A 57,671-nucleotide genomic window follows, 5' to 3' on the forward strand; every position below is an offset into this window, starting at 1 on the left:
GCCCTCCCAAGAGCATTTCCCGGCGGTGGAGGGGCGGGAGTCAAGGGTGAAGCGAAGCGAAATCGCCAACGGCGACGCGAGGGAGGAACGACCGAACGCCCTTGACGCCCGACCCGCAGCCGCCACCATCAAGACCAGGAGGGCGGCCCCACGTTCACCACGCCAACCCCGCCAAACCCGGGACCGGCCCACACCACACCCACCAACCCGGCCAAACCCCAGACCGGCCCCACACCACACCCCCGGACCCGGCCAAACCCGGGACCGGGCCTGGGGGCCCCACACCACACCCCCGGACCCGGCCAAACCCGGGATCGGGCCTGGGGGCGGCCCCGCGCTGTTCCCGTGGGCGTGGTCACCCCCGAGATCGGGCCGGAGATGGCCCTACGCCGAACCCGCGGACTCGGCCACCCCCGGCCCCGGACCCGGCCCGGGGATCGTCGCCGCGCCCGACTCGTACAGCGCGTGCGCCGCCCGCAGCACCAGCGCGTCCGCGTGCCGTGGGCCGATCAGCTGGATGCCGATCGGCAGGCCCTCCTCGTCCACCCCGCACGGGAGAGTCGCCGCCGGCTGCTGGGTCAGGTTGAAGGGATAGGTGAACGGCGTCCAGCCCGTCCAGCGTCGGTGTCCCGAGCCCGCCGGTACCTCCGCGCCCGCCTCGAAGGCGGTGATCGGCAGCGTCGGGGTGACCAGCAGGTCGTACGACGTGTGGAACCGGCCGAGCCGCCGGCCCAGGTCCATCCGGGCGTCCACCGCCGCCAGATACTCCAGCGCGCTGTGCCGCTCCCCGGCCCGGCAGATCTCGCGCAGCCCGGGATCCAGCAGCTCCCGCTGCTGCGGGCCCAGATGCTGCACCAGCCGTGCCGCGCCGCTGAACCACAGGGTGTGGAAGGCCTCCACGGGATCGGTCAGGTCGGGGTCGGACTCCTCGACGTACGCGCCCAGCCCCGCCAGCGCGCCCACTGCCCGCCGTACCGCCTCGGCGACCGCCGGGCGCACCGCCACCTGGCCGCCGAAGGACGGCGAGTAGCCGATCCGCAGCCCCTTCACGCCCTCCTCCAGCCCGTCGCGCACGCTGCGGGCCGGTCCCAGATGCGACCAGTCCCGCCAGTCCTCGCCGCTCATCACATCCATCACCAGCGCCGCGTCCGCCGCGTCCCGCGTCAGAGGGCCGACATGGGCGAGCGTCCCGAAGGGGCTGGACGGGTACATCGGGACCCGTCCGTACGTCGGCTTCAGTCCGAAGACCCCGCAGAAGGAGGCGGGGATACGCACCGAGCCGCCGCCGTCCGTACCGATCGACAGCGCCCCCGCTCCCAGCGCCACGGCCGCCGCGCTGCCACCGCTGGACCCGCCCGCCGTGCGCGACGGGTCGTAGGGGTTGCGGGTCACCCCGTGCAGCGGTGAGTCGGTGACGCCCTTCCACCCGAACTCGGGCGTCGTCGTGCGGCCGACGAACACCGCCCCGTGCGCACGCAGCCGGGCCACGGACGGCGCGTCCTCGTTCCAGGCCCCGTCCGCGCTGACCGTCCTCGAGCCGCGCAGCGTCGGCGTTCCGCGCTGCAGCAGCAGGTCCTTCACCGTCACCGGCACCCCGTCCAGCAGCCCGAGAGTCTCGCGGCGGTGCCACCGGCGCGCCGACGCCTCCGCCTCGGCCAGCGCCGCCTCGGCGTCGACCCGGACGAAGGCGTTGACCAGGGGCTGCACCACCTCGACCCGGTCCAGCGCCGCGCGCGTGGCGTCGACGGGGGAGAAGTCCCCCTGTGCGTAGCCGTCCAGCAGTTGACGTGCGGTGAGATCAGTCAGCGGACTCGTCATGCATGGGGACGTACCCACGTTTCTTGTCGACCACGTTCGGGAGCTGCTTTCCGGCCACCCACAGTTCGTACAGCTCGACGAACTGCTCGCCGAGCCGGTCGCGCCATCCGACCGTGTCGCCGCTCATGTGCGGCGAGACGATCAGGCCCGGTACGTCCCACAGCGGGCTGTCGGGGGGGAGCGGCTCCCGGTCGAACACATCGAGCGCCGCACCGGCCAGCCACCGGTTCTTCAGCGCCGAGACCAGGTCGTCCTCGACGACCAGCGGGCCGCGCCCCACGTTGATGAAGCGGGCCGACGGTTGGAGCAGACCGAAACGCCGCGCGTCGAACATGCCGCGGGTGTCCTCGGTGAGCGGCGCCGCGCACACCACCCAGTCGGCGCGGGCGAGCAGCCGGTCGAGGTCGGCCGCCGCATGGATGCCGGGACGCGCGGTACGGCCCACCACTGCGGTCCGCACGCCCAGCGCCCCCAGCGTGCTGGCCACGGCGCGGCCGATCGGGCCCGCGCCGACCACGGTTGCCCGGGTCCCGGCCATGGGCAGCCCCTCGCGGTGCCGCCAGCGCCGTTGTCGCTGCAGCTCCAGGGTGCCCGGCAGGTCCTTCGCCATGGCGAGCACGAGGGTGGCGACGTACTCGGCGATCGGTTCGTCGAAGATGCCGCGGGCGTTGGTCACCACGGTGTCGGAGTCGACCAGCTCGGGGCAGAGCAGCCGGTCCACACCCGCGCTCGGGGTATGCACCCAGCGCGGCCGAGGCCCTTCGCCGGGCCAGGCGAGCCGGACCGCGTCGGAGGTGAAATTCCACATCAACAGGGCGTCCGCGTAAGGGAGTCGGTCGGCGAGTGTGTCCTCGTCGGCGTACTCGATGCGGGCCTGTCCGGTCAGCCGGCCCAGCCGCGGCATGGGGTCCGCGGCCAGCACGAGAAGGGTGGGTTCGGACATCAGGCACAAGCCGTTTCGTAGGGGGCACCTCCCGTGCCCGGAAGGGCCACGAGGAGTCTGACATGTACGGATTGACCCACGCTCGCACCCGCACCTACCGTCGTCAACAAGACGCCAAGGGGGCCTGCGATGGATGTCTCCTTTCTCGGCGGACCACAGCCGCAGCATGGTGTCGGTGTGGTCGCCCCGTTCGACTTCGCGCTGGACCGGGAGCTGTGGCGCTGGGTGCCCGACGAGGTGTCGTTGCGCCTGACCCGTACGCCCTACGTCCCGGTCGGGGTCTCCCTCGATCTCGCCCGGATGGTCAGTGAGCACGAGACGCTCCGCGAGGCGGTACGCGCGCTGAGCGTGTCCGAACCCGAGGTTGTCGCCTACGCCTGCACATCGGGGAGTTTTGTGGGCGGCCTCGCCGGGGAACGCGCGATGTGCGAGGTGATGAGCACGGAAGGGGAGGTGCCCTCGCTGACCACCTCCGGCGCTCTGCTCGACGCACTCGACGAGCTGGGAGCCGGCCGTATCGCCCTGGTCACCCCCTACACCGAGTCGGTCACCCGGGCGCTGGAGGACTATCTGGGAGAAGCTGGGGTGACGGTCACGGGCCGGGCCTTCCTCGGGCTGACCCGGCACATCTGGAAGGTGCCGTACCGGTCGGTGGTGGACATGGCGCGGCAGGCGGTGGTGGGGGCGGCGGACGCGCTGTTCATCAGCTGCACCAATCTGCCGACGTACGACGTGATCCCGCAGCTGGAGGCCGAACTGAGGATGCCGGTGCTGTCCGCGAACCAGGTGACGATGTGGGCCGCGCTGCGGGCCGTCGGAGTGCACGCGGTCGGCCCGTACCAGGCACTCCTGCTGCGGCCCGATCCCACTCCCGCGTCCGAGGTGCCGCCGGTCCCCGGCGATCTCCCGTCGCAGCCCGAAGAACAGGAAGGATGGACATGACGTCGGTCGGACTCCTCTACCCGGGACATTCCGCAGAGGACGACTACCCCCGGATCGAGGTGCTGCTCGACAGCGACATCCGGCTGCCGGTCTTCCACACCGATATGGGCGAGGACGCCCACCGCGTGGACGCGCTGCTGGAGATGGGATCGGCGGCGCGGCTGGAGGCCGGGGTCGCGGAGCTGCGGCTGGCCGGTGCGGAGTCGGTGATGTGGGCCTGCACCAGCGGCAGTTTCGTGCGCGGCTGGGACGGTGCGCACGAGCAGACCCGTCAGCTGGCGCGGGCGGCGGGGCTGCCGGCATCGAGCACCTCCTTCGCCTTCGCGCATGCGGTACAGGCGCTGGGGGCCGGGCGGGTCGCGATTGCCGCCACGTACCCCGAGGACATCACCGCGTCGTTCGCCGATTTCCTGCGCGCGGCCGGGATCGAGGTGAGCGCGACGCGGGCGAGTGGGATCGTCACCGCGGCCGAGGTGAGCACCTGGGAGCGTGAGCAGGTGCTGGAGCTGGCACGCGCGGGCGATCATCCGGACGCGGAGGCGGTGCTGCTGCCGGACACCGCGCTGCACACCGTGGCCCATCTGGAGGAGCTGGAGGAGGCACTGGGCAAGCCGGTGCTGACCGCGAACCAGGTGACGGTGTGGGAGGGGCTGCGGCTGGCGGACCGCCATGCGTGGGCGCAGGGTCTGGGCACGCTGTTCGCCCGCCCGGAGGACCGGGTGCAATCCGGCCCCGAGGACTGGCAGTAGCACGCTCCCGGAGGGCCGGGAATAAGCGGAGAGGGCCTCCTGTTGTCCGTCGAGGAACTACGACGACCCACACAGGAGGGCCCCAGCAGTGGACGCAGTCGACTCGACGGACGAGATCCGAGGCACGGCGGCCGGTACCGCCCCCGTACCCCTGTCCGTACTCGACCTGGTCACCGTCGGCAGCGGACGCACCGCGACCCAGGCCCTGCGCACCAGCGTGGACATCGCCCGGCTCGCCGAGGCCCGCGGCTTCCACCGCCACTGGGTCGCCGAGCACCACTCCATGCCGGGCGTCGCCTCGTCGTCCCCGGCCGTGATCCTGGCCCATCTCGCCGCCCACACCGAGCGCATCCGCCTCGGCTCGGGCGGGGTGATGCTGCCCAACCACGCCCCGCTCGTCATCGCCGAGCAGTTCGGCACCCTGGAGGCGCTCGCCCCGGGCCGTGTCGACCTCGGCCTCGGCCGCGCACCGGGCACGGACGGCGCCACGGCCGCCGCGCTGCGCCGCACGGACAGGCTGAACGAAGGGGCCGACGACTTCCCGCAGCAGCTCGCCGAGCTGACCCGGTTCCTGGACGACGACTTCCCCGACGGCCATCCGTACGCCCGGATCCACGCAGTCCCGGGGCCGGTCCAGGGCCCCTCGCACCGCCCGCCGCTCTGGCTGCTCGGCTCGTCCGGCTTCAGTGCCCGGCTGGCCGGAGTGCTGGGCCTGCCCTTCGCCTTCGCCCATCACTTCTCGGCGCAGAACACCCTTCCGGCGCTCGACCTCTACCGGGAGAGCTTCCGGCCCTCGGCGCTGCTGGATGCCCCGTACGCGCTGATCGGGGTCTCCGCCCTCGCCACGGAGGAGGAGAAGGAGGCCCGTCGCCAGGCGCTGACCGGGGCGTTGTCGATGCTGCGGCTGCGCACCGGCCGGCCGGGGCTGATCCCGACGCCCGAGGAGGCGCAGGCGTACCGATTCAGCGCGATGGAGCAGGAGTTCGTCGACAGCTGGCTGTCGAACATCGTGCACGGCACCCCGGAGGCGGTCCGCACGGGTCTGGACGACCTCCAAAAGCGCACCGGTGCCGACGAGTTGATGATCACGTCCCATGCGCACGGCGGTGACGTCCGGCTGCGCAGCTACGAACTGATCGCCGACGCCTACGAATTGCCGGGTGGAGTGGTTCATTCATGAACCGCCTGCCCGTGACTCCTTAAAGAGGACTTAAACCGCTCGTCACCGATGGTGGCGGGCGGTTGCTCGTTGGGGATGCACGCCTCTGACAGGCGGTTTCTTGTTCAAATTGGTCTAGTCCTTATTTGGTGCAGACCATTGACGCGGTGCTCGGGCGAGGGCTATCACTTCTCCCAACTCCCGTACCGCGCACCCCCTCGGAGGCAGCTCGTGCACGTCCGTAGACCCCTGCTCGCCGCGCTCACCAGCGTGGCGCTCGCCGCCGGAGCGCTGGCGGCCGTCGCCGGGCTCGGCTCCGCCGAGGCCGTCGACGCCGCCCCGGCCGCCGCTTCCACCGGCGGCGTGAAGATCGCGTACTACGACCAGTGGAGCGTGTACGGCAACGCCTTCTACCCCAAGCACCTGGACACCCGGGGCATCGCGGGCAAGCTCGACATCCTCAACTATTCCTTCGGCAACATCCACCCCACCGACCTCACCTGCTTCGAGGCGAACAAGGCCGCGGGCGACGACGCCAACCCCAACGCCGGTGATGGCGCGGGCGATTCGTACGCCGACTACCAGAAGTCCTTCTCGGCGGCGGACAGCGTGGACGGCGTCGCCGACACCTGGAACCAGCCGATCGTCGGCATCATGAACCAGTTCAAGGAGCTGAAGGCGAAGCACCCCAAGCTGAAGATCAATATCTCGCTGGGCGGCTGGACCTACTCCAAGTACTTCCACGACGCGGCGAAGACGGATGCGAGCCGGAAGAAGTTCGTGGCCTCCTGCGTCAAGCAGTACATCCAGGGCGATCTTCCGGTCGACGGGGGCTACGGCGGCCCCGGCACCGCCGCCGGCATCTTCGACGGCATCGACATCGACTGGGAGTACCCGGGCTCGTCCGGCGGCCACCTCGGCAACCACTACGGCCCCGAGGACAAGGCCAACTTCACCCTGCTGCTGGCCGAGTTCCGCAAGCAGCTTGACGAGTACGGCGCGGCGCACGGCGGCAAGAAGTACCTGCTGACCGCGGCGCTCCCGGCCGGCCAGGACAAGATCAAGTACATCGAGACCGACAAGATCGGCGCGTACCTCGACTACGCGAACATCATGACCTACGACATGCACGGTGCCTGGGACGGCGACGGACCCGCGTACCACCAGTCGCCGCTGTACTCCCCGGCCTCCGACCCGACGGACCCGATCGCGCCCGGCACCGAGAAGTACAGCATCGACAACGCGATCGACTCCTGGATCGACGGCAAGCCCGCCTACGGCATCGCCGGCGGCTTCCCGGCGAACAAGCTCACCCTCGGATACGAGTTCTACTACCGCGGATGGAAGGGCGTCCCGGCCGGTACCAGGAACGGCCTCGGCGGCAGCGCCACCGGCGCGTCCGGCGCCCGGCCGGTGAGCCAGCAGGCGGGCATCGCCCACTACAAGGAGCTCGGGGGCATCGTCGACAACGCGGCCACCACCTTCTGGGACGACGAGGCGAAGGCGTCGTACTTCTACAAGGACGGCGAGTTCTTCACCGGCCTCGACAAGCGGGCGATCCAGGCCCGTGCCGACTACGCCCACCAGCGGGGCCTCGCCGGAGCGATGATGTACTCGCTGCTCGGCCTGGACGCGGGCACCACGCTGTTCAACGACATCGTGACCGCGGTCGGGTCCTCCCCGACGGGACCGACCCCGTCGCCCTCCAGCCCGAGCCCGACGCCGTCCGCGTCCCCCTCCAGCCCGGCGCCGTCCGCGTCGCCCTCCACGCCGTCCGGCTGCTCGGCTCCGGCCTGGTCCGCGACGCCCGCCTACGTCGGCGGCAACCAGGTCTCGCACAAGGGACACCTGTGGAAGGCCAAGTGGTGGACCCAGGGCGAGGAGCCGGGCACCACGGGCGAGTGGGGTGTCTGGCAGGACCTCGGTGCCTGCTGACCCTCTGATTCCCCCCACGGTCCGCCGCCCCCGTCCGGAGTCCCTGCCGGCGGGGGCGGTCGGCATACCGGGCCGTGGTTACTGCGAGGTCGTGGCGTGCACCGGCCGCGGGCCCGCGCCGAGCATCTCGGCGATGCGCTCGGGGGACACCGCCCGTGAGTACAGCCAGCCCTGACCGGTGTCGCAGCCGATCCGGCGCAGCCGCGACGCCTGGCCCGAGGTCTCCACGCACTCCGCGGTGACGGTGAGGCCGAGGCGGTGCGCGAGATCCACCATCGCCTCGACGATCGTCTCGTCGGCCGGGTTGGCATGGGCCTCGTCCTGGAAGCCACGGACAAACGTTCCGTCGAGCTTCAGTACGGATACCGGGAGCCGGCTCAGATACGCCAGGTTCGAGTACCCGGTCCCGAAATCGTCGATCGCGATGTGCACGCCCATGTCGCTGAGCGCCTGCAGGGCCTGCAGCGGCCGGCCCGCCGAGCCCATCACCGCCGACTCGGTGAGCTCCAGCTGCAGCAGATGCGGCGGCAGACCGGTCTCGGCCAGGATCCCCGCGACATCCGCGACCAGGTCGGAGTCCCACACCTGCCGTACTGCGACATTGACGCTGACGAACAGCGGCGGCACGCCCGGATGGTCCAGCTGCCACTGCCGGGCCTGGCGGCACGCCGTACGCAGCACCCACCGCCCCAGCTGCACGATCGAGCCGTCGTCCTCGGCGATCCCGACGAACCGATTCGGCGCCAGCGTGCCGAACTGCGGATGGTTCCAGCGCACCAGTGCCTCGACACCCCGCGTCACGCCGTCCGCCAGCCCCACCAGCGGCTGGTACTGCAGCTCGAACTCCCCGCGCTCCACGGCGGGTCGGAGCGTGGAGGAGAGCGCCTGCCGTGTCATGCGGTGCGCGTTGCGTTCCGGGTCGAAGAGGGTCCAGCGCGCCTTGCCGTCCTCCTTCGCCCAGTACAGCGTGGTGTCCGCGGCCTGCATCAGCCCCGTCGCGCTGGTCCCTGCCACCGCGCGTTCCACCACCCCGATCGACGCCGAGACCGAAAGCCGCTGCCCCGCCAGGTCGAACGGCTCCTGGAGCGCGGCCAGTACGGACCGGGCGAGATCGGCGAGCTGCTCGGTGCCGGTGGAGTCCTCGACCAGGATCGCGAACTCGTCGCCGCCGAGCCGGGCGACCAGATGGCCTCCGCCGCGCGTCCGGTTGCCGCCGGCTGCGCAGTCGGCGAGCCGCGCCGCCACCGCGGCCAGCAGCCGGTCGCCGACCCGGTGTCCGAGGGTGTCGTTGACCGCCTTGAACCCGTCGAGATCCAGGTAGCACAGCCCGATCCGCCCCGTGGAGCCGTGCGCGCACGCCGACGACTCCAGTGCGGACGACAGCCGTTCGAAGAACAGCGTGCGGTTGGGCAGCCGGGTGACCGGGTCGTGCATCTGCAGATGCCGTAGCCGCGCCTGCAGTTGACGCCGGTCGTTGATGTCCGTGACGGCCAGCAGCACACTGCCGCCCTCGGGTACGGGGGTGACGCTGACCTCGGCCCACAGGGACCGCCCGTCGGGGTGCTTGAGGCGGCGGGTGCAGCGGAAGCGGGAGCGGCGCCCGTGCAGCACCTCGCGGTACGCATGCCAGGTCCGGGCATCGGAAGCGAGGTCGATCAGATCGGCCGCGTACTGCTCCTGCAGTTCGGCCCGGTCCGTGCCGAGCAGCAGGGCGAGGGCGTCGTTGGCGCTCACGACGACGCCTTCGCGGTCCACGACGGCCATCGCCAGCTGGGCCGCGTTGAACGCGGCCCGGTAGTCGCAGAGTTCGGTGGAGTTCCGGCCCACGTCGTAACGCTCCGTAATCAACGGTCGGACCCTTCGGGGGACTGCGACGCCCGAGGGCCGTGGTCCTTCGGAGGTTCCGCTCACCGCTCACTCCCGCAGTGCAGTTGTGTCGTACAGAGTCGTACGCATGTGGTCGGGGTAGGGCCGGCCCGGTCGGCCGGCGATGAAATCCGGGAAGAACTTGGGGAAAGTGTGCCGATCATAGAGGCTGCCGCGGCGGCCCTTCCAGCTTCACCGCCGTGGGACAGGCCACTCAGGGGTCACTCATGGGCGACGACCGATCGTTTCTGCCCATGTGTGTGCCGGGGTCGATTCCACCCTGTCCGAATGTGACGTTCCGTGAGCCATTGGAGTGTCGGTGGATATCGGCTCGGTGTCGGGGTGGTGTCGGGCCGGTCACCCGGGTGGGGCATCGCAGCAGGGCGTACCACCAGAAAACGGCACAGGGTGGATGTGGTGTCCCCCATTCCCCAGCCGGAGGTCCACGTGGAGGGTCAGCAGTCGCCCGAGGGAACACCCGGGAGAGTGGAACGCGTGCGCAGTGCCGCGGCCGCGCTCACCTCTCTCATGGCGTTCGCCGCCACCTCCCTCGTCGCGGGCCCCGCGGTGGCCGACACCACGGCCGGACCCTGCGCACTGCCCCGTACATCCGCCCACCACTCCCTCGGCCTGGACAGCTGGAACACCTCCTACCCCCGCCCGCACCGCACCCTCGACGCGGTCATGATCTTCCTGTCGTTCCCGGACTCCGTACCGCTGAACGCACCCGACGTGCTCGCCGCCGACCATTTCCCCGCCACCAGCGACTTCTTCGCGCAGGCCTCGTACGGCAGGTTCAAGCTGCGCGCGCATCCGCTGAAGGAGTGGCTCCTGATGCCCGAGTCATCGACCTCGTACGGGATACAGCGCGACTGGACGCCCGAACGGCGCAGCACCTATCTGCGGGACGCCATCGCCGCGGCCGACGGGCAGGTCGACTTCTCCGCCTACGACGTCGTCTATCTGGTCGCCGATCCGGACGCGCCCGGTGTCGACTCCGACGCCACCAAGGTCGTCAACTTCGACCGGCCGATCGAGGCCGACGGCACCGAGATCAAGCGGGTCGTCACCGTCTTCGAACGCCATCCGCCGGACCGGCACGTGCTCGCCCACGAGACCGGTCACGTCTTCGACCTGCCGGACCTCTACCACCGGCCGACGGACGGCAACGGCGACTGGGACACCCATGTGGGTGACTGGGATGTGATGGGCAGCCAGTTCGGTCTCGCCCCCGACCTGTTCGGCTGGCACAAGTGGAAGCTCGGCTGGCTCGGCGGCCAGGAGGTGCGGTGCATCAGCGGCGGGGACCCCAGCGGGGAACTGGTCACCCTGGAGCCGCTCGCCGCGGCGCCCGTGCGCGGCGGAAGTGTCGGCACGCGGCTGGCCGTCGTCAGGACCGGCGAGAACACCGCACTCGCCATCGAGGCGCGCGGCTCCGCCGGCAACGACGGCCAGACCTGCACGGAGGGTGTCCTGCTCTACCGGGTCCAGGCCGAGACCGCGTCGGGCAGCGGCCCCGTCGAGGTGGTGGACACCCATCCGGAGACCGAGGCGTGCTGGGACGAGTCGGTCTACCCGCCGCTCGCGGACGCGCCGCTGCGGGAGGGCGAGGCCTTCACGATGCCGGGACCGCCGGGCGGGCGGACCCGGGTGGAGGTGGCGGGCCGTACGCCTGCGGGTGCGTGGACGGTCAAGGTCACGACGGCGTAGCTGCCGCGGGTACGAAAAGGCCCCTCGCTCGCGCGAGGGGCCTTTTCCGTCTGTGCGCCGCCAGGGACTCGAACCCCGGACCCGCTGATTAAGAGTCAGCTGCTCTAACCAACTGAGCTAGCGGCGCCTGCTGACGTCGTAGACCTTAGCATCCGGATCGGCGGGAGGAAAAATCGATATACGGACACCGCCGGAGGAGCTTGTACGGGCGGCCCGCACGCACGCCCACAGCAGGACATCGGGCCCGGGCAGCCACGGGTGCCGGGTGTCGGGGGCCACCAGCCAGCGCGGCCCCAAGGCGGCGCCTGCCCCGTCACCGGGGGTCAGGGGCGGGATCGTGACCGCGTCCCCGGTGCCGTGGCACAGCAGCGGTGGCACGGCGTCCCCCCATTCCTCCCAGTCGAGAAGGGATGGCAGACGCTGTGCGGTCCCGGGCGCGGCGAACAGCATCATCCGGCCCCGGTGTGTCGCGACGGGCCCCGATCCCGGACCCTCTGTCCACAGCTGGTCGAGCATCCGGCGGCCGAAGATGGCGGGCGCGTTCACGACATCGAAGGCGGTGCCGCAGGGGAGCACCACGGGGGAGGTGGGGGCCGCCTCCCACAGGGCGAGCGCCGAGCGCGGATACACCTCCGAGGAGGCGAGCCACCCGGCGCCGGGGGCGGTGACCTGGGCCGCGTGATTGCGGCTCTCCTCACGCAGCTGGGCGAAGATGTCCGTCCGACGCTCGGTCCCGGCGGTCAGCAGGGTTCCGTCTCGCAGCCATGCGCTCATGTCGTCCAGATTTACCGGGAGTGACGATCTGGTTTCCCAGAGTTGGCCGAAACGGGGACAGGTCCGGGCGGGAGGAGTATCTTGCGCCCCTGCATATGCCAAGAGGGTGTTCGGCCGGCGCGGCGGGCCGCTGAGCTACGAGGGTGTGGCGCCCCGCAGCAGGTCGCGACCGAACTCGATCATTTTCTTGGCGTAGTCCTCGGTCCAGCCCGCCTGCTCGCCGATGGCCCCCGGGGTCAGCCGGTCGAAGCGGCGGGGGTCGGCCAGCTGGGCCGCCGCGACCGCCTGGAACTCGATCGCCCGGTCCGTCGCCGCGCGGAACGCCAGCGTCAGCTCCGTGGCCCTGGAGAGCAGCTCCCGGGGGTCCTCCATGGACTCCAGGTCGAAGAAGTGCTCGGGGTCGGCGGCAGCCTCCGACGGCTCGAAGAGCAGCGGGGCCGGCCGCAGCTTGCGCTCGGTCCGCTCGGGTTCCGCCATGTCCGTTCTCCTCCTCGCACCAGGGCCCGCGCTCCGGGGCCGCCATCCATTGTCCCGCGCACCGCAAGAGGGCCTGACAGGTGCCGGGTGCGCCGGGGAACGACACAGCCGCCGGGCACGGGGAAGTGCCCGGCGGCTGTCATGGCGGACCGGCCTGGGACCGTTACGCGGAACGGGTCACCAGGTGCCGGGTTCCGCGTGCCAGGACCGCTGCGGGTTCTCGAACCCGCCGTCCGCACGGCCCGGGAAGGTGAAGGCCCGGGTGGCGCCGGTCGCGTAGTTGTACATGACCAGGACATCCGCCCGGCCGTCGCCGTCCGCGTCGCCGGAGACGGGAGTGCCCGAGTTGCTCGCGTACCAGTTGCCGGGCTGGGACTTCCAGCTCGTAACCGGGGCCCCGAAACCGCCGTCCGTCTTCCCGAGGAAGGTGTTCATCGAGGTCACGCCGTCGTCGTAGCGGTACATCACGGCCGCGTCGGCGCGCTTGTCGCCGTTGTAGTCGCCGCTGGCGAGCTCGATCCGGTCCCGTTCCCAGGCGCCGGGCGCCGCGTTCCACGACTTGACCGGCTTGTCGAGCGTGCCGTCGGCCTTGGCGGGGAACGTCCACAGGGCCGCCCCGCCGTCGCTGTAGCCGTAGAACGCGATCAGATCGTCGCGGCCGTCGCCGTTGGAGTCGCCCATCGTGTACCGGGCATTGGCCGCCCACCAGTTGCCGTCGCCGGAGTTCCAGCCGCGGACGGGGTTGTCGAAGCCGCCGTCGGCCCTGGCGAGGAACTTGTGGGTGCCGCTCTGGCCGTCGGAATAGTCGTAGACGGCAGTCAGGTCGTCCTTCTTGTCGCCGTCGAGATCACCGGCCAGGATCGTCACGACCCGGTCCATGTACCAGCTGCCCTTCGGCATCTGGGCGCTCTTGACGGTCTTCGGACCGCCGTCCTTCTGGGTGAGGAAGGACCATACGGCGACCGTTCCGTCCTCGTAGCCGTAGAAGGCGGCGATGTCCGCGAGTCCGTCCCCGTTGAAGTCGCCCGAGGTCCACTTGGCCCGGCCGGCGTCGAAACCGCCCCGCGAGCTGGTCCACACCTCCTTCGGCGGGCCGAACCCGCCGTCGGTGTCCGCGGTGAGGAAGTGGATGCCGGTCGAGGCGTTCCCGTAGTTGTAGACGGTGATCATGTCGCTGCGGCCGTCGCCGTTGACGTCACCGGCGAGGTCGGTGCGCAGGTGGGCCGTCCGGTCGTCGGGCTTGTGCTCGACCGTGGCGCCGCTGGTGCGGTTCCAGCGGATGTAGCCGTTCTGGAAGTCGGACCGGATACCGCCGGTGACCTCGTACTCGTCGGAGACCGGGAAGCCCAGAGCACTGTTCTCGTACTTGAGCGACGCCCACTTGTCGAAGATGCCGCCACGCACGTGCCAGGCACCGGTGGCGCTGCTCCACCAGATCGCGGAGCTGTTCTCGGTCTCGTTGCGGAACCGGAACCCCTGCCAGCGGCCCGGCTTCGGGTTGGTGGCCCGCTCGTCCATGGTCGGGTAGCCGAGGACGGCCGGACCGCCGAGCGCACGGTACTTCGCGTAGATACCGCCGATCATGGCGAACGATCCGGTTTCGCGGGAGTAGTAGATGGCTCCCGCCCGACCACCCTTGCTGAAGGTCTGGAACCAGCCCACACCGTCACTGGTGTGCCTCTCGTCCGAGGTCGGGTAGCCGACAGTGCCGCCTTCGCGACCGATCGCCGTCCACTTGAGCCAGAGCGAGCCGGTGACCGACCAGGCACCGGTGTCCGGGCTCCAGTAGATCGACCGGTTGTCGGCCGACGAGCCCGGCGCGCGGAAGTGCGTGTAGCGGCCGGTCCTGTCGGCGGCGGTCACGACGTCGGTGCTGGGGTAGCCCCACTTGGCGGGTCCGCCGAGTGCCTTGTACTTGGCCAGGATCGGCCCGCAGAGGCTGCGCTTGCCGGTGTCCTTGGACTCGAAGGTCTCGCAGGTGCCCCACGGGGTGCCACCGGTGACGAGAGGGCGGGCCGCGCCGAAGGCGGAACCGTCCGTGAGCGCCCGGCCCGGGATCTCCACGGAGCTGCCCGTGGCGTCACGGGCCCAGAGGTCCGCGAAGCCGTCGTTCTCGAAGTCGCCGTTGGTGGACAGGTGGGGGTAGGCCGTTGCGGTGAAGCCGGAACCGATGGAGGTCGTGCGGACCGCGGCATCGGCGTACACGGCCAGGTCGGCGGCGGTGATGTCACCTTCGACCGGGTTCTTCCGGCTGGTGTACTGATGGATCTTCCCGGACCTGGTGTCCCGGGCCCAGAGCTCGGGCAGGCCGTCCTTGTTGAGGTCGCCCGGGGCGAGCAGCGTCATGTCCTGCCAGTCGGCGTTGCCCAGGGAGACGGGTGCGACCTCGTCGAGCAGCGTGCTGACCTGGGGGCCCAGGTACAGCCACAGCTCCCCGCCCGACTTGACCAGCAGGTCGGGCGTGTCGTTGTCGTCGACCTTGCCGTCGCTGTTGTCGTCGCTGAGGCTGCCGATGGAGAGCACCTGGTCGGCGTCGCGCCAGTGGTTGTCCTCGTCGGAGGTGACGTTCAGCTCCCAGCGCTCGGTGTCGGCGCCGCCGAGCTCGCCGTCACCGCGGTTGGCGTAGACCCAGAGCTCCTTGAGCATGGGGTCTTCCTGGCCGGGGCGCAGGGCCACGAGGTCCTCGTAGTAGTCCTCGTTCCAGCTGCCGCGGTGGGTGAGGACGCTGTTCGGGAAGGACGCCTCGTCGGCCTGCCGTCCCACGCCGAACTTTCCGTTGGCCTGGCCCGGGTGGATCCACAGGGCGTTGCTGCCCGGGTCGACGGTCCACAGGTCGACGGTGGTGTCGCCGTTGAGGTCACCGGGCCTGTCACGCTCCGGCGCCCGGGTCGGGTAGAAGAGGTAGGTCCTGAGGTCCGAGCGGTTTCCCGCGGCGTCGAGACTGCGGACGTACATGAACTGGGGGCCTGCGTGCAGCGGCTTGAAGGTCACCGGTTCCTTCGCGGGACCACCGGGCTTGGTGGCGTCCACGAACTGTTCCTTGGTGTTCGAGTCGGTCCACCACACATAGCGGGTGACGTCGGTGACTCCGCCCGCGGTGAAGGTGAACTTGCCGTCCGTACGAGCCGGGTTGCCGTCCTTCTCGGGCGGGAACTCCTCCGAGGCGACGCCCGGCAGCTTCGACGGCCGCGTCTTGTCGATGGTGAAGGAGCATTTGCCGCCCCAGGGGCTGCTGCCCGACCCGTCGTGGACTCTGACGTCCCACCAGTAGGTGCCGGTGCTGAGAGTCTTGGCGTCGATGCGCAGACTGGCGACCGTGCCGCGGCTGAAGTCACGCCTGGCCTTCACCGGCGTCGTGTCACCGGCCGGGGCGTAATTGAACTCCACCGAGAGGTTCTTGTCCTCGGCATCGTTGATCTTTGCACGCAGAGTGACGTAGTCCGTGGTGCCGAAGGTGCCGCCCGTGCAGGGGACGGACGGGTCGGTGGACCGGTCCCTGGGCTTGTCCGGAAGCGTGTTCAGGTAGGTGGAGACCCGCAGGGAGCTGGGGTCGAACTTCCGCCAGGAGGTGTCGACCGCGCTGCTCTTGGACGTCAGCACAAAGGCCCAGGAACCCCATTTGTCCTTGGCTGCCTTGCTGATCGCGGACGTCACGTCGAACTCGACGAGACCGGCGCTGTCGGCGGGGCAGTTGCGGCCGCCGAAGGACTCACCCGAGGAGTCGACGACACCTCCCCAACTGGGCTGCTTGTTCCACGTGATGTTGTTGGGAAGGGATTTGCCGATGTCGCGGACGAGCAGCTCACCCGACTTGCACGACCATGAACCGGCGTGGGTCTGCTTGATGCGCAGAGTCGATTTGATGATCTGCTTGCCCCACACATTGCCCGTGGCAACACGGAAATAGGTGTGGGCGCGGACCGTTCCACCGCGCTGGGTGTCGGTGGCCACGCCGACCCGGGCGAAATCGGAGATCGTTCCGCCGTTCCAGTAGACCGTGTCGTCGGAACTGGGGTACGCGCTGTGCTTGTACGCGATCGACCAGGCGTTCTTCCAGGCGTCCTTGGCCCACATCGGGTCGATGACGACGGGGTAGACGGTGTCCGCGCCGGTCAGCAGCTTCCTGTCCGGACGCAGTGTGAGCGTCCGGTTCGTCAGCCCGACGCCGATGGCGGCCTGGCGGGACCCCTCGGTCGCGCCGCCGAGCGTCTCGGGGAGCGGACGGGGGTCGGCCTCCTTGGCGGCGGTGGAGAGCACCGACCGCGCCGACCGGGCCTTCGGGGACGTGGCGGCCTTCGGCGTCTTCGCGGTTTTCGCGGCGCCGGCGACGGGACGCACGTCCTCGGACCCGGCCGAGTCCCACATCCGCGGCTGCGGAGCCGAGAAGACGGCTGCGCCGGTGGGGTCGAGGGCCTGCAGTTCGCCGCTCGCACCTGTCTTGACGTCAAGTCCCTTGCGCTCGAGGCCGAAGGTGATGTTCTCGAGCGCGGGGTTCTTCGCGGCCTCGGCGGTCTTCACCACGAGTGCGTGGGAGAAGGAGTCCACGTCGGCCTTGGCGGTCAGATCGACGCCGGGCAGCACGTTCGTGTACGTGGCCGTGTCGCCGGAGACCGTCGGCTCGGGGAGCTTGTCCGGCCAGGACAGGGACAGCTCCCGGCCGTCCTTGACCATCGTGGCGAAGGCCCCGTCGCCGCCGCCCGAGAACGAGACGGACATTCCGGTTGCCTTGGGCGCCACCCGGCCGTCGTCCCGCACGGAAAGATGCGGATCGACGGGTACCAGGTTTCCGTTCTGCCGTACCCGGACCGGAATGAGGGCCCGGTCCACGGTGAATGTTCCGTCCGGATTGGCGAACACCTCGTCGGTTTCGGTCCGCCGGGACACTATTTCGACGCGCTTTCCGGTTTCCGCGGCCTTCTTCGCCGCGCGGTCGCTTTCCGCGCGCTGCTTTTCCGCGAGGCTCGCGGAGGAATCGGAGCGGTCCGCGGATCCGGTCCGATCCGCAGCCGTGGCATCAACGGTTGAAAGGGTCACCATTCCCGCGGAGAGGGCCATCAGCAGGGCAGCTGATATCGCCTTCCTCGCGGTCCCCCCGGGGCCGTTGACGGCCCCTCTCGGTGTGCTGCTCATGTGGTTTTGTTCCCGCCCGTTTCTCTTCGTGCAGTGGTCAATAGGCGCAGGGCGGCGCACGAACATTTCGGAGCGAAGTATTCCGCTTTTCCCCCGACTCGCGCCCGGTTGCTCAGTGTGACGAATGGCGAGCGCGCACCCCCGCCGTGCTTTCTAGCAGGCTCGACCGGGCGAACGCGACCCGGTCCGGAAACGGGAGACTGCCTCGGGGGGAGGTCGTACCCGGTGGTAGCTTTCGCCACGACTGTTTTAGAATTACGGGGGATGGAGTGGGGAAATCTCTATGCCAAAACGGGGTGGGCACTCCTATGTCCACAGAAGAATACGTACGGCAATGCGCTGGTCACTGCCCGCGCTCGCCACATCTCTGCTGCTGACCGGACTTCCGGCGACGACGCCGGACGCGCAGGCGGCAGGCGGCTCCCTGCCCGATCTGCAGAAACTCGTGAATGTGCCGGGCAAACCGGCGAAGGGCGGCAAGGCCGGGGCCGGCTCGAAGAACGGGATTCCGAAGCGGACCTGGAACGGAAACCCGTCGGTGGCGTGGCCGAAGGCCGGCGCCGCGGAGGTCACGGTCCCGGCAAAGGCCGACGGCTCGCGGGTGAAGGCCGGTTCGCTGCCGGTCCGGCTGTCCGCGCCGGGTCACGGGCCGAAGGGCCGTACGGCGCAGAGCCGGAACGCGGCGGGCCCCGAGCCCCGGCAGGTCACCGCCGAGGTCGAGCTGACGGACCGCCGTACCGCCGAGAAGGCCGGCATCGACGGCGTACTGCTGAAGGTGCAGCGCACCGACAAGGCGTCCGGATCCGCCCCGGTCTCGGTGGAGCTGGACTACAAGAGCTTCCGCAATGCCTATGGCGGCAACTGGGGTTCGCGCCTGACGTTCGTGGCCATGCCCGCATGCGCGCTGACGACACCGCAGAAGGCCGAGTGCCTCACGCGCACGCCGGTCGTCACGGCCAACGACCCGGCCAAGGGCACACTGACGGCAACGGTGCAGGCCGCTGCTGCCGGCGCCGGCGCGGTGACCAAGGCGGGCGCACCGGCGGCACGTGCGGCGGCCGCCGCGCCGCGCGCGATGGCCCTGGCCGCGACCGCGGCTCCGTCCGGCCCGACCGGTGACTACCGCGCCACCTCGCTGAGCCCGTCCGGCTCCTGGCAGGGCGGTGGCTCCTCGGGCGACTTCTCCTGGCAGTACCCGATGGAGATCCCCTCGTCGCTGGGCGGACCCGGCCCGAACCTGGGCCTGAGCTACTCCTCGTCCAGCGTCGACGGCCGGTCCTCGGCCAGTTCGCAGCAGTCCTCCTGGGCCGGCGACGGGTGGGACCTCGGCGCCAACTTCGTCGAGCGGACCTACGTCCCCTGCTCGAACGACCGCAAGGAGAACTCGGGCTACAACAACCCCAAGCACCCCACCGGTGACCTGTGCCAGGGCCCGCCGGTGGTGACGCTGTCGCTGAACGGCTCGTCCACACAGCTGGTCCTCGACGACGACAAGAAGGTATGGCGCCCCGCCAACGAGGACGGCTCGCGCGTCGAGCTGCTCAAGGGCGCGGTCAACGGCGACACGGAGAAGGAGTACTGGCGCGTCACCAACACGGCAGGCGTCCAGTACTACTTCGGCAGGGACCGGCTGCCCGGCTGGACGGCCGGCAAGGCGGAGACCAACTCCACCCTCTCCGTGCCGGTGTACGGCAACCACGCGAACGAGCCGTGTCACAAGGCCGCCTACGCCGACTCCGTCTGCGACCAGGTCTACCGCTGGAACCTCGACCACGTCGTGGACACGCGCGGCAACGCGATGACGTACTGGTACGAGAAGGAGCGCAACCACTACGGCTCCAACGTCACCCGCGAGGGCAAGTCCACCAACCGCGGCTACGACCGCGGCGGCTGGCTGAAGCGCATCTCCTACGGCCTGCGCGACGACGACCTGTTCGCCGCCGCCCCGGCCCAGATCGTCTTCGACGTCGCCGAGCGCTGCCTGAAGACCTCCGCGTTCGACTGCGCCGAGGGCAAGCTCACCGCCGAGGCCAAGTGGGAGGTCACCCGCAACTGGCCCGACGTCCCGGCCGATCAGCTGTGCGCGGCGGGCAAGGACTGCAAGGACCGTTACGCGCCGACGTTCTTCACGCGTAAGCGCCTCACCGCCGTCACCACGCAGATCCTCAAGGCGGGCAAGCACGAGCCGGTCGACACATGGACGCTGAACCAGGACTTCAAGTCCACGGGTGACGGCGGCGTGGCGGGCGAGTACCCGCTCTGGCTCAACTCGATCCAGCACACCGGAAAGAACGGCACCCCGATCTCGCTGCCGCCGGTCGTCTTCGAGGGCAAGCAGCTGCCCAACCGGGTCGACAACAACGAGGACGGCAACCCGCCGTTCCTCCGTTGGCGCGTGGAGACGATCCAGACGGAGACCGGCGCGAAGATCGCGGTCAAGTACGCGCCGACCGAGTGCTCCACCGAGGCGCCGAAGAAGCTGCCCGCCTCGCCGGAGACGAACACCCTGCGGTGCTACCCCGTCATCAGCGAGGTCCCCGACCCCACCGACGAGACGGGCATCAGGAAGAAGTACTCGACCGACTGGTTCCACAAGCACCGCGTCGACCAGGTCCGCGAGGAGGACAAGAACGGCACCTCGCCGACCAAGGAGACCAACTTCCAGTACATCGGCGCGCCGGCCTGGGCCTACGACGACGACAGCGAACTGGTCAGCGAGAAGGCGCGCACCTGGTCGCAGTGGCGCGGCTACGAGAAGGTCCGCACCCTGGTCGGCGTCGCACCCGACAAGCGCTCGCAGGTGGAGAACCTCTACTTCCGGGGCATGGACGGCGACAAGAAGTCCGCCAAGCCCGGCGAAAAGCGCTCGGTGCAGATCGAGGACAGCGAGGGCGGCAAGGTCGCCGACCACCGCCTGTTCGCAGGGCAGGTCCGCGAATCGCTGTACTACGACGGTGAGGGCGGCCCGCTCCAGTCCGCCACCGTGTACACGCCCTGGTCGGACGGCCCGACCGCCACGCGCAAGCGGACGGACGGCGCCGAGCCGCTCCAGGCCTGGCGCGGAGGCACCTCGAAGGTCGCCTCCCGTACGGTCCTGTCGGACGGCCGCGGCCAGCGCCGCACCGCCGTGGAGCACGCATACGACAGCCGTGGACGGTTGTCGCACACCACGGACCGCGGGGACCTGGCCAAGCCGGACGACGACACATGCGTGCGCTACGAGTACGCCGACAACGAGGACAAGTGGATCTTCTCCGCCCAGAAGCGGGTGGAGACGCTGACGAAGGCCTGTGACGCCAAGGACATCGCGCGACCGGCGGATGTCGGCAGCGACAAGGTGATGCACTACGACGCCGTCGGCAATGTGGCGAAGGTCGAGTCGCTGTCCGGATACAAGGACGGCAAGCCCGTCTACACCCTGGACGCGTCCCAGAAGTTCGACGCCTACGGCCGCCCGACATCGTCGACCGACGTCTACGGCAATGTCACCGGCACCGAGTACTTCCCGGCGTCCGGCTCGCTCGTCACCAAGACGGTCACCACCAACGCTCTGGGCCACACGGACACCATCGAACTGGACCCCGCCCGCGGCCTCGCCCTTGCCAAGGAGGACGCGAACAAGCGGCGCAACGTCATGGAGTACGACGCGCTCGGCCGCCTCGTGAAGACCTGGTCGCCGGACCGCAACCCGGCGACGCAGATTCCCGACGCGGAGTTCAGCTACACGGTGAGCCCTGACGGCCCGGTCGTCATCACCACGAAGAAGCTGCTGGAGAACGGCGGTTACCGCACCGGCTACGACATCTACGACGGCGCGCTGCGCCTGCGGCAGACCCAGCATCGGGCTCTCGACGGCGGCCGCGTCATCACCGACACCTTCTACGACAGCCGCGGGCTGATCTGGAAGGAGAACGGCGCCCACTTCAACGACAAGGACCCGTCCTCCGCCCTGTGGATCTCGGACGACAACAAGGTCCCCGCCTCCACGAGGATGCAGTACGACGGTCAGGGCCGTCCTGTCGCCTCGATCGCCCGCAAGTTCGGCGAGGAGACCTGGCGTACGACGACCACGTACGGCGGTGACTGGGTGGCGGTCGACCCGCCGAAGGGTGACACCCCGACCAAGTCGCTGGTCGACGCGCAGGGCCGCAAGACCCAGCTCCAGCAGTTCAAGGGCGACGGTCCGACCGGCGCCTTCGACAAGATCGACTACAGCTACGAACGCCGCGGCATGCTGGAGGCGGTCACCGACCAGGCCGGCAACACATGGTCGTACAAGTACGACCTGCGAGGGCGTCCGTACGAGGTGACGGACCCGGACAAGGGCACGACGAAGACCACGTACGACAAGGGCGACCGGGTCCTGACGACCACGGACGGCCGCGATCCGGCGAAGACGATCGCCTACGAGTACGACAAGCTCGGCCGGGGCATCGCCACATACGAGGGCTCACTCGACGGCAAGAAGCTCACCGAGCAGGTCTTCGACAGACTGCCGGGGGCTCTCGGGCTCCCGGTCTCCTCGACCCGCTTCGTGGACGGCCACGCGTACACACAGGCGGTCACGGGCTACGACCCCGAGTACCGCCCCCTCGGCACCAAGATCGTGATTCCGGCCTCCGAGGGCAAGCTCGCGGGCGAGTACGAGTACACCAACACGTACACAAAGACGGTCGGTCTGCCGCAGACGGTGACGCATCCCGAGGTGGGCGGCCTGGCCCGCGAGCGGGTCACCGTCGGCTACAACGGCCTCGACCAGATCAGCACGATGGCGGTCGCGGGCAAGGCGTTCGTGGCCAAGACGGAGTACTCGCCGCTCGGCGACATGCTCCGCACCCGCGTCGGGCCGGCCGGCAAGCAGCTCATCACGAGCCGCGAGTTCGACGAGCAGACCCGACGGTCGACCCGGACCGTCCACGACCAGGAGGTCGGGGAGACCGGCACGGCCAGGATCAGCGATGTCCGCACCAGCTACGACCAGGTCGGCAACATCCTGAAGATCACGGACGCGAAGGGTCCGAACCCGACCGCGGCCACGACCGACACGCAGTGCTTCGCCTACGACTACCTGCGTCGTATGACGGACGCGTGGACGGCCACCGACGAATGCGCCGCCAAGCCGGGCGGTACGGGACCCGGTTCCACGCCGAAGGTCGGCGGCCCGGACCCGTACTGGTCGTCGTACACCTTCGACGCGGTCGGCAACCGCAAGACGGAGGTCAAGCACGACACGGCCGGTGACACGTCGAAGGACGTCACCCGCACATACGAGTACGCCAAGGACAAGTCCACCACCAGCCGGCTGTCGACGGTCCGCACCAAGGGACCCGAGGGCGAGCGGGAGGACACCTTCGGCTACGACGACGTCGGCAACACCACCAGGCGCACGGTCGAGGGCAACACCCAGGACCTCGAGTGGGACGTCGAGGGCCACTTGGCCAAGGTGACCGAAGGGACCGGCGACAAGGCCAGGACCACCGCATACGTCTACGACGCGGGCGGCAACCGGCTGATCCGACGTGACCAGTCCGGCACCACGCTGTACCTGCCCGGTACGGAGGTGCAGCTCGACAAGGCCGGCAACGTCTCCAAGGGGACGCGCTACTTCCAGCACCCCGCGGGCCCGTCCATGGTCCGCACGGCGCAGGCCGGCAAGATCTCCACGTCCTACCTGCTGGCCGACCACAACGGCACGGCGACCACGTCCGTCGACTCCGCCACCCAGGCGGTCACACGGCGCTCGTTCACACCGTTCGGCGAGGCCCGCGGGGCCAAGCCGTCGATGTGGCCGGGCGAGAAGGGCTTCGTCGGCGGGACCATGGACGAGTCCACCGGACTCACCCATCTCGGCGCGCGAGAGTACGACCCGGCGCTCGGACGGTTCATCTCGGTCGACCCGATGATGGACATGGCCGAGTCGCAGACGATGAACCCGTACGCGTACGCCAACAACAGCCCCGTCACCTTCAACGACCCGTCCGGCATGTTCTGGGGCATTCCCCAGTTCATCGACTGGGCGATCAAGCAGTACAAGAAGGCGATGGCGTCGCTCTCCGGTGGCACCCCGCCGGCCCCGTCCAAGCCGACGCCCAGCGTCAGCAAGAAGGACGTCGAGCGCGCCAAGTGGCTGAAGCAGCAGAGCAAGATGGACATGGTCATGCACGTGGCCAAGGAGGCGGTGAAGGAGGCCAGCGGCTACAACGACGTCGTCGACTGCCTCAACGGTGCCGTCGGCACGTGCGCGATGCTGGCCCTCGAAGCTGCGGTGCCCTTCGCGGGCAAGGCCAAGAGGCTGCTGAAGGCCCTGGAGAAGGCCTGGAGCGCGTACCGGAAGTGGGAGGACGAGGTCAAGTGGGCCACCGGCATCGTCCGCCGGATGGACGCCGACGCGGCGGCCATGGCCAAGTACACGGAGGACATGGCCGACTGGAAGAAACAGGCGGACGCGGCCAAGGCGGCCAAGAAAGCCAAGGCCGACGAAGTCGAAGCGGCGGCGGCCAAGAAGGCCGACAGCGGCGGTGACGGCGGCGGAGGCGGTGACAGCGGCGCAGGCGAATCCTGTCGGGTCAACAGCTTCACGCCCGAGACCAAGGTCCTGATGGCCGAGGGCAAGACCAAGGCCATCAAGGACATCGAGCCGGGTGACAAGGTCGTCGCGACGGACCCGAAGACCGGCGAGACGGCGGTCAAGGACGTTGCCGCCACGATCATCGGCAAGGGTTCCAAGAAGCTCGTCGAGGTCACCATCGACACCGATGGCGACAAGGGCGAGGCGACGGCGAAGGTCACGGCGACCGACGGACACCCGTTCTGGGTCCCGGAACTGCGCGAGTGGATCAAGGCGACGGACCTGAAGTCCGGCGACTGGCTGCGTACCGGTGCCGGTACGAAGGTCCAGATCACCGCGGTCAAGCGCTGGACCCAGCAGGCGACGGTCCGCAACCTGACGGTCACCGACATTCACACGTACTACGTGGTGGTGGGGGCCGCGCCGGTCCTGGTCCACAACTGCGGTGACAGAGACTATGGCGAGGTACTACCCGATGAGCGGCGAACCGGAGTGACGGCCATCGTTACACGGGCGGATCTCGGTAAGGGAACCAAGGCCGGTCGGCGGATCATCCCACCGGGCTTCGTGAAGAACTCCACCGGTCACACGAGGGGGCATCTCCTTCCGCAGTCGTTGGGTGGTGACGGAAAGGTCGCTGCGAATATCGTTGCCACCAAATCGAAAGTGGACAACGGGGCCATGGCTACATTTGGTGACTCGATCGCTGCGCACGTGGCGAAGGGAAATACCGTGCTCTTCCAAGCAACACCGCGCTACTTGCCAGGATCGAATGTTCCGTTCAGGGTGGACATAAGCGCCTTCGACGACAACGGCTGGTCCACCGCGGCTCAATTCCTCGTCGGCTGATGGTGAGAAGATGTTTCCGTATGAGCTCGTGAGGCTGACCGACCACGAGAACGAAGTCTCGATCACCGTTCTCTCGCCTATGGATTCTTCCTTCTGGGAGGCGGAGATCGAAGTAACGAGCATGTTCGTCAAGGGAAGCACATTGCTTGTCCTGTCCCGCTCGAAGCTCGAATCTTGGGCGCAGGCACTGGATGCGTTGTATCAGGGCCAGGACGTCATCTGGATGCAGACAGACCGTGGCCCTACCATCAGCATCCAACTCGAAGGAGAGCGAGATTGCCCGGAGGTCGTCGTGGAAGACGAGTCGATCTCCATGGTGACCGTCCGCATCCCGATCGCCCTTGAAGAGGGATGGATCGCCGACCAGCAATCGCGCCTCCATCGATTCATCGAGCAGGGGTGAAAGATCCCTGGCACAGCCTGTGTCGTCGACGGCGATACGGGCGAGAGTCGAGCCCCGCAGGCTGACTGGTTGGTCTGAAATCGAAGTGAGGCGGCAGTAACACTTCGCGGCTTCTCTTCAATTTCTTGTGAGGGCCGCACCCGATTTTCTTCGGGTGCGGCCCTTGCGCCGTCGGGCGGCAACAGTGACGGCAATGTCAGCGCTCGATGCAGCACGCCTGGTTCGTCGGGGACTGAGGCCGTCCAGGAGGCAGCGGAGAGGCCACCGAGCGTGGCCACTGAACACCCCGGCGGCTTACGGCCGCCACACCACCCGGTGCTCCGACAAGTGCGACAGCACCGCGTGGTTCGCCTCCCAGCCGTCCGGGAACTTGACGGTCACGCCCAGCTGGACCGGCTCCGTCGACGGATGTTCGTCCAGGAGGTCGCTCACCCCCGCCCGGCACACCACGATGCACGCGTGCCGGTGACGCGACGCAAGCACGCACAGACGGCCTGTCTCCAGGTGGAATGCCGTCGCGTCCGGGCGGCCCGAGAGCGGGTGCAGGATCACCGTGAAGTCGTACTCCCGGCCCTGGAGCCGGTTCGCCGTGTCCACGGTCACCTCGGAGATGCCCAGCCCGGCGAGCGCGGCGCGCACCGCCGACGCCTGATCGCGGTGGGCCGTGCCGACCGCGATCCGGTCGGCGGTGAGGGGGGCCGGATCGCCGTCCCCGCTGCTCGCCACACCGCCGCGGTCCAGCAGCCTGCGGACCACCTGCGCCACGGCCCCCACCGCCTCCGGGTCCGTACGGGGCGTGTGGCGCGCGGGCAGTTCCAGCAGGCCCCAACCCGACTGGGCGGCCTCGTCGATGACCCTGTCCGGGGCCGAGCCGTCGGAGGCCACCCCGAAGCCGAGCCGGCGCTCGCCCGGACCCGTACCGCTGCGGAAGGGGGTGTACGGATAGAACGCGTCGGAAACGAGCGGCGCCGCCGAGGCCGGGAGCCGCCAGGAGACGGGCAGCCGGTGCTGCGGAAGCTCCGGATTGTGGGCGAGCAGCGTCGAGACCGCGCTCGCCGACGGGTCGTACGACAGCCCGGCCCACTGCTCGGAGCCCACGATCGAGAACGGGTCCAGCTGCCCCGGGTCGCCCACGAACAGCGCCCGTTCGAAGAGCCCCGCCACGGCCAGCAGCGCATCCGAACGCATCTGGTACGCCTCGTCGACGATCGCGTGCCGCCAGGGCTCGACGCCCTGCACATGCGCCCACTTGGCGGCCGTCGAGATGACGATGTCCAGGCCCGTCAGGTCCGCCGCCTTCGACGACGTGCGTACGTTGTCGAGGTCGTCGAGCGCCTTGTCGTAGGGGTCCGAGTCGTTCGAGTGCAGCCGTCCGACCGGCAGTTCCGGCTCCTTGTCGGCAAGCCGCTGGACCAGGTCGTCGACCTGGGCGTTGGTCTGGGCGACGACCATCAAGGGGCGTCCCACCGCGGCCAGTTCGAGCGCGGCGCGCACGACGAGCGTCGACTTGCCTGCGCCGGGCGGCGAGTCCACGACGACGCCCCGCGCGTCGCCGTGCAGGGTGTCCGCCAGAATGCCGTCGGTGGCCCGGGCGGCCTCGCCGGAAGGGTCGAAGGCCCGAGCATCGAGGGTCACAGCAGGTCCTCCGGCGTGGCGAGGTCGGTGCGCTCGGCGGCGCCGCCTGGCGGGCCGCCGTGCGTCCACGGGGTCTCCTCGGGGTCGGGCAGCTTCGGCCCGCCGCGCTGGTCGTGTTCGAACAGGGTCCAGACGATCCGGTCGCCCTTGACCGGCACCGAACCCTCCGCCGGGTCCTTGGCGCGCCCCATCCGGTCGGTGATCTGCAGCACGAAGGTGCCGTCGCCGTCGGCGCGTACGCACACGGCCGTCTGCGGCTTGCCGTCCAGCGAGCGGTACGCCTTCACCCGTTCACCCAGCTGGGGGTGGTCGTCCGTCCGGACGGTGACCAGCGGCCGCGGGCTCGGCCGCTTGGACTCGGACCAGGCCATCACCACCTCCGTGACCTCCGAGGCGAACGCCTCGCCCGCGAGCCGGCGGCCCGCCAGCACCAGCGCATCGTCCAGCGCCTCCTGCGCCTCCAGCTGCGCCTGCGCGGTCTCCCGGGCGGCCAGCTTCCGGGCGGCGGTCACCGCGTCGTCGCGCCTCGGCTGCGGCGGCTCCCCGGCCCGTACCCGGTCGCGATGGGCCGTGAACGACCAGCGGTCCCGGGTCCAGCGGTCCTCGACCCGCGCGCCCTCGGGCAGCTGCCGCAGCAGGTCGACGCAGTCCCACACGGCCCGCCAGGTGGGCAGCAGCACGCTCTCCAGCAGGGTGCGGATCTCCTGCTCGGCCGTACCGAGACGGGCCAGCCGCTCGTCCGCGGCGGCCCCGTCCTCGGCCGCGGCCAGTGCCGTACGCGCCGCGTCGTACCGCTCGATCGAGGGGGCGAGCAGCCTGTTGTCGAACGCCGGGTCCGTCGCGGGGCCGGCCGGCGGGACGAGCAGTTGCCCGTGCCTGTCGCGGGCCAGCTCGGCCCTCAGCGCCGCCTCCGCTCCCGACTCACCCTCCGGCGGGGCGATCCAGGCCAGCAGCGCACCAAGATGCTGGTCCTCCAGCGAGGACTGGCCGGTGGCCCAGTGCCGGTTCAGCAGGTCGGTCGCCGCCAGCAGCAGGGAGGAGCCGGGCACGCGGGCGCGTTCGCCGTAGTGGGTGAGCCACCGGCCGAGCAGCGGGACCCGCGGCGGTGCGGGGTAGGGCGTGTCCGGGTCCTGCTCCGCTGTACGCCGGAACCGCATCGAGCGGCCCAGCAGCCGTACGAACTCCACGCCCGCGCGGCTGGGCACGATCAACTGGGGGGCGTCCGCGCACAGTTCGACCTCGACCTTGATCTTCTTGCCGGTCTCGGGGTCGGTTTCGTTCTTCTCCGCCGCCTCGACATCGTCCGCGTAGGTGTCGAGGTACGGCAGTACGGCGTCGGCGAGGTCGGTGAGGAACGCCGAGCGCAGATCGCGGTCGCGCGGCTGCGGCACGGCCAGCAGCCGGGGCGCAGCCCGGTCGGTGCCGATCAGCGCGCCCAGCGGCGCACCCGCCTCGCCGGCCGTCGTCAGCGGTACGCACACCAGCGGCCGCTGAGACACCCTGCGGTGCCGCACGGTGGCCAGCGGCTGGGCCCGGCCCGTTTCGACCGCCTCCAGCCGGGCGAGGGTTGCGATCAGTGACATGCGCCTGCCTCCCGAGCCGTGGCGACCCGTTCGCCGCCGGAGGCATCCCTCTCCGCCCGCGGGGCGGGAGTCCGAGCGGCGTCGTGCTGTCCCCCGGGGGCCTTGGCCGCGTCGGTCCGCGCCCAGCTCCCCGGTGTGTCCCCGAGCGCCTCGGTGCGCAGGGCTGCGGCCCGCCGCAACGCCGCCACCGTCGGGTCGTCCGGGTCGCCCGCCTCGCCGCGCGCCGCGGCGAGTACCTCGCCGATCGTGGTCAGCCCGCCCAGTTCGCTCCGCACCGGGCGGCCCAGCGTCTGCACCTCGCCCGCCTGCCGCGCCCGGTCGCGGCAGTGGAACGCCAGCTCGCAGGCGGCCAGGCACTCGGGCGCGTACGCGTGCGGGACCGACTCGACAGCGGACGTCAGCTTCTCGGCCGAGGTCCCGAGATCGAAGGTGACGCCCTCGGGCAGGTCGGCCGCGATCTCCTCGACGCGGGTGAGCCTGGCCAGCTGACGCCGGGTCACGGCCAGCTGCTTGCGTACGTCCACCACGGACGCCGCCGGCAGGTTGGAGAAGTCCTTGGGGCAGACCAGAAGCACCGAGTGGGCCACCGACGCGCCGTCCGTGAGCGCGGCGACCCGCTCCAGGGCGAGCACGTACACCGCGGCCTGGCGGGCGGCCGCGCCCACCTTCGCCGCGTCCGCCGAACCGTCGATCATCGGGAACGACTTGATCTCGACGACCGTCCACCGGCCGTCGGGGTGCACCACCACGGCGTCCGGCTCCAGATACGCCGCGGAGCCCGCCACCTCCAGGGCGAGCAGCGGATGGTCGAGCAGCGTCCAGGCCCCGGCGTCGGTCGCCTCGCGCAGCGCCAGCGCCGTACGTGCGGCTCTGCCCTGGGGTCCGGCGGCCGCCAGCTCGGGGACGCGGACCTCGCCGGGGTTCTCGAGGCCGAGCAGCTTCAGCAGCTCCCGGCCGCCGTCGGCCTTGACCCTGGCCTCGAAGGCGTTGCCCCGCATGAACGCGAACTGGGACTGACCGAATGTGGCAGGCGCCCCCAGGGCGGAGGCCAGCGCCGCCTTGTCCACCCCGGCGCCGTCCAGCAGTGCGCGGCGCCGGCACCCCGGGTTGGCGGCGAGGGCGGCCAGCGCGCGGGCGTCGAGCGGATGGGGCTGCGCGGCAGGGCCGCGCAGCTCAGCGAGCCGCTGCCGGAGTGCTGTCGTCGGCGCCTGCGGAGGAGGTCCGCTGTCCAGGGATTCGCTCACCCGCGGAAGTCTCGCATCCGCCACCGACAACCGGGGACTGCGAGGCAGGTGGGATGCGGCCGAAGCGTGCCCGCGCCCGGTCGGCGAGGCGCATTGCGGGCCTGGTCAGCAGCGCGCCGACGCCCATCACGGCGACGCCGGCGACGGCGTCCAGGAAGTAGTGGTTGGCGGTGCCCATCACCACGATCGTGGTGAGCAGCGGGTAGGCGACCCCGAGGGTCTTCATCAGCGGCGTACGGCCGTGCCGCCACAGCATCACACCGCACCACAGCGCCCAGCCGACATGCAGGCTCGGCATCGCCGCGTACTGGTTGGTCATCCCGCCGAGTCCGCGCGGCGCGCTCGCCTCGCCACCCCACCAGCCGTACGAGCTGTACTGGGCCATCGTGTCGACGAAGCCGTGCCCGGCCGCGAGCAGCCGCGGCGGGCAGGTCGGCATCAGGGTGAAGCCGAGCAGACCGAGGAGGGTGGAGCACATCAGCCAGGTGCGGGCGGCCCGGTAGCCGGCGGGGCGGCGCCGGAAGAGCCAGACGAGGATCGCCGGGGTGACCAGATAGTGCAGGGAGGCGTAGGCGAAGTCGGCGGGTATGCCGAGGGCGGGGGTCTCGCTGAAGAGACGATTCAGCGGGTGCTCGGCGTTGAGGAGGAGTGCCTTCTCGGCCCGGAGTATCGCCAGTCCGTTGTCGACCGCGGTCGACACATCACCGCGTGCCAGCAGCCGTCCCGCGGAGTACGCGGCGTACACGACAACGATCAGCAGTAGTTCGGTCCACCATCGTGGCCGATGGCGAGGCGCGGTATGCGTCATCCGAACGTTTCTCCGTCTTCAGTTCAGGCAGCCACCCGGCGGCGTTCAACCGTACGGTGTACAAGGTGGCACTGTCGCAGCGTTTTCGTCGTTTCTCCGTCGCCGAAGGGGACGTCGAGATCGCTCCGGAGGTTGCCTGCCGTTCAGGTGCGCGATGATGAAACTCCACCGGTTCGTGACTTTCAGGGAGCCCTCATGGCACCGCGGATGCTGCTCGCCCGGCACGGCCAGACCGAATGGTCGCGGTCCGGTCGGCACACCGGCAGGACGGACATCCCCCTGCTCGAGGAGGGCCGGCGCGGTGCGAAGCTGCTCGGTGAGCGGCTGCACCGGGCGCCCTGGTCGGGCCTCGAGGGCGTCGAGGTACGCACCAGCCCGCTGCTGCGCGCGAGCGAGACCTGTGCGCTCGCGGGCTTCGCGGGGCGGGCGCAGCCCTGGGACGCGCTGATGGAGTGGGACTACGGGGCATACGAGGGGCTGAATCCGCCCGAGATCCACGCGGATCAGCCGGGCTGGCTCCTGTGGCGCGACGGCGCCCCGGACGGCGAGACCCTCGCCGACGCGTCGGCGCGCGCGGACGAGGTCGTGGCGTGGGCGCGCTCGGCCGACCGCGACGTGCTCGTCTTCGCCCACGGCCACATCCTGCGCGCGATCGGCGCCCGCTGGCTGGGCGAGGACGTCTCCTTCGGCGCCCGCATCAGGCTCGACCCGACGAGTCTGTCGATCCTGTCCTGGGCGTACGGCGACCCGGCGATCGAATTCTGGAACGACACGGCCCACCTGGAGGGTTGACGGGGGCGGCCTCGCCGCCATGGTTCAGGGCCGCGCTTGCGACCGGGCCCGGCACGCGCGTGCCGGCCCTCCGCCAGGGCCCCTGCTTCCGGATCAGGCCGGGTCGGCGAGGTCGGTCCGGGGCGTTGACCGGGGACGGCTGTCGGGGCCGTTGCCCCGTGTCCGCCTGCGTGGCAGGGCGCGCGGACCCGGGTCCCCGGCCGCTGTGCCGACGGCGGTCGGGCCCGACGGAACGCCGACACGCGTTGGCCCGGCAACGTGCCGACGCCGCGGCGTTGTTGCGCATGCGAGGCGGCGGCTGTCGGGGCCGTTGCCCCGTGTCCGCCTGCGTGGCAGGGCGCGCGGACCCAGGTCAACGCCCCCTTCGCCGACGGCGGTTGCGACCCGTGGGCACGCGTCCGTTCCGGCGGTCATGCCCGGCGGAACGCCGACACGTGGCGGTCCAGGAACGTGCCGACGCCGGGCGTCCGGCGGTGGGGGAGCAGGGTGCGGGCCGTGTCCGCCAGTATCGTCTGGATACGGGACGACCGGACCTCGTCCATCAGGTCGAGCACCCGGTCGCCCGCGGCCGCCGCCTCCTCCGGCGCCCCCGCCCGTGCCAGGTCCGCGGCGAGTTCCGCCCGGTACAGCGCCAGGTTGCGAGTGAAGCGGCGGTCCTGGAGCCCTGCGGCGCGCCGGGCGTGGCCGGCGGCGCGCGACCAGTCGCCGAGCGCCGACCAGCACTGCGCCCGCAGCGCTTCCAGTTCCGGCTCCCCGAAGAAGGACATCCACTCCGGGTCCGCGTCCGAGGCCCCCCGCTCGAAGTACGTGTGCGCCCGCGCCAGCGACTGCTCGCAGCTCGTACGGTCACCGAGCCCGGCCCACCCACCCGCCTCCCGCAGCGCGAGCAGCGACAGCAGCCGAGGTGACGCGATCTGCCGGGCGGCGCGCTGGCCCGCCTGCGCGGTGCGTACCGCCTCGCGGTGCCGGCCCGCGTCCCTGGCCAGGAACGAGGTGTTGCAGAAGGCATGCGCCTCGAGTGCCGGGTCCCCCGCCACCCGTGCGGTGGCCAGCGCCTCCGCGTAGTGCGAGCGCGCGTCGTCGAACCGGCCCGAGTCATGGGCCAGCCAGCCCACCGAGATGGCCAGTTCGCCGGCGCCCGCGTGCAGGCGCTCGGCCGTGGATCTGCGGGTGATGGTGCACGCGTCGAGCAGCGCGTACGCGGCCCGCAGCGGGCGGGCGGCTCGCTGGTAGAGACCGTCCGCGCCGTGCCGGTCGTCGAGCAGCCGGATCCGGCGTACCGCCTCCTCGACCGCGTTCACCTCGGTCTCGCCGACCCTCCCTGCGGCTTCGCCGGGGGGACCCCCGGGCGCGGGCACGGACCCGAGTCCGAACCCGAGGGACGCGGCCACCGTGGTGGGGCCGCTCGTCATGAATGCGCGACGCAGCACGTCGCTCTCCTCGTCGCTGTCTCTGTTGCTGTCGCTGGGGCTGTTGTGCAGGCTGCCGTCGAAGGGACAGCACGGATGGATCGGGCCGGCCTGTGGGGCCGCGCCGCGTCCGCGCACACGTTCCCTCGGGGTGAAGCCGAGATCCGCCAGCGTCAGTCCGGGGAACATGTGCAGGAACACGCGCTCGTACGCGTAGTTGGGACAGCGGATCTCGCCGGCCTCGACACGCCCGATGTACCGCGCGTCGCACGAGACCTGCTCGCCGATCTCCCGCGCGGCCCTGCGCACCGCCGCCGCGAACTCGCCCGGCGAGCGCTGTCCGCGCAGCCGGCGGAACGCCAGGTTGGGAACCGCCCGTGATGCCTGTGACGATGACGCCATGGCCGAGCCCTCTCTCGGTGCCGCCGTGTTCCGGCGGAGCAAGAACGTACCTGTTGTGACAGGTCGCTTACCGAGAGTTTGGCTACAAAAGGGACATCTCGTCGGCGTTCTGCCATGAAGTGCCATCCTTTGTGGCGGCGTGCCGCCGTAGCCCTTGACGCCGACAGGCGTTGAACCATACGGAGGCCCGGGTACGTGTCTCCACTCGAGCGAGGAGGCGATCCCCTTGTTGGAGGTCGGCATGGAGACCGGCGCCACGGACGACGCGCACAGCATTGCGACGACGGCCAGGCACCGGCCCACGCAGGACAGCAGCGCGCCACCGAGACCCGACGGGGCCGCAGGCCCCGCCGAGCCGTTGGACCTGGTGACCGTCCCCGCCCGGCAGGGGCTCGAAGCGGTGGACATCCTGCGCCGCGCCGCCGCCCCCGCCGTCGGACCGGTGCTCCACGACGGCGCCTGCGACACCCTCGGCTTTCTCGTGCCGCCCGGAACTGCCGACGGCTGGGACATGCCGGGCAGCGCCTGTACGCAGACATCGGGCCGCGGGCTGCGCATCCCGGCCGAGCCGCCGGGCCAGGACTCCGGCTGGCTGCTGCCGCCCGACGACACGGACGCCGTCACCGACCCGGCCGTGCTGCGCGAGGCGCTGGGCGAGGCGGCCCGGCTCATCGAGGCCGCCGACAACTGCCGCTGACCGCGTGGCCCCGCAGGCCCCGCCGACCCGCCTGCACCGCTGAGCCGTGGGGCACGGGATCACACGGGTGGGGGACAGGAGCCGCCGGCCAACGAGCCGGAACGTCGGCAGTGGCGGCCGCGCGGCGACATCCGCACCGCCGGGCGCCGATAATGGTCGGGTGGCGAAGAGCAAACGGCGGGGACGTGCGGGTGGGGGCAGCGGCCCCGACCCCGTCGTCGCGTCGGTCGACGGCGGGCTCGCGGAACTGATACCCGACCGGGAGCGTCCGCGTGGCTGGACGCTGCTCATCGACGGTGCGCCGCAGTCCTATGTCGATCTCGACGACCCGGCCCATCTGTCCTTCGAGTACCAGCGCAGACTCGGCCATGTCGCCGATCTCGTCGCTCCGCCCGGACGCCCGGTCCAGGTCGTGCATCTCGGCGGCGGAGCCTTCACGCTGGCCCGGTATGTCGCGGCAACCCGCCCCCGCTCCACCCAGCAGATCGTCGAGCTGGACGCGGCACTGGTCCAACTCGTCCGCGCGCAGCTTCCGTTGGATCCCGGTGCCCGGATACGGGTCAGATCGGCCGACGCCCGCGCCGGCCTCACCAAGGTTCCCGACGGCTGGGCGGACCTGGTGATAGCCGATGTCTTCAGCGGCGCCCGTACCCCCGCGCATCTGACCAGCACCGAGTTCCTCGGTGAGGTACGCAGGGTCCTGCGGCCGGGCGGCTGCTACGCGGCCAACCTTGCCGACGGCCCGCCGCTGGCCCATCTGCGCGCCCAAGTCGCCACCGCGGCGGCCGTCTTCCCCGAACTCGCGCTCGCCGCCGACCCGACCGTCCTGCGCGGCCGCCGCTTCGGCAACGCGGTGCTGCTCGCATCGGACAGCGTCCTGCCGGTCGCCGAGCTGACCCGCCGTGTCGCGGGCGACCCGCACGCCGGCCGGGTCGAACACGGCCGTGCGCTGGCCGACTTCACCGGCGGCGCGGCCGCGGTGACCGACGCGAGCGCCAAGCCCTCGCCCGTACCGCCTCCCGCGGTGTTCCGATAGCGGTCAGCGCTCGTCGAACTGGACCATCGGCGGATGCCCGTTCCAGGTATAGAAGACCGAACTCTCCTTGCCGTCCTGGGTGAACGTCACCCGGATCCAGGTCGGCTGCGTCCACACCTGCATCTGCCAGCCCGCTGCCGGAGTCGCCGAGACCAGCTCCGCCGAACGTGTCCCGACGTCGAAGACGGTTCGGCCGCCGGTGACCGTATGGCTCTTCACCGTGCCCGACTCGTACGCCGGAGATGACGACGGCGACGACGCCGGTGGCTTGCCGGTGCCCGGTCTGCGGGCCGCGGGTGTGCTGCGCCCGGGCGACGGCGAGGTGGCCGAAGGGCTCGGCGGGCGATGCGTGGAGGACGCCTGCGGCTCGACCGCCTGGGTCGTCGAGGTCTGCGCGGTGATCGGGAGCGCGCGCGGCCGGTCGTACGCGGTTCCGGCCATGACCGTGTGGACGCCCCACCAGGACAGCGTCACCGCCGCTCCGGTGGACAGCGACCACGCCACGGCATGTACGAGTCCTCTGCTCACCCGGCTCATAGTGCACCACGCACCCCGTGTGTGTCCCGCGCCCCAGCTCCCTCCCTCACGGGACCGGGGTCCCCCGAATGGCGTACGGTGCCGCCCATGGCAAGTGTGCTCGTGGTCGAGGACGACCAGTTCGTGCGCTCCGCCCTCATCCGGCACCTGACCGACGCCTCACACACCGTACGAAGTGTCGGCACGGCTCTCGAGGCGCTGCGCGAGGTGGCCCATTTCCGTTTCGACGTCGTCATTCTCGACCTCGGCCTGCCCGATCTGGACGGGGCGGAGGCGCTGAAGATGTTGCGCGGCATCACGGACGTACCGGTGATCATCGCGACCGCGCGGGACGACGAGACGGAAATCGTCCGGCTGCTCAACGACGGGGCGGACGACTACCTCACCAAGCCCTTCTCGGTGGAACATCTCTCGGCGCGTATGGCGGCCGTCCTGCGCCGGGCGCGCGCGAGTGCCGCGGACGCTCCGCCCTCGCGGGTGATCCGGGTCGGCGGGCTGGCGATCGATCCGCTGCGCCGCCAGGCGGAGTTGGACGGGGCGTCGCTCGACCTCACCCGCCGCGAGTTCGACCTGCTGGCGTTCCTCGCGGGCCGGCCCGGCGTGGTCGTGCCCCGCAGGGAACTGCTCGCCGAGGTCTGGCAGCAGAGCTACGGCGACGACCAGACCATCGACGTCCATCTGAGCTGGCTGCGGCGCAAGCTCGGCGAGACGGCGGCACGGCCCCGCTATCTGCACACCCTGCGGGGAGTCGGAGTGAAGCTCGAACCCCCGAACGGACACCGGGCGTCGGACGGACTCCGGCCATGAGAAACGGACAACGGTCATGAGATGGGCGCTCGTCAGGGTTTCGCTGGCCGTCACCGCGATGGTGGTGCTGGCTTTCGCCGTACCCCTCGGCATGGTCATCAAGGAGATGGCCCGGGACCGCGCCTTCTCCAACGCCGAGCGGCAGGCCGCCACCATCGGCCCCACCCTCACCGTCACCACCGAGCGCCGTCCGCTGGAACGGGCCGTCAAGTCCACGCCGGCCGGTGCGGCCGGGCGGATGGCCGTGCACATCCCGGCGTCCGGTGAAGCGGGCAGCCAGCCCCTGGAGATCGGTACCAGGCGCGCGGCGGCGAGGGACCTGGCGACCACGCAGCGGATCGGACGGGCCTCCATCACCGAGGTGACCGGCGGCTCGGCGCTGCTGCAGCCCACCGCCATCGGCACCGGCCAGATCGCCGTCATCGAGATCTTCGTCCCCGAGGGCGAGGTCTCCAACGGCGTCGACACCGCCTGGCTGGTCCTCGCGGGCGTCGGCATCGCACTCATCGTCGGCTCGGTCGCCGTCGCGGACCGGCTGGGCGTACGGATGGTGCGGCCCGCGCAACGGCTGGCGGGCGCGGCGCACGAGCTGGGGGAGGGCAGGCTCGGGGCGCGCGTCCCCGAGGAGGGCCCGCCCGAACTGCGCTCCGCCGCCATCGCGTTCAACTCCATGGCCGACCAGGTGGTCCAGCTCCTCGCCAACGAGCGTGAGCTGGCCGCGGACCTCTCGCACCGGCTGCGTACCCCGCTGACCGTGCTGCGGCTCAACGCCGCGTCACTGGGCGAGGGGTCGGTCGCCGAGCAGACCAGGGCGGCCGTCGCGCAGCTGGAGCGCGAGGTCGACACGATCATCCGCACCGCGCGCGAGGCGAAGCCGCAGACTGCGGCGACCGGCCCGGGCGCGGGCTGTGACGCTGCCGAAGTGGTGCGGGAGCGGATGGAGTTCTGGTCGGCGCTCGCGGAGGACGAGGGCCGCAAGGTGCGGCTCGCGGGCGTCGAACGTCCCGTACGCATCCCGGTCGCCCGCCCCGAACTGACCGCCGCGCTCGACGCGTTGCTCGGCAATGTCTTCCGCCACACCCCGGAGGGCACCGCCTTCTCGGTCGACGTGCACAACAGCGACGACGCCGTCATCGTGCTGGTCTCGGACGCCGGCCCGGGCATCGCCGACCCGGCCGCCGCAATGGCCCGGGGCAACAGCGGGGCGAGGGACGGCTCGACGGGGCTCGGCCTGGACATCGTGCGCCGGGTCGCGGAGTCGACGGGCGGGGACGTACGCATCGGCAGCTCGGTGCTCGGGGGCACGGAGGTACGCGTGTGGATCGGCCTCGACCCGCGTGAGGCCTCGCGTGGGGAGCGCAGGCGCGGGCACCGGGGGCGGGTCTCCAGGCGCCGCAGGGCCATGGCCTGAGGCACCGTCCGGCGCTCCTGGACCCGGTCCCGGCCCGCCGGGGTAGGGGACCATGGTCCTGTGCGCTCCCGCCGCCGCTGTCGGAGCGCCGGCGAGCCGTCGCTCCGACCGGCACAGGTCTCTACCATTAATCCGTTCCGATGCCCTCCTTAAGGCCGCCCTAAGAACCTGAACCCCCGCCCCGAACCGGTCATTTGTCCGTTTCGCGGTCGCTAGCGTGCTGCCCCAGCACCCCCACCCCCGTAACGCAGAGGCAGGCACCCGATGGGCAGCAGTACGCACCGGCGCAGGGCGAGCGGCACGACGAAGGCGATCGGCGCGGTCGTCGCGTCCGCGGTGATCGGCGGCATGGCGCTCGTGCTCACCGGCACCGCTCAGGCGGCCGCGGTCGGCGCCGCGTACACCAAGACCAGCTCCTGGGCCGGCGGCTACACCGGGCAGTACGTGATCACCAACGCGACCGGCAAGGCGCAGTCGGACTGGACGCTCGAGTTCGACCTGCCCGCCGGGACCACGATCAGCTCGCTGTGGAACGGCGAGCACACGGCGAGCGGGCAGCACATCACGGTGAAGCCCGCGAGCTGGAACAAGGACCTCGCGCCCGGCGCCTCGGTGACCGTCGGCTTCGTCACCTCCGCGAGCGGCAAGGCCGCCGATCCGACCTCCTGCCTTATCAACAAGATCAAGTGTTCGGTCGACGACGGGGCGACGCCGCAGCCGAGCGGCCGGCCCACCGAGCAGCCCACGCCCACGCCGACCGCCACGGCCACCCAGAAGCCCACCCCCACGCCCACTGCTTCGACCCCGACCCCGACTCCGACGGCCACGGCGACCGGGAACCCCCGGCCCGGCGCGCCCGCCCGCTACGCGCCGTACATCGACACCTCTCTCTACCCGGCGTACGACATGCTGGACGCCTCCGCGAAGACGGGGGTCAAGGAGTTCAACCTCGCCTTCATCACCTCCGGCGGCAGCTGCGCCCCGCTGTGGGGCGGCGTCACGGCCCTGGCCGACGACAAGGTCGCGGCCCAGATCGGCGACCTGCGCGCCAAGGGCGGCGACGTCCGGGTCTCCTTCGGCGGCGCGGCCGGCCACGAGCTGGCGCTGAACTGCTCCTCGGCGAGGGACCTGGCCAAGGCCTACGGCAAGGTCATCGACACCTACAAGCTCACCAAGGTCGACTTCGACATCGAAGGCGCGGCCCTCCCGGACACCGCCGCCAACTCCCGCCGCTCGCAGGCCATCGCCCAGCTCCAGAAGGAGCACCCGGGCCTGGACGTGTCCTTCACGCTGCCCGTGATGCCCGAGGGCCTGACCCAGCCCGGCGTGGACCTGGTCGCCGACGCCAAGAAGAACGGTGTGAAGATCGCCGCGGTCAACATCATGGCGATGGACTACGGCCCGGCGTACAGCGGTGACATGGGTCAGTACGCGATCCAGGCCGCCACCGCCACCCAGGCGCAGATCAAGGGAGTCCTCGGCCTCTCGGACGCGGACGCCTGGAAGACCGTCGCCGTCACCCCGATGATCGGTGTCAACGACGTGGTGACCGAGATCTTCAAGGTCGAGGACGCCACCCAGCTGGTGGAGTTCGCCGAGTCCAAGGGCATCGGCTGGCTGTCCATGTGGTCCTCGACCCGTGACAAGCAGTGCGCGGGCGGCGAGAAGCCGGCCGCGGACGCCACCTGCAGCTCGATCCTGCAGGAGCCGCTGGCCTTCACGAAGGCGTTCGCCGCCTTCAAGTGAGCCGCCTCTGCGGCCCACCATCGCGCGCCCCGGCCGGGCTTCCCCCACCCTCGGCCGGGGCGCGTCCTCGTGGCCTCTTGGCGGCCGGGCCTCTGGGTGGCCTGACGCGCTCCGCCCCCAACGCGGCTGTGTCGCACGTACGTTGACGCACCCCCGCCCGACCGGGGAAGTGCGGTTCAGGTGGCGCCGGTTCGCGCCGCCGTGACCGCCACCGTGGCGTAGCGCATCGTGAAGCCGCCTCCCACCGCGTCGATGGCGGCGCCGATGCCTGCCAGCACCTCTTCCAGCTCGGCCGGCGGGAGCCGGGTGTGGCCGCCGGTGGTGGGCAGCTGGTCCAGCCACTCGTCCCGGGTGTAGGACCGCTCCCAGGCGAATCGCCACTGCTCCGGTTCGCCGAACGCGCCCACCTCCCGGATCCCGTCGGCTGCCCTGGTGTACAGCGCCGAGTACCCGTCCACGGCCGGCGTCGTCCATTGGTGGGCGGCAAGCGAGTCGGGCATCACCCGGCGATAGACCTCGGCGAAGGATTCCGCCAGTTCGGACACAGGTCTGCCCGTGTTCCAGAACACGGCCAGCGGGCCACCGGGCCGCAGCGCCTGCGCCGCCTTGGCGGCTCCCGCAACCGGGTCGACCCAGTGCCAGGTCTGCCCGGAGACGACGGCATCGAACTTCCGGCCGCCCGGGTCCCAGGTTTCGAACGCTGCCACCTCGACCTCGAGTCCGCGCTGTCGCGCCAGGTCGGCCATCCGCGCGTCGGCGTCGACCCCCAGCACCGTGCAGCCGGCCGCTTCGAACTGCCGGGCCGCGATGCCGGTACCACAGCCGACGTCGAGAACCGCGGGGCCAGGGCCGGCGGCGACGATCCGGTCCACCATGGCTTGGGGGTAGCGGGGCCGAGCCCGGTCGTAGCGTGCGGCGTCCGAACCGAACGACTCCGCCACCTGTCGGTGTCGATGAGGCCCGTGTTCGGAAATGGGTGCTCGCTCCGGCGGTATAGTGGGCATGCGCCCACTATGAATGGGCGTGCGCCCACTCGTCAATCGGGACGGGCCGAGAAAAGGAGGAGATGCACGGTGCCGACAGGGGTGGCCATCCGCGACGCGCGCGAGCAGCTGCTCGATGCCGCCGAGCGTGTCCTGCTCCGTGACGGGCCGAGCGCGCTGACCAGCCGAGCGGTCACCACGGAGGCAGGCTGCGCCAAGGGAGTCCTGCACCGGCACTTCGCCGACTTCGACGCCTTCCTCGCCGAGCTCGTGCTCGACCGCATCGCCCGGATCGACAACCAGGCCGCCGTCCTGCGCGACTTCGCCGGGACCGGCACCGTCACCGACAACCTCACCGGCGCCCTGACGGACCTGTTCGGATCGGTCGCTGTGGCGATCGTCGGCCTCGTCACCTCCCGGGATGACCTGCGCGCCCGGCTCCGCCGGACCACACCGACCGGCGTCCCGGTACTGACGGAGGCTACGGCCATGATCGCCTCCTACCTCACCGCCGAGCGGGAACTGGGCCGCATCGCGGCGGATGCCGACGTCGACACCCTCGCTCCCACGCTGGTCGGGACCGGACACATGGTCTTCGCCGACCGGAAGGGTGCCCCGCCGGAGGCTGGAGCCGTCCGCAAGGTCGTGACCGCGATCACTGCCGGCGTCGTGCAAGAACCGCTGCGATGAACGGCCCGCCGCAAACCCCCACCTGAGGATCGGGCACCAGTGCGCGCAAGAGCTCAGCCTGGGGCTGTTCATGGGACATGAAGAAGGGCTGACCTGCTTTCACAGGTCAGCCCTTGATCATTCAGGGTGAGTAACGGGACTCGAACCCGCGACATCCTGGACCACAACCAGGTGCTCTACCAGCTGAGCTATACCCACCACGACCGGTCCTCTTCCCGACCGGCCGAGAAAAAGTGTACAGGGTCCGGGAGGGTGCTCGCGCCCGGGTTATCGGGAGCTCACTCCGCCGGCAGCACGTGCTTCGCCGCGATCGACTTCGCGGTCACGGAGTCGGGTCCTGGCTGCGGCACGAAGACGGCCTCGCGGTAGTAGCGGAGCTCCGCGATGGATTCGCGGATGTCCGCCAGTGCCCGGTGGTTGCCGTTCTTCTCGGGGCTGTTGAAGTAGGCCCGCGGATACCAGCGGCGGGCGAGTTCCTTGATCGAGGAGACGTCCACGATCCGGTAGTGGAGGTAGTCCTCCAGCGTCGGCATGTCACGCAGCAGAAAACCACGGTCGGTACCGACCGAGTTGCCGCACAGCGGTGCCTTGCCGGGCTCCTTGACGTGTTCGCGTACGTACGCCAGGACCTGCTCCTCGGCGGCCGCGAGCGTGGTGCCGCCCGCCAGCTCGTCGAGGAGGCCCGAGGCGGTGTGCATGGTGCGCACCACCTCGGGCATGGTCTCCAGCGCCTCGTCCGGCGGGCGGATCACGATGTCCACCCCTTCACCGAGCACGTTCAGTTCCGAGTCGGTGACCAGTGCGGCCACCTCGATGAGTGCGTCTTCCGTCAACGAGAGCCCGGTCATCTCGCAGTCGATCCACACCATGCGGTCGTTCATGCGTCCTACTTTATGGCGCACTCCGCTGACCGGGCAGGCTCGGACGCCCATGGCCTGTGGCATACGCGTCGGAATGGGGCCTTCCCAGTTCCGGTGGCGCGGCCGCCGTGGCGGTCGAGCCCGGTATTCCCGCGGCGGCTGCCGCGGTCCGTCGCGCCCCAGGGGTCGCCTGGGCCGGTAGGACCGCGTCGATCACCGCCACCGGGACCGGATCGCCCTGGGGCCTGCGGGCCCGGTAGGCGGCCCGGTACGCCGCCGGGGACGAGCCCAGCTGCCGCCGGAAGTGGCCGCGCAGTGCCACCGGGGACCGGAAGCCGCACCGGCCCGCGACCTCGTCGACCGAATAGTCGGAGGTCTCGAGCAGCCGCTGCGCCTGCAGCACCCGCTGGGTGATCAGCCACTGAAGCGGGGCCGAGCCCGTCAGCGAACGGAAGCGGCGGTCGAAGGTGCGCCGGCTCATGTAGGCACGTGCCGCCAGCGTCTCCACGTCGAACTGTTCGTGGAGATGCTCCAGGGCCCAGGAGACGACCTCGGCCAGCGGGTCCGAGCCGATTTCCTCTGGTAAAGACCTGTCGAGATAGCGCTCCTGACCGCCGCTGCGACGAGGTGGTACGACCAGCCTGCGGGCAAGCGCTCCCGCCGCCTCCGTGCCGTGGTCGGTGCGCACTATGTGGAGGCAGAGGTCGATACCGGCAGCCGTACCGGCGGAGGTGAGCACATCGCCGTCGTCGACGAAGAGCTCACGCGGATCGACATGGACGGACGGATACCGCTTGGCCAGCGTCGGTGCGTACATCCAGTGGGTGGTGGCCGGGCGGCCGTCGAGCAGACCGGCCGCGGCGAGGACGAACGCCCCGGTGCACAGTCCGACGATACGAGCGCCCTCCTCATGTGCCCGGCGCAGCGCGTCGAGCGCTTCGGGTGGTGGCGGCGAGGTGATCGAGCGCCAGGCCGGCACGACGACCGTGCCCGCCCTGCTGATCGCCTCGAGGCCGTACGGTGTGGTCAGTTCCAGACCACCGGTCGTCCGTAGCGGTCCGTCCTCGCCACCGCACACAAGCAGGCGGTAGCGGGGAACTCCGGCGTCCTGACGGTCAATTCCGAACACCGAGAGCGGGATGGAACTTTCAAAAATAGGGCCGCCGCTGAACAGCAGCACTGCGACGACTTCCCGGCGCCGGCGGCCGGAGAGTTTCCGTGCTGCCTCCGGTGCGGCGGAGTCCTGACTCATGACGCTAAGCCCCCCTCGGTGTTCGCGTCTCCCCGTTCGTTTCGGGCCTTTCGCTCCTGCACGTTTCCCCTCGGTTTTGCACGAGTCCCCAGCCTTCGATACTCATGATCGAATCTACTGCGTCCCGTGGTGCCGCCGTGACAAGTTCGGCATGCGCTGGTATGTCGACATGGCAACTTGGCGCGAAGCATTCGATCACGAAGCGTTCCACTCGCGGGCCCCGCAGGGAAGTGCCTCTTCCGTGCATGGCCCGTCCCAGTAGGGTCCGAACGCCGCGATTGGCCCTTTCTTCCCAGGTGGCAAGGGGGTTGGCAGGCCATTTCCCCAAGGAACCGCCACAGGCGTGAAGTTGGCTGAAAACCTATGGGTGTGAGTGTACGAACTCGTCAGTCACATGGCGCACTTCGGGTCCCCGTACGTGTGCTCCGGTGGCCCCGGGCGCGCGGCCGGGCGGTGGATTCCGCGGACCGGGACACCGGCCGGGACGCCGACCGGGCGGCGACCCGCTCCGACTGACGCAGCAGGGCCCGGCAGGCCGCCGTGACCGCGGCGAGGCCGGCGGCCGCCGCGGCGGCGCCGCCGACGGATGTCCCGTACACGACGAGCACTACGGGGACGAGTACGCAGCTGAACGCCGCCCAGCGCACAACGGCGCTCGCCGAGTCGGACGAGGGCGCGGACGACGGCACCGGCGCGGTGGTGGGCTCCGGCGCGGATCGGGGCGAGGGGGCGCGCACGGGGCTGGGTGCGCATCCGGGAGCGGGCGCCGGGTACGCGGCGGGGCCGGCGTGCGCACCCTGGGGCGGGCACGCCGCCCGCCACCGGCCGTGCTGCTGCGAGGCCGGGACGGGCTCGGGGGCGGGGGCTGGGGTGGTGGTGGATGCAGGCACGCAGGGGCCAACGAGGGGCGAAGGCATCCGGTCACTGGCGCTGCGGCAGACGGCCGAGAGACTGCTGTAGGGGCCAAGCGGCATTGCGATCCGGGACGGGCTCGGGCATGCTCCCTGGAACGCCGCGCATGCCGCGGCTGGCCCTGGGCAGGAGAGGAGTGTCGCCGTACCCTTGGGGGTATGGGCTTGGGAAGATGATTCCCGGACACAGCCCCGCCGCCATGTCAACCGACGCACCTTCCCGAGTCGATCCCTCCCAAGAGGACCTTCTTCGCCGAGACACCGATGGCCGGTCACGAAATCCCCGAACCCGCTGACCGCAAGCAGGTAGCCGACCCCTTGTCGGACCTGCGAGCGGCGGAAGAAGCATGTCACTCCTGCGATCCCGCCTTCCGGCACGGAGTCGTCGTCGGCTTCGACGGATCGACCTCCAGCGAGCGGGCGCTGGCCTACGCCGTCGGAATGGCGAGACGGTCCGGATCCGGCCTGATCATCGTCCATGTCGCCAATCGGCTGCCGACCACGGTCTGGGCGGGCTGCGAGCCCCCGGTCTTCGTGGACGTCCCCGACCACCGCACCGAGGTGCTCGGACTCGAGCTGGCCTGCGCGGACTATCTGTCCGAGGTGCCGTGGATCCTGGTCGAGCGCGGTGGCGACATTTGTCATGAGCTCGAAGAGGTCGGCCACGAGTACTCGGCCGACGCGATCGTGGTCGGGTCCACCCACGGCATCGTCGGGCGCATCTTCGGCTCGGTCGCCGGGCGGCTCGCGCGCCGCGCGCAGCGCCCCGTGATCGTGATCCCGTAGCGCCACCGGCGTTCCGGCCCGTGATCGCGACCCGGGCAATTCACGTCCACCGCCACCGATCCGGACGGGCCTCGGACCAACGCCCGTGCGGGTCCTCGCGTTCCTGTTCCGTGCGGTCCCGAGCCGATCCCGTGGCCTGTCCCGTCCTGCCGTGGTCCTCGCAGGTGAGACTGCGTCAACTCCCTGCGGACGCGGGGAAATCTACCCGCGCGTATGAGGTGGATTGTGTGCTTGTGAAGGGTACATAAAGGTGGCTGGGACGCAGCACAACTGCACAGGACAGGAAGGGAGCCCGCCGTGGACAACGACGTCTCTGCGGGAAGCGCTGGTTCTTCATCGACTCTCGGCAACCTCGCACTCGGACTGACGCTGCTGGCGTTCGGCGTCGGCAACACCGGAGTCATCGACAATGTCACGGCGGCCGACGCGGCCGCCCTCGCGACCTGGGTCGGCGGGGTCGCACTCTTCGTCGTCGGCCTGCTCGCGTTCCGGGCCGGCGACGCCGCCGACGGCACGGCCTTCGCCGGCCTCGGTGCCTTCTGGTTCACCTGGGGCACCGGCGCCGGCACCGAGGTCTCGGCCGAGGCGGCAGGACTGTTCATGCTGCTGTGGGCGCTGCTCGCACTGACCCTGACGGCCGCATCCGCGGGGAGCGGTGTGCTGGGACAGGGCGTGTACGGGCTCCTGTGCCTGTCGCTGCTGCTGGGCGGCATCGCCGCCTTCGCCGAGAACGACGGGCTCGCCAAGGCGGGCGGCTGGGTCGGTGCGGTGGCGGGCCTGGTGGCCTGGTACGGCGCGACGGCCGCGCTCGCCAAGTGGCCGACCTTCACCGGTCGCGCTGCCGGCCGGGGAGTGACGGCCACCGGCTGAGGCCTCGCCACCCGGACTCGGGTGGGGTCTCGGGGCAGCCGCAGCGGCCGGCGCGCACGGGTGGCGCCGGCCGGGACGAGGAACGCCCCCTGTGTGCCCGGTGGCACACAGGGGGCGTTCCGTTCCCTTTTGCGGCTAACCGTTCCCCAGAGCTCCGCCTGGGAGGTACCCCCAGGCGCTCACGGAGGTGGTTGCCCGCCGCAGGGGCTGCTCAATGATCGCTGCGGTGATCATCGGTGGAACTACTCCACGGTGACGGACTTCGCCAGGTTGCGCGGCTTGTCGATGTCCCGGCCCAGGGCCAATGCCGTGTGGTAGGCGAGGAGTTGCAGCGGGATGCCCATCAGGATCGGGTCCAGCTCGTCCTCGTTCTTCGGCACCACGATGGTGTGGTCGGCCTTCTCCTGCTCACGGTGCGCGACCGCGAGGATCCGGCCGCTGCGGGCCTTGATCTCCTCCAGCGCGGCGCGGTTCTTCTCCAGCAGGTCGTCGTCGGGGACGATCGCGACCGTCGGCAGCGCGGGCTCGATCAGGGCGAGCGGGCCGTGCTTGAGCTCGGAGGCCGGGTAGGCCTCGGCGTGGATGTAGGAGATCTCCTTGAGCTTCAGGGAGGCCTCCAGGGCCACCGGGTAGCCGCGCACCCGGCCGATGAACATCATCGACTTGGCGTCCGCGTACTGCTCGGCCAGCTTCTTGATCTCGTCCTCGGTCTCGAGGATCTCGCTGATCTGCGCGGGCAGCTTGCGCAGGCCCTCGATGATCCGCTTGCCGTCCGAGACGGACAGGTCGCGGATACGGCCCAGGTGCAGGGCGAGCAGCGCGAAGGCGACGACCGTGTTGGTGAAGCACTTGGTGGACACGACGCAGACCTCGGGGCCGGCGTGCACATAGGTGCCTCCGTCGGCCTCGCGGGCGATCGCCGAGCCGACGACGTTCACGACACCGAGGACCCGGGCGCCCTTGCGCTTGAGCTCCTGGACGGCGGCCAGCACGTCGTACGTCTCACCGGACTGGGAGACCGCGACGTAGAGGGTGTCGGGGTCCACGACCGGGTTGCGGTAGCGGAACTCGGAGGCCGGCTCGGCGTCCGCGGGGATACGGGCCAGCGACTCGATCAGCCCGGCGCCGATGAGGCCGGCGTGGTACGAGGTGCCGCAGCCGAGGATCTTCACCCGGCGGATCCCGCGGGCCTCACGGGCGTCCAGGTTCAGGCCGCCGAGGTGCACGGTGTTGAACCGGTCGTCGATACGGCCGCGCAGCACGCGGTCCACCGCGTCGGGCTGCTCGGAGATCTCCTTGTGCATGTACGTGTCGTGGCCGCCCATGTCGTACGACTCGGCCTCCCACTCCACGGTGGTCGGCGTCGCCGTCGTACGGGAGCCCTCGGTGGTGTACGTACGGAAGTCGTCGGCCTTCAGGGTGGCCATCTCGCCGTCGTCGAGGGTGACGACCTGGCGGGTGTGGGTGACCAGGGCTGCGACGTCGGATGCGACGAACATCTCCTTCTCGCCGATACCGAGGACGACGGGGGAGCCGTTGCGGGCGACCACGATGCGGTCGGGGAAGTCGGCGTGCATGACGGCGATGCCGTACGTGCCCTCGATCACCTTCAGCGCCTGGCGCACACGCTCCTCGAGGGTGTCGGCCTCGGAGCGGGCGATGAGGTGGGTGAGCACCTCGGTGTCGGTCTCGGAGGCGAAGACGACCCCGTCGGCCTCCAGCTTGGCGCGCAGCTCGGAGGCGTTGTCGATGATGCCGTTGTGGACGAGCGCGACCTGGTTGTCGGGGGACAGGTGCGGGTGCGCGTTCTCGTCACTGGGCGCGCCGTGGGTGGCCCAGCGGGTGTGGGCGATGCCGGTGGTGCCGGCGAAGCGCTTGGGGACGCGGGCCTCGAGTTCGCGGACGCGGCCCTTGGCCTTGACCATCTTCAGCGCGGTCGCCTTGGGGCTGTTGATCACCACGCCCGCCGAGTCGTAACCCCGGTACTCCAGCCGCTGCAGGCCTTCCAGCAGCAGTGGAGCCACATCACGCCTGCCGATGTATCCGACAATTCCACACATAAAGTCTTAGCCCCTCCGTAGGTCAGATGTGTGCCCGCTCCAGGCACTCCTCGTGCACCGGACGCTCCCGGTGCTCCGGGTGCGACCATCGCCGGTCAGCCGTAGACCATGCGGCGCAGCTGGCGCAGCGAGAGCTCCGGCGGCGCCACGGCGCGGTGCGGCAGCTCGGCCGCGATCCGCTCGAAGATCACGGTGTTCGCCAGGCCGCCCGACTGCAGCTCGCGGTGGCGCCGACGGACGAATTCATCGGTCGTCTCGTCGAAGTACGCCAGTACGTCGAGCACCACCCGGGCCGCCTCACCGCGACGCAGCGCGGTGCTGCGCACCAGATGGTCGACGAGGTCGTCGTGTGACGGACGCGCGGGTTGACGAGGTTCGAGCACCCGTAGATATTGCGGGGCGAGCGGGTGGCTTTGCAAGAATCCTGCCCGATTACGGGCAGGAGACTGGTCACATTCGCTTCAGGACGGCTGCTTTGGCCGCGCTGAACTCGTCCTCCGTCAGTATCCCCGCCTGATGCAGCTCGCCCAGTTCGCGCAGCCGGCGCAGCAGTGCGTCGTGATCGTCCTCGCTCGACGGTGCGGCGGGCGCCCGTGCCGGCTCGGTCGGCGGTGCCGCGTCGACCGCGGCGGTGGCGTACGGATGCGGCATACGGGCCACCACGGCCGCCGCCACCAGCGCCATCAGCGGGTCCTTGCGAAAGCCGAACAGCTCCACCGCGTGCGGGTCGTACTTCGGCGGGGTGTGCGTCCCCGTGCCCCGGGGGAGCACAAAGCGCAGATAGCCGTTCTCCAGGCCGGCCGCGGGCAGCCACTCCACCGACCGCACATCCCCCAGCGCCAGGGTGCGCGTGCCACCGGACGCCTTCGACTCCTCCGTCTTCCAGTTCCACTCCAGGCGGATGCGCTCCCCGTCGAAGGTGACCGTGCCGTCCCCCGCGCCCACGGTGATCGGCAGAGCGGGGCCCGGCAGCGCATAGGCGTCCAGCGGGCCGGTCTCCACCTGCTCCAGCAGCAGAGCGTGGCGTACCTCGTCCACGAAGTACTCCGCGACGCCGAAGCGGTCGCCGTCCACGTTCAGCCGGTACGGGTCGGAGCCGTCCTCCAGCTTTCCCCCGGTTATCTGGAGCAGAGGGTCGGCGCCGTCGCGCAGCCGCAGTCGCAGCCGCCCCGACTTCTTGCCGGCTTCGAACGAGATCCCGCCCAACGCCCGCAGCGGTAGGGCGACTTCGCCGAGGGTCTTGCGCAGCAGACTCACGCTCTTGTCGCCGCCCGGCACGATGCGCACCGTCCGACCGTCGAAGGTCCAGGTCCCGTCCTTCTGGATGATTTCCGCCATGAGGGGATTCTTTCATCGCCCGAACGAGTAAGTGGTCTAGGCCTTGACCGCAGTTGAGGCGCACGGTACGCATGGTGACCGTTCGGTTGCTCTGCACCACAGTTGTGCCCCGTCGAAGGGACCCCAGCCGTGAGTCAGCCCAGACCGCTTCCCCGTCTGCTCGGTGCGCTGCTGCTTGCCGCGGCCGCCGCACTCTCCTGTGCCGCGGCGGCCGACGCCGATCCCGCGTCCGCCGACAGCGACCCCGACACCGCCCTTGCCTCCGCCGTCCGGCCGCTCGGCCAGATCGTCCCCGCGCCCGCCTCCGTACGCCCCGGTGGCACGCCCTACACCCTGACCCCCGCCACCGTCATCCAGGTCGACGGCTCACGCGAGGCGCGCGCCGTCGGCGACTACCTCGCCGGGGTGCTGCGCCCCTCCACCGGGTACGCCCTGCCCCTCACCGAGGTCGCGGCACCGGCCGCCGTCCGGCTGCGGCTGAGGGCGAACGAGCGCGAGCTGGGCGACGAGGGCTACCGCCTGCAGTCCTCGCGCGGCGGGCTGACCCTGACCGCACGCAGGCCCGCCGGGCTCTTCCACGCCGTCCAGACCCTGCGCCAGCTGCTGCCCGCGAGCGTGGAGAAGGACACCCGGCAGCCCGGCCCGTGGCAGGTCGCGGGCGGCACCATCAGCGACACCCCGCGCTACGGCCACCGAGGAGCCATGCTGGACGTCTCCCGGCACTTCTTCACCGTCGACCAGGTCAAGCGCTACGTCGACCAGCTGGCCCTCTACAAGATCAACAAGCTGCATCTGCATCTCTCGGACGACCAGGGATGGCGTATCGCCGTCGACTCCTGGCCGCGCCTCGCCACGTACGGCGGCTCCACCCAGGTCGGCGGCGGCCCTGGCGGCTACTACACCAAGGCCCAGTACAAGGAGATCCTCCGGCACGCGGCCGCGCGCCACATGGAGGTCGTGCCCGAGATCGACATGCCCGGGCACACCAACGCCGCACTGGCCTCCTACGCCGAGCTGAACTGCTCCGGCATCGCACCGCCCCTCTACACCGGCACGGCCGTCGGCTTCAGCTCGCTGTGCGTGCCCAAGGCGGTCACCTACGACTTCATCGACGACGTGGTCCGGGAACTGGCCGCGCTCACGCCCGGCAGGTACCTCCACATCGGCGGTGACGAGGCACACTCCACCAGCCATGAGGACTACGTCGCCTTCATGGACAGGGCGCAGGCGGCGGTCGCCACGTACGGCAAGACCGTGATCGGCTGGCACCAGCTGACCGGCGCGAACGCGGCCGAGGGCGCACTCGCCCAGTACTGGGGCCTCGACCGCACCAGCGCGGCCGAGAAGGCACAGGTCGCCAGGGCAGCGCAGAACGGCACCCGGCTGATCCTGTCGCCCGCCGACCGGGTCTACCTCGACATGAAGTACACCAAGGACACGCCGCTGGGCCTGGCCTGGGCCGGCTATGTCGAGGTGCAGCGGTCCTACGACTGGGACCCGGCGACCTATCTGCCGGGCGCGCCCGCATCGGCGATCGCGGGAGTCGAGGCGCCGCTCTGGTCGGAGACCATCTCGACCGGTGACCACATCGAGTACATGGCCTTCCCGCGGCTTCCCGGGGTCGCGGAGCTCGGCTGGTCCCCGGCGGCCACGCACGACTGGGAGACGTACAAGGTGCGCCTCGCGGCGCAGGGGCCGCGCCTGTCGGCGCTCGGGATCGACTACTACCGCTCGCCACAGGTTCCATGGCCTGCGGGCAGCTGAGCGCGACATGACGGGCGCCCTCCGGGACTCCCCGGCCTGCGGCCGGGGCACACCGGGTGGGCGCCCGCCCGTCCAGGCCGGCCGTTCAGGCCCGCGTGACCGGGGGCTTCGGCCGTGCCCCCGGTCCTCGGACCTCCCCCGGCTACGGTCGGGAGGCGCTCTCGGACGGACCGGCGCCAGCGAACCGTGAGATCGGGTTCTCGAGGGCGCCGACGAGCTGGAGCGCGCCCGACGGGTCGGCCAGATCCACCATCTGCTCGTTGTTGCGCAGCTGGAGCCGGTTGAGGCAGGACAGCGCGAACTCGCCGGTGAACATGTCGTACTGGCGGAACTTGTCGGCCAGATGCGGCACCGAGTCCTGGTACGCGCTCACGCACTCGGCGACCGTCCGCCAGAACGTCTCCTCGTCGAGCCGGCCCTCGTCCACCAGCGTGGCGCCGAGGAAGCGGAAGAAGCAGTCGAAGACATCGGTGAAGATCGACAGCAGCTTCATGTCCTCGGGCACCTCGACCCGGATCCGCTCCACGGCCGGCGGCAGCACCGCCACCGGGTCCATCACCGCGATCTCCTCGGCGATGTCCTTGAAGATCGTCCGCCGGACCGTGCCGTCCTCGGCGATGACGAGGATGACGTTCTCGCCGTGCGGCATGAACACCAGGTCGTACGCGTAGAAGCTGTGCAGCACCGGGACCAGGTAGGCGTCCAGATAGCGGCGCAGCCACTGGGCGGGCGCGAGCCCCGCCTCGTCGATCAGTGCGCCCGCGAACGAGCGGCCCTCGTGGTCCACATGGAGCAGCGACGCCATGGTGGCCAGCCGTTCGCCGTCCCGCAGCGACGGCACCGGGCTCTCGCGCCACAGGGCGGCCAGCATCTTGCGGTACGGCGAGTAGCGGTCGGTCGCCCGCTCGTACTCGAGATGGCGGTAGCCGACCGCCGCCCGCTCCCTGATGATCGAGAAACGGGCCGCCTTCAGCACGTCGTCGCGCTCCACCAGGCCGGCGAGCCAGTCGTTGATCGCCGGGGTCGCCTCCATGTACGCGGCCGAGAGGCCGCGCATGAAGCCCATGTTGAGCACGGAGAGAGCGGTCTTGACGTAGTGCTTGGCCGGGTCGCTCCGGTTGAAGAACGTACGTATCGACTGCTGCGCGAGATAGTCGTCGTCGCCGGGGCCCAGACAGACCAGCCGCTGCTGGGCTATCTCGGCGGCGAAGGTGACGGAGAGCTTGTTCCACCACTGCCAGGGGTGCACGGGCAGCAGCAGATAGTCGGACGGGTCGAGGCCCAGCGCGGTCAGCTGTCGGCCGAAGCGGGCGAGGGCGGCCTCACCTAGTTCGGCCTTCATCAGCGCGTCGTGGTCGAGCCCGGCGCCCGAGGTGAAGGTGGTGCGGTCGCGGCGCGCGGCCAGCCACACGAGCCTGACCTCGCTCGCGGTCTCGGGGGCGTACGAGAGGTACTCGTGCACCCCGAAGCCGAGCCGTCCGTTGTTGGCGACGAAGCAGGGGTGGCCCTCGGTCATCCCGGTCTCGATGGCCTGGAACCCGGCCGTCGTCAGCTCGGCCGAGGAGAGCGGCTTCTTGGTGAGTTTGTAGGCGGTGCCGGAGAGAGTGGAGGAGATCTCCTCCAGATACACCGGGAGTATGCCGTCGCTCAGGCCGAGCGCCCCACGCAGCTCGATGAAGAAATCGAGCGCGTCGAGCGGAATCTGCTCGCCGGCGCGGTGGCGGGTGAGGGAGTCGGCCGCGATCTGCCAGTGGTCCAGGGCGAACCGCCGCGCGGTGAAGCGGTACTCGACGCGCCCGTCGTCACTGAGCACGCGGTAGGCCCCCGGAGCTGTGTCCGGGGAGGCGCTCGCGTCGAGCGGCTCGGGGGTCAGCAGTCGCTCGTGGGCGAACTCGGCCAGTGCTTTGCGGATCAGCTGCCGGCCGGCCTTCTCCCACAGCTCGGGCGTCAGATGCGCCACGGCGTCGACGGGGCTCATCCGCCCACCTCCTGCGTCGCCAGGAACTGCTCGCGGGTGCAGAAGCTCAAGTAGGCCTCCTTGTCCGGCTTCCGTATCTTCTCGGCGATCTCGAATCCGACGGCCTCGTTGAGCGCGTGGACGGCGCTGTTGCGTACATCGGGCTCGACGACGACCCGCTCGGTCGCGGGATCCTCGAACAGCGCCGCCATCACCGCGGTGATCACCGCGCGGGTGAAGCCGTGCACCGGGGTGTCCGTCGGCGCGACCAGGAAGTGCATCCCGACATCACCGGGCCGGGCCTCGTACAGCCCCTTGAGCTCCACCTCGGCCGGGTTGTAGCGCTCCATCAGGAACGCGGGCTCCCCGTTGTGCAGCCCGATGAAGGCGTCGTGGTGCTCATGGGCGGCGATCGCCATGTACTCGCGTTCCACGTCCTGCAGGGCGGCGTTCTGCATCAGCCAGAAGGCGGCCTTGGGGTGAGTGACCCAGCCGTGCACCAGCTCCGCGTCCTCCAAGGGGTCCAGCGGGCGGAGGCCGAACGTTCCTGCGGCGGTGGTGGTGCTCATACGGAGAACTCCTGGAAAGCGATGGACTTTTCGACGGGGTAGTACTCGCGGCCCAGCAGCTCGCCGATGATGTAGGCGTTGCGGTACGCACCCATGCCCAGGTCGGGCGAGGTGATGGAGTGCGTGTGCACGGCGCCGTTCTGCAGGAAGATGCCGCGGCCGGTGGTGTCGATGCTGTAGTTGCGGGCCACGTCGAACCGGCCGTGCGTATCGAAGCGGATGCGGTGGCGGACCGGCTCCAGGAACTGCGGGATCTCGGCCTTGTAGCCGGTCGCGAGGACCAGCCCCTCGGTGATGAGCGAGAAGTCGCGCTCCTGCTCCTCCTGGCGCAGACCCAGGGTGTAGGTGCCGGAGGCCGCGTCGTGGCTCGCGGCGTTCAGCGAGGCATTGGTCAGCAGCCGGGTCGGTACCGGACCGTCCAGGCTCTTTTGGTAGAGCAGGTCGAAGATCTCGTTGATCAGATCCCCGTCGATGCCCTTGAACAGGTTTTTCTGCCGGTTCTCCAGGCGGTGGCGGGTGGTCTCGGGCAGTGCGTGGAAGTAGTCGATGTACTCCGGAGAGGTCATCTCCAGCGTGAGCTTGGTGTACTCCAGCGGGAAGAACCGCGGCGAGCGGGTGACCCAGTTCAGCCGGTAGCCATGTACATCGATTTCGGCGAGGAGATCGAAATAGATCTCCGCGGCACTCTGGCCGCTGCCCACGAGGGTGATGGACTTCTTCTTCACCAGCTCGGAGCGGTGGTCCATGTACGAGGAGTTGTGGATGTGGTCCCCGCCCAGGTCCCGCACCGGCTCCGGTACGTACGGCGTGGTTCCGGTGCCCAGAACGAGCCGGCGGGCCCGGTACGTCTCGTCCTGGGTGGTGACGGTGTAGAGCGCTTCCTTGTCGTCGTACTCCACCGACCGCACGGTCCGGTTGAACCGGATGCCGGACAGGTTGGCGGCGACCCAGCGGCAGTAGTCGTCGTACTCGGTGCGCAACGGGTAGAAGTTCTCCCGGATGTAGAACGAGTACAGCCGCCCTCTCTCCTTCAGATAGTTCAGGAAGGAGTACGGGGAGGTCGGGTCGGCCATGGTGACCAGGTCCGACATGAACGGCGTCTGGAGGTGTGCGCCGTCCAGGAACATGCCGCGGTGCCAGCTGAAGTCCGGCTTGGACTCCAGGAACAGGCCGCTGAGCTCATCGATCGGCTCGGTGAGGGCGGCAAGGCCGAGGTTGAAGGGGCCCAGCCCGATCCCGATGAAGTCGTAGATCCGACGGGAATCAGGAAGCGTGGACAAGGTTCTCTCCAAGGAACTGCTCGGCGTGGCCGGCGATCAGGTCGAGTACGGCGGCGATGTCGTCGGTCGTCGTCTCGGGGTTGAGCAGGGTGAACTTGAGGTACTGGCGTCCGTCGACCTTCGTCCCGGCGACCACGGCCTCGCCCGAGGCGAACAGCGCCTTGCGCGCGTGGAGGTTGGCCTGGTCGATGAGGGAGGGGCTGGTGACGGACCGGGGGATGTAGCGGTAGACCAGGGTGGACAGCTGCGGCCGGACCACGACGTCGAATCGCGGGTCGGCGGCGAGCAGCTCCCAGCCGGCCGCGGCCAGGTCGCAGACCTCGTCGAAAAGGGACCCGACACCGTCCGCGCCCATCACCCGCAGCGTCATCCACAGCTTGAGCGCGTCGAAGCGGCGGGTGGTCTGCAGGGACTTGTCGACCTGGTTGGGAATCCGCTCCTGGATCGTGCGCCGCGGGTTGAGGTAGTCGGCGTGGTACGTGGCATGGCCGAGCGTCGCCGCGTCCCGGACCAGCACCGCCGAGGAACTGATTGGCTGGAAGAAGGACTTGTGGTAGTCCACGGTCACCGAGTCGGCGCGCTCGATGCCGTCGAGAAGGTGGCGACGGGTGGGGGAGGCCAGCAGACCACAGCCGTACGCGGCGTCCACATGCATCCAGGTGCCGTACTGCTGTGCCAGCTCGGCGATCTCGGGCAACGGGTCGATGGAACCGAAGTCGGTGGTGCCCGCGGTGGCGACGATCGCCATGGGGACCAGGCCCGCGGCGGCCGTGCGCTCCAGTTCGGCGGCGAGTGCGACGGTCTGCATCCGCTTGTTGCGGTCCACGGGGACGGAGACGACGGCGTCGTCGGCGAGGCCCAGCAGCGTGGCGGACTTCTGCACGCTGAAGTGGCTGCACGCGGAGGTGAAGACGCGCAGTTTCGCAAGGTCGCGGGTCTTGCTCTCCTGGCGGGCGAGCAGCAGCGCCTGGAGGTTGGACTGGGTGCCGCCGCTGGTGAACACACCGTCGGCGGCCTGGCCGAGGCCGATCCGCCGCGTGGTCCAGTCGATCAGGCGGCGCTCGATCAGGGTGCCGCCGGCGCTCTGGTCCCAGGTGTCGAGGGAGGAGTTGACCGCGGAGAGCACGGCCTCGCCGAGGACGGCGGGGATGACGACCGGGCAGTTGAGATGGGCGAGGTAGCGGGGGCTGTGGAAGTAGACGGCGTCCCGCAGATACACCTCCTCGAGCTCGTCGAGGGCGGCCGAGGCGTTCCCCAGGGGACGGTCGAGGTCGACCGCGGCGATCACCGGGCGAAGTTCGTCGGGAGTCACTCCGGTGAACGGCCGTCGCGTTGTGGCGAGTCGGTTCGCCACCCGCTCGACTCCTTCGGTCACGGAGCGCCGATAATGCTCCGCCGTTACGTCATTGAGCAGGTGCGAGCGCATGCAAGGTCCTCCCGTGCGCGGGGACTTGGCCACTCCCTCAGGACAGGGGAAGGGGGCGAGGGGCGGCGTTGAAGTAAGGTTAGCCTAACCTAACTTCACTCTACGTTCCCTCGCCCCCTCGGGGCACGGCCGGGTTGCGCGGCTGGTCACACGGCCAGGCGGCTGTCAGCCGTCGCTGTCCTGGCCCGCCACTTCTTCGCCCGCCGTCCCGCCGCTGGTGGCTTCCTCGCGCAGACCGTCCTCGCTCAGACCGCGCTTCCAGTAGCCGACGAACGTGACCCGGCGGCGGTCGAACCCGCGGTCGTTCACGAGGTGCCGGCGCAGTGCCTTGACGCTGCCGGACTCGCCCGCGATCCAGGCGTACGGAACCCCCGCGGGCAACTCGGCCCCGGCGACGGCCTCCACGCCCGACGCGGCGCCCTCCTCCCGGACCAGCCAGGTGACATCGATGCCGGCGTCGGTGTTCAGCGACAGCCGGTCCCCGGCGTGCGGGACCTCCAGGAAGACCCTGGCTTTCCGGTCGGCGGGCAGCCACTCCAGGATCGCCGCGGCGGCGGGCAGCGCCGTCTCGTCCGCCCAGATCAGCACCCAGTCGGTGTCCTCGGGCGGACGGCAGCGCACCGCCGTGTTGTCGGGAACGGCCGGGCCGAGCACCGTCACCCGGTGCCCCCGCTCGGCGGCCAGCGCCCAGCGGCAGGCAGGGCCGCCGTCCTCGTGCACGGCGAAGTCGATGTCGACCTCGCCGGCCTCGGTGCGCTGTTCGCGCACCGTGTACGAACGCATCACGGCACGCACGTCGTCGGGCAGCGCACGCCATGCGCCGAGGACTGCGTACAAGTCGCCCGCGTCGACGGGAACGACGGGAGCGTCCTGGCCCCGGTGCGGCAGGAAGAGGGAGAGGGACTGGTCGCGGCCGCCGGCGGCGAAGTCCTTCAGGCTGTCCCCGACGAAGGTGACCCGGACCAGGGACGGGCCGAGCCGCCTTGTCCGCGCAACCTGCAGGTCGAAGAAACGGAACGGGGCGGTCTCGGTCGCCGTCGTCATCGTCGGGCGACCTTCTTCGCGTTCTCGATCGCCTTGGCCAGGTCCTCGAGGATCGGCGCGCACTTGTCGTAGGAGTAGATCGGCTCCGTGACGCGCGGGATGACCTGGCCGGCCTTGACGGCGGGCAGCTTGGCCCAGGTCGGCTTGGAGGTGAGGGCGTCGGGCTGCAGCGTGCCTGTGCGGTTGTCCAGGATGATGATGTCGGCGTCGTACTTGTCGGCGTTCTCCCAGCTGAGCTCCTCGAAGAAGCCCTGCGCGTTGGGCTTGGGCTCGACGAACTTCACGCCCAGTTCCTGGAAGTAGAGCGTGTCCGCGGACATCTTCGGCACGGAGACGTAGAACAGGTCCTGGCTGCCGGAGCCGATCAGGACCTTGAGCTCAGGCCTGGACTTGGCGGCCTGGCGCAGACGCTCGGCCGCCTTCTCGAAGCGGGCCTTGGCGTCGGTGACCT

42 protein-coding genes and 2 tRNA genes (1 of these 44 running past the window's edge) are annotated in these 57,671 nt (G+C 70.4%); 18 read left to right on the forward strand and 26 right to left on the reverse strand.

Translation table 11 applies throughout. The features are described 5' to 3' along the window. Positions 1-384: 384 nt before the first annotated feature. Together ACFYWI_RS28660 and ACFYWI_RS28665 are read right to left on the reverse strand one after the other, a co-directional pair. Positions 385-1,818, reverse strand: coding sequence for an amidase (locus ACFYWI_RS28660; RefSeq protein ID WP_389237976.1), 1,434 nt, complete (start codon positions 1,816-1,818; stop codon positions 385-387). Next, entirely contained in the window at positions 1,799-2,761 is a 963-nt protein-coding gene (locus tag ACFYWI_RS28665) for a D-2-hydroxyacid dehydrogenase (protein ID WP_389237978.1), read from the reverse strand. The genes ACFYWI_RS28660 and ACFYWI_RS28665 overlap by 20 nt, the downstream gene beginning before the upstream one ends. Positions 2,762-2,890: 129 nt before the next feature. Between ACFYWI_RS28665 and ACFYWI_RS28670 the strand changes: the two genes are divergently transcribed. The 4 genes from ACFYWI_RS28670 to ACFYWI_RS28685 all read left to right on the forward strand — a co-directional run bounded on the left by ACFYWI_RS28670 (position 2,891) and on the right by ACFYWI_RS28685 (position 7,546). Beyond that, positions 2,891-3,703 (forward strand): decarboxylase, encoded by an 813-nt coding sequence (locus tag ACFYWI_RS28670; protein ID WP_389237980.1) that lies wholly within the window; start codon positions 2,891-2,893, stop codon positions 3,701-3,703. Continuing rightward, positions 3,700-4,452, forward strand: coding sequence for a decarboxylase (locus tag ACFYWI_RS28675; protein ID WP_389237982.1), 753 nt, complete (start codon positions 3,700-3,702; stop codon positions 4,450-4,452). Before ACFYWI_RS28670 ends, ACFYWI_RS28675 begins: the two co-directional genes overlap by 4 nt. Before the next feature lie 88 nt (positions 4,453-4,540). Further along, positions 4,541-5,632 (forward strand): LLM class flavin-dependent oxidoreductase, encoded by a 1,092-nt coding sequence (locus ACFYWI_RS28680; RefSeq protein ID WP_389237984.1) that lies wholly within the window; start codon positions 4,541-4,543, stop codon positions 5,630-5,632. A gap of 210 nt (positions 5,633-5,842) precedes the next feature. Then, positions 5,843-7,546 (forward strand): glycosyl hydrolase family 18 protein, encoded by a 1,704-nt coding sequence (locus tag ACFYWI_RS28685; protein ID WP_389237986.1) that lies wholly within the window; start codon positions 5,843-5,845, stop codon positions 7,544-7,546. Positions 7,547-7,624: 78 nt separating this feature from the next. Here ACFYWI_RS28685 and ACFYWI_RS28690 read toward each other — a convergent pair whose 3' ends face one another. Then, positions 7,625-9,457 (reverse strand): putative bifunctional diguanylate cyclase/phosphodiesterase, encoded by a 1,833-nt coding sequence (locus ACFYWI_RS28690; RefSeq protein WP_389237988.1) that lies wholly within the window; start codon positions 9,455-9,457, stop codon positions 7,625-7,627. A 483-nt stretch (positions 9,458-9,940) separates the two neighbouring features. On the opposite strand from ACFYWI_RS28690, the gene ACFYWI_RS28695 reads away from it, so the two are divergent. Beyond that, positions 9,941-11,122, forward strand: coding sequence for a M6 family metalloprotease domain-containing protein (locus tag ACFYWI_RS28695; protein ID WP_389238178.1), 1,182 nt, complete (start codon positions 9,941-9,943; stop codon positions 11,120-11,122). Positions 11,123-11,175: 53 nt separating this feature from the next. On the opposite strand, the gene ACFYWI_RS28700 is transcribed toward ACFYWI_RS28695, so the two are convergent. From ACFYWI_RS28700 to ACFYWI_RS28715, 4 genes are all read right to left on the reverse strand, one after another. Then, positions 11,176-11,249 (reverse strand) — tRNA-Lys (locus tag ACFYWI_RS28700). After that, entirely contained in the window at positions 11,240-11,896 is a 657-nt protein-coding gene (locus ACFYWI_RS28705; protein ID WP_389237991.1) for a bifunctional DNA primase/polymerase, read from the reverse strand. The genes ACFYWI_RS28700 and ACFYWI_RS28705 overlap by 10 nt, the downstream gene beginning before the upstream one ends. A gap of 135 nt (positions 11,897-12,031) precedes the next feature. After that, a complete protein-coding gene (locus ACFYWI_RS28710; RefSeq protein ID WP_389237993.1) occupies positions 12,032-12,373 on the reverse strand; it encodes a hypothetical protein in 342 nt (113 codons plus the stop codon). Between the two features lie 177 nt (positions 12,374-12,550). Beyond that, positions 12,551-17,503 (reverse strand): FG-GAP-like repeat-containing protein, encoded by a 4,953-nt coding sequence (locus ACFYWI_RS28715; protein ID WP_389237995.1) that lies wholly within the window; start codon positions 17,501-17,503, stop codon positions 12,551-12,553. A gap of 334 nt (positions 17,504-17,837) precedes the next feature. Here ACFYWI_RS28715 and ACFYWI_RS28720 point away from each other — a divergent pair, with 334 nt between their 5' ends. Then, positions 17,838-24,920, forward strand: a complete 7,083-nt coding sequence (locus ACFYWI_RS28720; protein WP_389237997.1) for an RHS repeat-associated core domain-containing protein — start codon at positions 17,838-17,840, stop codon at positions 24,918-24,920. A 28-nt stretch (positions 24,921-24,948) separates the two neighbouring features. Continuing rightward, the gene (locus ACFYWI_RS28725) at positions 24,949-25,323 is read left to right on the forward strand and encodes a DUF5959 family protein (RefSeq protein WP_389237999.1); all 375 of its coding nucleotides are present in this window, start codon (positions 24,949-24,951) and stop codon (positions 25,321-25,323) included. Positions 25,324-25,617: 294 nt separating this feature from the next. On the opposite strand, the gene ACFYWI_RS28730 is transcribed toward ACFYWI_RS28725, so the two are convergent. Genes ACFYWI_RS28730 through ACFYWI_RS28745 form a run of 4 tightly spaced genes read right to left on the reverse strand, consistent with a single transcriptional unit; the run spans position 25,618 to position 30,593 of the window. Beyond that, positions 25,618-26,958 carry an AAA domain-containing protein gene (locus tag ACFYWI_RS28730; protein WP_389238001.1) on the reverse strand — a complete coding sequence of 447 codons (1,341 nt, stop codon included), beginning with the start codon at positions 26,956-26,958 and terminating at the stop codon, positions 25,618-25,620. Beyond that, positions 26,955-28,541 (reverse strand): hypothetical protein, encoded by a 1,587-nt coding sequence (locus ACFYWI_RS28735; RefSeq protein ID WP_389238003.1) that lies wholly within the window; start codon positions 28,539-28,541, stop codon positions 26,955-26,957. The genes ACFYWI_RS28730 and ACFYWI_RS28735 overlap by 4 nt, the downstream gene beginning before the upstream one ends. Beyond that, positions 28,532-29,785, reverse strand: coding sequence for a hypothetical protein (locus tag ACFYWI_RS28740; protein ID WP_389238005.1), 1,254 nt, complete (start codon positions 29,783-29,785; stop codon positions 28,532-28,534). Before ACFYWI_RS28740 ends, ACFYWI_RS28735 begins: the two co-directional genes overlap by 10 nt. Beyond that, positions 29,715-30,593: a phosphatase PAP2 family protein gene (locus ACFYWI_RS28745; RefSeq protein WP_389238007.1), complete on the reverse strand. Its 879-nt coding sequence runs from the start codon at positions 30,591-30,593 to the stop codon at positions 29,715-29,717. Before ACFYWI_RS28745 ends, ACFYWI_RS28740 begins: the two co-directional genes overlap by 71 nt. A 195-nt stretch (positions 30,594-30,788) precedes the next feature. Here ACFYWI_RS28745 and ACFYWI_RS28750 point away from each other — a divergent pair, with 195 nt between their 5' ends. Continuing rightward, entirely contained in the window at positions 30,789-31,385 is a 597-nt protein-coding gene (locus ACFYWI_RS28750) for a histidine phosphatase family protein (RefSeq protein WP_389238009.1), read from the forward strand. 410 nt (positions 31,386-31,795) lie between these two features. On the opposite strand, the gene ACFYWI_RS28755 is transcribed toward ACFYWI_RS28750, so the two are convergent. Next, positions 31,796-33,196, reverse strand: coding sequence for a tetratricopeptide repeat protein (locus ACFYWI_RS28755; RefSeq protein WP_389238011.1), 1,401 nt, complete (start codon positions 33,194-33,196; stop codon positions 31,796-31,798). Positions 33,197-33,437: 241 nt separating this feature from the next. Between ACFYWI_RS28755 and ACFYWI_RS28760 the strand changes: the two genes are divergently transcribed. Together ACFYWI_RS28760 and ACFYWI_RS28765 are read left to right on the forward strand one after the other, a co-directional pair. Continuing rightward, a complete protein-coding gene (locus ACFYWI_RS28760; protein WP_389238014.1) occupies positions 33,438-33,893 on the forward strand; it encodes a hypothetical protein in 456 nt (151 codons plus the stop codon). Between the two features lie 160 nt (positions 33,894-34,053). Next, positions 34,054-34,929 (forward strand): spermidine synthase, encoded by an 876-nt coding sequence (locus ACFYWI_RS28765; protein WP_389238016.1) that lies wholly within the window; start codon positions 34,054-34,056, stop codon positions 34,927-34,929. A gap of 3 nt (positions 34,930-34,932) precedes the next feature. Here ACFYWI_RS28765 and ACFYWI_RS28770 read toward each other — a convergent pair whose 3' ends face one another. Then, positions 34,933-35,466: a hypothetical protein gene (locus tag ACFYWI_RS28770; protein ID WP_389238018.1), complete on the reverse strand. Its 534-nt coding sequence runs from the start codon at positions 35,464-35,466 to the stop codon at positions 34,933-34,935. A gap of 87 nt (positions 35,467-35,553) precedes the next feature. Between ACFYWI_RS28770 and ACFYWI_RS28775 the strand changes: the two genes are divergently transcribed. The 3 genes from ACFYWI_RS28775 (at position 35,554) to ACFYWI_RS28785 (ending at position 39,430) form a co-directional block, all read left to right on the forward strand. After that, the gene (locus ACFYWI_RS28775) at positions 35,554-36,273 is read left to right on the forward strand and encodes a response regulator transcription factor (RefSeq protein WP_389238020.1); all 720 of its coding nucleotides are present in this window, start codon (positions 35,554-35,556) and stop codon (positions 36,271-36,273) included. 16 nt (positions 36,274-36,289) lie between these two features. Continuing rightward, positions 36,290-37,684, forward strand: coding sequence for a sensor histidine kinase (locus ACFYWI_RS28780; protein WP_389238022.1), 1,395 nt, complete (start codon positions 36,290-36,292; stop codon positions 37,682-37,684). Positions 37,685-37,948: 264 nt separating this feature from the next. Next, positions 37,949-39,430, forward strand: coding sequence for a cellulose binding domain-containing protein (locus ACFYWI_RS28785; RefSeq protein WP_389238024.1), 1,482 nt, complete (start codon positions 37,949-37,951; stop codon positions 39,428-39,430). A 176-nt stretch (positions 39,431-39,606) separates the two neighbouring features. Here ACFYWI_RS28785 and ACFYWI_RS28790 read toward each other — a convergent pair whose 3' ends face one another. Continuing rightward, positions 39,607-40,434, reverse strand: coding sequence for a class I SAM-dependent methyltransferase (locus ACFYWI_RS28790; protein ID WP_389238026.1), 828 nt, complete (start codon positions 40,432-40,434; stop codon positions 39,607-39,609). A 69-nt stretch (positions 40,435-40,503) separates the two neighbouring features. Between ACFYWI_RS28790 and ACFYWI_RS28795 the strand changes: the two genes are divergently transcribed. Continuing rightward, positions 40,504-41,103, forward strand: a complete 600-nt coding sequence (locus tag ACFYWI_RS28795; protein WP_389238028.1) for a TetR/AcrR family transcriptional regulator — start codon at positions 40,504-40,506, stop codon at positions 41,101-41,103. 125 nt (positions 41,104-41,228) lie between these two features. On the opposite strand, the gene ACFYWI_RS28800 is transcribed toward ACFYWI_RS28795, so the two are convergent. The 3 genes from ACFYWI_RS28800 to ACFYWI_RS28810 form a co-directional block, all read right to left on the reverse strand. Continuing rightward, a tRNA-His gene (locus ACFYWI_RS28800) sits at positions 41,229-41,301 on the reverse strand. 80 nt (positions 41,302-41,381) lie between these two features. Next, the gene (gene orn / locus ACFYWI_RS28805) at positions 41,382-41,984 is read right to left on the reverse strand and encodes an oligoribonuclease (protein WP_389238030.1); all 603 of its coding nucleotides are present in this window, start codon (positions 41,982-41,984) and stop codon (positions 41,382-41,384) included. A 10-nt stretch (positions 41,985-41,994) separates the two neighbouring features. Then, a complete protein-coding gene (locus ACFYWI_RS28810; RefSeq protein WP_389238032.1) occupies positions 41,995-43,215 on the reverse strand; it encodes a helix-turn-helix domain-containing protein in 1,221 nt (406 codons plus the stop codon). 540 nt (positions 43,216-43,755) lie between these two features. On the opposite strand from ACFYWI_RS28810, the gene ACFYWI_RS28815 reads away from it, so the two are divergent. The 3 genes from ACFYWI_RS28815 to ACFYWI_RS28825 all read left to right on the forward strand — a co-directional run bounded on the left by ACFYWI_RS28815 (position 43,756) and on the right by ACFYWI_RS28825 (position 45,782). Next, on the forward strand, positions 43,756-44,175 hold the full coding sequence (locus ACFYWI_RS28815; protein ID WP_389238034.1) for a hypothetical protein: 420 nt from the start codon (positions 43,756-43,758) through the stop codon (positions 44,173-44,175). Positions 44,176-44,390: 215 nt separating this feature from the next. Next, positions 44,391-44,912: a universal stress protein gene (locus tag ACFYWI_RS28820; protein WP_389238036.1), complete on the forward strand. Its 522-nt coding sequence runs from the start codon at positions 44,391-44,393 to the stop codon at positions 44,910-44,912. Between the two features lie 297 nt (positions 44,913-45,209). Continuing rightward, positions 45,210-45,782, forward strand: a complete 573-nt coding sequence (locus ACFYWI_RS28825) for a GPR1/FUN34/YaaH family transporter (RefSeq protein WP_389238038.1) — start codon at positions 45,210-45,212, stop codon at positions 45,780-45,782. A 242-nt stretch (positions 45,783-46,024) separates the two neighbouring features. Here ACFYWI_RS28825 and glmS read toward each other — a convergent pair whose 3' ends face one another. From glmS to ACFYWI_RS28840, 3 genes are all read right to left on the reverse strand, one after another. Next, positions 46,025-47,842: a glutamine--fructose-6-phosphate transaminase (isomerizing) gene (gene glmS / locus ACFYWI_RS28830; RefSeq protein ID WP_389238040.1), complete on the reverse strand. Its 1,818-nt coding sequence runs from the start codon at positions 47,840-47,842 to the stop codon at positions 46,025-46,027. Between the two features lie 95 nt (positions 47,843-47,937). Next, on the reverse strand, positions 47,938-48,225 hold the full coding sequence (locus tag ACFYWI_RS28835) for a hypothetical protein (RefSeq protein ID WP_389238042.1): 288 nt from the start codon (positions 48,223-48,225) through the stop codon (positions 47,938-47,940). Positions 48,226-48,292: 67 nt separating this feature from the next. Beyond that, positions 48,293-49,180 (reverse strand): DUF4429 domain-containing protein, encoded by an 888-nt coding sequence (locus tag ACFYWI_RS28840; protein ID WP_389238045.1) that lies wholly within the window; start codon positions 49,178-49,180, stop codon positions 48,293-48,295. A 129-nt stretch (positions 49,181-49,309) separates the two neighbouring features. Here ACFYWI_RS28840 and ACFYWI_RS28845 point away from each other — a divergent pair, with 129 nt between their 5' ends. After that, a complete protein-coding gene (locus ACFYWI_RS28845) occupies positions 49,310-50,944 on the forward strand; it encodes a beta-N-acetylhexosaminidase (RefSeq protein ID WP_389238047.1) in 1,635 nt (544 codons plus the stop codon). Between the two features lie 142 nt (positions 50,945-51,086). Here the strand turns inward: ACFYWI_RS28845 and ACFYWI_RS28850 are convergent, their stop codons facing one another. From ACFYWI_RS28850 to ACFYWI_RS28875, 6 genes are all read right to left on the reverse strand, one after another. Continuing rightward, a complete protein-coding gene (locus tag ACFYWI_RS28850) occupies positions 51,087-52,922 on the reverse strand; it encodes an IucA/IucC family protein (protein ID WP_389238049.1) in 1,836 nt (611 codons plus the stop codon). Further along, positions 52,919-53,470, reverse strand: coding sequence for a GNAT family N-acetyltransferase (locus ACFYWI_RS28855; RefSeq protein ID WP_389238051.1), 552 nt, complete (start codon positions 53,468-53,470; stop codon positions 52,919-52,921). Before ACFYWI_RS28855 ends, ACFYWI_RS28850 begins: the two co-directional genes overlap by 4 nt. Then, a complete protein-coding gene (locus ACFYWI_RS28860; protein ID WP_389238053.1) occupies positions 53,467-54,750 on the reverse strand; it encodes a lysine N(6)-hydroxylase/L-ornithine N(5)-oxygenase family protein in 1,284 nt (427 codons plus the stop codon). Before ACFYWI_RS28860 ends, ACFYWI_RS28855 begins: the two co-directional genes overlap by 4 nt. Then, positions 54,734-56,176 (reverse strand): pyridoxal phosphate-dependent decarboxylase family protein, encoded by a 1,443-nt coding sequence (locus ACFYWI_RS28865; RefSeq protein WP_389238055.1) that lies wholly within the window; start codon positions 56,174-56,176, stop codon positions 54,734-54,736. Before ACFYWI_RS28865 ends, ACFYWI_RS28860 begins: the two co-directional genes overlap by 17 nt. Before the next feature lie 165 nt (positions 56,177-56,341). Then, positions 56,342-57,220, reverse strand: a complete 879-nt coding sequence (locus ACFYWI_RS28870) for a siderophore-interacting protein (RefSeq protein ID WP_389238057.1) — start codon at positions 57,218-57,220, stop codon at positions 56,342-56,344. After that, positions 57,217-57,671, reverse strand: the 3' end of a protein-coding gene (locus ACFYWI_RS28875; protein WP_389238059.1) for an ABC transporter substrate-binding protein. It continues 583 nt past the right edge of the window; 455 of the gene's 1,038 nt are visible here — the last part of the coding sequence; the start codon falls outside the window, past its right edge — the gene reads right to left on this strand; the stop codon is at positions 57,217-57,219. Before ACFYWI_RS28875 ends, ACFYWI_RS28870 begins: the two co-directional genes overlap by 4 nt.

This window comes from Streptomyces sp. NPDC002889 (assembly GCF_042888425.1).
In the GTDB taxonomy this organism is placed as follows: Bacteria; Actinomycetota; Actinomycetes; order Streptomycetales; family Streptomycetaceae; genus Streptomyces.

Coding starts and splice junctions, on each gene's coding strand:
- ACFYWI_RS28660 (WP_389237976.1), bottom strand. CDS start 1,818: ATGACGAGTCCGCTGACTGATCTCACCGCACGTCAACTGCTGGACGGC.
- ACFYWI_RS28665 (WP_389237978.1), bottom strand. CDS start 2,761: ATGTCCGAACCCACCCTTCTCGTGCTGGCCGCGGACCCCATGCCGCGG.
- ACFYWI_RS28670 (WP_389237980.1), top strand. CDS start 2,891: ATGGATGTCTCCTTTCTCGGCGGACCACAGCCGCAGCATGGTGTCGGT.
- ACFYWI_RS28675 (WP_389237982.1), top strand. CDS start 3,700: ATGACGTCGGTCGGACTCCTCTACCCGGGACATTCCGCAGAGGACGAC.
- ACFYWI_RS28695 (WP_389238178.1), top strand. CDS start 9,941: ATGGCGTTCGCCGCCACCTCCCTCGTCGCGGGCCCCGCGGTGGCCGAC.
- ACFYWI_RS28705 (WP_389237991.1), bottom strand. CDS start 11,896: ATGAGCGCATGGCTGCGAGACGGAACCCTGCTGACCGCCGGGACCGAG.
- ACFYWI_RS28710 (WP_389237993.1), bottom strand. CDS start 12,373: ATGGCGGAACCCGAGCGGACCGAGCGCAAGCTGCGGCCGGCCCCGCTG.
- ACFYWI_RS28715 (WP_389237995.1), bottom strand. CDS start 17,503: ATGAGCAGCACACCGAGAGGGGCCGTCAACGGCCCCGGGGGGACCGCG.
- ACFYWI_RS28720 (WP_389237997.1), top strand. CDS start 17,838: ATGCGCTGGTCACTGCCCGCGCTCGCCACATCTCTGCTGCTGACCGGA.
- ACFYWI_RS28735 (WP_389238003.1), bottom strand. CDS start 28,541: ATGTCACTGATCGCAACCCTCGCCCGGCTGGAGGCGGTCGAAACGGGC.
- ACFYWI_RS28745 (WP_389238007.1), bottom strand. CDS start 30,593: ATGACGCATACCGCGCCTCGCCATCGGCCACGATGGTGGACCGAACTA.
- ACFYWI_RS28750 (WP_389238009.1), top strand. CDS start 30,789: ATGGCACCGCGGATGCTGCTCGCCCGGCACGGCCAGACCGAATGGTCG.
- ACFYWI_RS28755 (WP_389238011.1), bottom strand. CDS start 33,196: ATGGCGTCATCGTCACAGGCATCACGGGCGGTTCCCAACCTGGCGTTC.
- ACFYWI_RS28760 (WP_389238014.1), top strand. CDS start 33,438: ATGGAGACCGGCGCCACGGACGACGCGCACAGCATTGCGACGACGGCC.
- ACFYWI_RS28770 (WP_389238018.1), bottom strand. CDS start 35,466: ATGAGCCGGGTGAGCAGAGGACTCGTACATGCCGTGGCGTGGTCGCTG.
- ACFYWI_RS28775 (WP_389238020.1), top strand. CDS start 35,554: ATGGCAAGTGTGCTCGTGGTCGAGGACGACCAGTTCGTGCGCTCCGCC.
- ACFYWI_RS28780 (WP_389238022.1), top strand. CDS start 36,290: ATGAGATGGGCGCTCGTCAGGGTTTCGCTGGCCGTCACCGCGATGGTG.
- ACFYWI_RS28785 (WP_389238024.1), top strand. CDS start 37,949: ATGGGCAGCAGTACGCACCGGCGCAGGGCGAGCGGCACGACGAAGGCG.
- ACFYWI_RS28790 (WP_389238026.1), bottom strand. CDS start 40,434: ATGCCCACTATACCGCCGGAGCGAGCACCCATTTCCGAACACGGGCCT.
- orn (WP_389238030.1), bottom strand. CDS start 41,984: ATGAACGACCGCATGGTGTGGATCGACTGCGAGATGACCGGGCTCTCG.
- ACFYWI_RS28810 (WP_389238032.1), bottom strand. CDS start 43,215: ATGAGTCAGGACTCCGCCGCACCGGAGGCAGCACGGAAACTCTCCGGC.
- ACFYWI_RS28820 (WP_389238036.1), top strand. CDS start 44,391: ATGGCCGGTCACGAAATCCCCGAACCCGCTGACCGCAAGCAGGTAGCC.
- glmS (WP_389238040.1), bottom strand. CDS start 47,842: ATGTGTGGAATTGTCGGATACATCGGCAGGCGTGATGTGGCTCCACTG.
- ACFYWI_RS28840 (WP_389238045.1), bottom strand. CDS start 49,180: ATGGCGGAAATCATCCAGAAGGACGGGACCTGGACCTTCGACGGTCGG.
- ACFYWI_RS28850 (WP_389238049.1), bottom strand. CDS start 52,922: ATGAGCCCCGTCGACGCCGTGGCGCATCTGACGCCCGAGCTGTGGGAG.
- ACFYWI_RS28855 (WP_389238051.1), bottom strand. CDS start 53,470: ATGAGCACCACCACCGCCGCAGGAACGTTCGGCCTCCGCCCGCTGGAC.
- ACFYWI_RS28865 (WP_389238055.1), bottom strand. CDS start 56,176: ATGCGCTCGCACCTGCTCAATGACGTAACGGCGGAGCATTATCGGCGC.
- ACFYWI_RS28870 (WP_389238057.1), bottom strand. CDS start 57,220: ATGACGACGGCGACCGAGACCGCCCCGTTCCGTTTCTTCGACCTGCAG.